We start from the raw sequence: 57671 nt of genomic DNA, 5'->3' as shown, positions 1-57671 counted from the left end.
GTTTTATAAATTCTTCGACTCTGTATTTATTGATAAAGTCTTGAAAATTGGTCTTCATATGCTCATTTAAAACTTCTGAAATATACTGTTTTGGAATATTGAGTTGGTCTGAAACATCTTGAATGGATAATTTTCCATTTAAGTATAATCTGTCCATTTCCATCGAATTAATTAAATCAGTCTTATATTGTTCAATACGTTTTGTGTTCAGATTTGAATTTTTGTATTTGCTTATTTCGTTTTTTGGCAAAATATCTCCCCCGTTACTTAATAATTTAAAAGAAATAAAATAGAATAAAAATGCGACAATTAACAAAAGATAGGAATTAAAATTTTGATTGCTAAAAAAAGACAATTCTTTTAATCCAATTATTTTAAGAATATCATTTATACAAGAAAACACAAATAAAATAACAATTGGAATAACAAAATAAGTGATCCAAATTCTTCTTTTATCTGTAAAAACGGAATGTAAAATTAAGACTAGATAAATCGCAAAAGTTAATTCCAAAAGCACTTCCAGAATTTCAATATTCAAGTTTTCTTTAGGTACTATTATTTCAAGTACTTCCGTAATTAAATAAAAAATGTTGGGAAGAAAAAATAGATAGTTGGATTTTATAAATTTTTCTCTTTCGCTTTTGTAATACTTGAAAAACAAAAAAAGAAAGGTCACAAATAATGTGTTATCAAAAAGAAACCAATCTGTATTTTCAACAAACAGATTGTTTTTGTCATCACCCAATATATAAAGCAAAACAGAGATTAAAGTTCCAAAAAGCAACCAGAAAGTAGTTTTTTTGTAATCTTTCCGATTTGTAAACAAGATAAAAAGAACAAAAATTCCTTGTATTAAAGCAATGATTTGAATTGTGTAGAGCATTGTTTTATTTAAGCTTTTTGAGCAAATGTAGTAAAAATTTAGTCGTTTAATCCGCTGTTTGTGCTTCTCGGTACGCTTGCAGGTCATAAATTGATTGGCTTGATACCAAAACCTTCGGTTGTAACGCCAAACTGTTTTAAAAACCTTTGAGATTTGGTGCAGAAAAAGAACTGTTTCGCTCTACTCTTGATTCGTTTTGGTATCTAAAAACAGTAAATAATGTAACTTATCTCCAAAGTTTTATAACATTTATTGTTGGCTAATCACTCATCTTTACTTCTTAAAAACTGAAACTATTTAGTGTAATATAAATATGTACTATTTTGACTCTATATCTAAAAAATATATTTAATGATGCGGGTAATGTAACCCAATTTACCTTGAGATTTTTTAAAGAACTTTTCAAACCCCCATTTCAATTCAGAGAATTTATCCGGCAGTGTTTTGTCGTTGGATACAAAACATTGCCTTTAATAAGTATAACAGGATTTATTATGGGGTTGGTTTTGACCATTCAATCTCGTCCAACTTTGTTAAAATTTGGAGCCGAATCTTGGTTGCCCAGTATGGTTTCGTTGTCCTTAATTAGGGAAATTGCTCCGGTGGTTACAGCTCTAATTTGTGCCGGAAAAATTGCTTCAGGAATTGGAGCCGAATTGGGTTCGATGAAAGTAACCGAGCAAATCGATGCGATGGAAGTTTCGGCCATAAATCCTTATAAATATTTAGTAGTCACCCGAATTTTAGCCACTACACTTATGGTGCCTCTTTTGGTAATTTATGCCGATTTTATTGGTATTTACGGAGGTTATGTAGGCTACAACATTCACGGCAGTATGACTTTGTTCCGTTATTTCTCGGATGTGTTGGAACATCTTGAATTTTTAGATTTTTTTCCTGCTGTTATCAAAACCTTTTTCTTTGGTTTTTTTATAGGATTAATAGGCTCTTACAAAGGCTTTAATGCTTCAAACGGAACAGCAAGTGTAGGAATTGCGGCAAACGAAGCAGTTGTTGCAGCTTCACTTTCTGTATTTATTATCGATATGATGGCCGTTCAGTTAACCGATTTATTTTTCTAAGACTATGAAAGCAAAACCTATTATAGCCATTAGCAATTTGTATAAATCATTTGGCAAAAATGAAGTTTTAAAAGGAATAAATCTCACGGTAAACGATGGAGAAAATTTGGTTATTCTGGGACGTTCTGGATCTGGCAAATCAGTAACCATAAAATGTTTGGTGGGATTAGTCCAAGCCGACAAAGGAAAAATTCAAATTTTTGACGAAGAAGTTACTACTTTAAATAATGATGATCTCAACTATATCAGGATGAGCATAGGTTTTATGTTTCAAAATGGCGCTTTATATGATTCAATGTCTGTTCGTCAAAATCTGACGTTTACTTTGAAACATCACACTCAAAATTTAGCAGAAGAGGAAATCGAAATTAAAATTATAGAAGCCTTGGAAAGCGTGGGATTAGCGGAAGCCATTGACAAAATGCCGGCGGAATTATCGGGCGGAATGAAAAAAAGAATCGCATTGGCACGAGCCATAATCATCAAGCCTAAGATTATTTTGTATGACGAACCTACTTCAGGTTTAGACACTATTACCTCCAGGGAAATCAGCGAATTGATACTGTCTGTGCAAAAAAAATACAAAACAAGCTCCATCATCATTACCCATGATATGGCTTGCGCCAAAATGACTGGCAACCGAATTTTGATCCTGAAAGAAGGGCAAATAAATGCCGAAGGTACTTATGTAGAATTAGAAAAAAGTAAGGACGAATGGGTGCATTCCTTTTTTATTTAACAAAAAATAATTAAAATTATGAATAAAAATACTGAATCGAATTGGAAATTGGGAATGTTTGTAATTATTGGAATACTCCTTTTCATCATCACTATTTATTTTGTTGGGAAACAGCAAAATTTGTTTGGAGATACCTTTCATTTGAAATCCAAATTTAAAACCGTAAGTGGTTTAAAAGTGGGAAACAACGTTCGTTTTTCAGGGATAAATATAGGAACTATTAGTGAAATCGAAATTCTAAACGACTCTACTGTTTTGGTAGTTTTATTGATGGAAGAAGACGTTCAGAAATACATTAAAAAAGATGCAATGGCCAGTATTGGTTCCGATGGATTAATGGGTGACAAAGTGATGACTATTTCACCAGGAACAACATCTAATGAAACCGTGAAGGACAACGACTTTATCAAATCGAAAAGTGCAATTGAAATAGAAGATTTGATGAAAAGTGTAAAAACCAGTGTGGACAATGCAGGAATTATTACCGCTCAATTGGCTCAATTTACTTATAATATGAATAACGGTGACGGCACTTTATCAAAATTGATGAGTGACAAGGAATTTGCCAATAGCTTGGAAAAAACACTTGTCAATTTGGAGATCAGTACCAAGGAATTTTCCAGATTTACAACAAGTATGAACAACGGAAAAGGGCTTCTTTCAAAAGTAGTTAGCGATGAACGATTGGGTACAAAAGTAGATTCGACAATGTCTAATCTGGAGGCAGGATCGAAACAGCTGAACGAAATCATGGAAGCGGCAAAACATAATTTTTTGTTAAGAGGTTATTTCAATAAAAAGAAAAAAGCCCAAGAGAATAAAGAGGAAAATAAAGAAGATGAAGATTTAGAAAAAGACATACAAAAACAAGAAGATTTAGAAAAACAACAGGAATCTAATGTTATAAAAATAGAGAAAAAATGAAAACAAAAAGTATTGGAATAGCATTGATTATAATTGGAATTGTTATGACCATCTACACGGGTTTCAATTATGTCTCGACCGAAAAAGTAGTTGATATAGGTCCGATTCAGATAAACAAAGAACAAAATCATCCTGTTCAGTGGGCTCCTATTGTTGGAGTAATCATAATTGCAATTGGAGGTTTTCTCGTCGTTAAGGGTTCTAGCAATAAGAATTAAGGCATTATCAACTATATAAATTGATTTTAAAATATGTAAATATTGTAACTTATTGCAAAAGTTATATAACATTTGCAGTAAGATAGCTGTTCATCTTTGTAAAGTCGGGAAAACTCATTTTCGACAAAACAAAATTATAAAATGACAGCTATTTCAAACTTATTTAAAGCAACTCAAACACAAAAAGCTTTAGCAGAAAATCAAGATTCAATTGATAGTAACAATAGTAATGCAAAATGTAGTCAGAAAAAAGCCATGTCTATTTATGAGGTTGCCATTCGATTGGAACAAGAATTTTACAATAGAGCCTGTGGGTGTTCTGTAAAAGCGCAAGAAGATAATCTATTTGATTATACATCTTTTATAAAAATTTAGACTTCAATACTGTAATTCAAACTCTTTTGATTATGAAAACCGAAAAAGAACTTTATGCGGCAATTCTCAAAATTACAATGAAAATAAGAATTCAATTTCCTGAATTATCAATTTATATTCTAGAGATGCCTGTTACAATACCGAATATAGAAAACCCAAAAATAAATTGTAAAGTATTACAAGATTATTATGATTCATTGAATATATTATTAAAAGATTATATCGATAATCAAAAGAAAATAACAAAATTGGTGTGAAAAAAATAGCAATCGCTTACGGTTTCACTGAAAAAACTTTTGAAAGATTGGTTTCATTGGCTACGGCTATTTTGGGTAACTCCATTACCTTTATAGTGGCTTTTTGTTTGGTATTATTCTGGTGGGTCAACAATATATTTACTACAAGAGATGTTCATCAAATCATTGGAGACATCATTTTTGGCACTACCTTTTTAAGTTTGTTTATCATTCAAAAATCATTCAATAAGTTTTCGGCCTCTTTGCATTTAAAAATTAATGAATTGGTTTCCTCACACAAACCAGCGAAAAATTCAGTTATTAATGCCGAAGAAAAAACAGAAAAAGAAATAACAGAATTGTCACGAGAATATGCCGATCTGGTGGAACAGGTCAAAGAAATTGAGGATAAAATCGAAGAAGAAAATTCAAACCCATAATGTCTTTTAAATTATAATTTTCACTAACAAATAGAGCTGTTTTTCTAATATAAACTCAAATTAATTTTTTGCAAATCTGTGAATGATATAACTTTTTAGTAAAGTTATGTAACAATTTTGAGCTGTAAGACAACCAACTTTGTAGCGTTGTGAAAATACGTTCACAGATAAATTAAAAAAGATGAATACTACAGAACTAACAGGAAACTGGGAGGAGCAAAAAGGCAAATTAAAACAAAAATTTGCTGCCTTAACAGATAATGATTTGCTATTTTTAAAAGGTAAAAAAGAAGAAATGCTAGGAAGAATACAAACAAAATTGGGTAAAACTAAAGAAGAATTATTCAAAATTATTAGTGAACTTTAATATAAAAACAAGAATTATGAAAAAAAATATTTTATTAGCTGCAATGTTATTTGGTTTAGCAATTGGAGTACAAGCACAAGATATTTCAAAAAATGCCATCGGTTTGAGATTGGGTAGTAATAATGGTTTTGGCACAGAAATTTCATATCAAACTAAACTTTCTGCTAAAAACAGATTAGAGTTGGATTTAGGATGGAGAAACGATAAATATGAAGACAATATAAAAATTGCCGGTATCTATCAATGGGTATGGAATCTTGATGGTGGTTTAAACTGGTACGCTGGTATAGGTGGTGGAGCAGGTACTTGGAGATACAATGATAATGGCGGAATAAATGATAACGGAGCTTTTGCTTTTGTTGCTGGTGACTTAGGAATTGAATATAATTTTGATTTTCCATTACAGGTTTCATTAGATATTCGTCCTGAATTCTATTTGAATTCAGGCTCTTACATAGATGATCATTATGGATCTGATGTAGCTTTAGGAGTTCGTTATAGATTTTAATCTACCAGCTACAAAAACATAAAAATTGATGATTATTGAATGATAATCATCAATTTTTTTTATACTCTTTTTAAATCTAAAAAACAATAAAAATGAAAAAGTCAATTTTTACTCTAGCAATTATTACCGGTATTTCAGGAACAATGATATTGAGTTGCAAACCTGGTACAAACGAAGAAAAAGAATCTCAGGAGAAAGTAGAAATTGCCAGAGATAATGTTCAAGATGCAAAAGACAGTCTTAGAGTAGCCAAACAGGCAGCAACGGACAAAGAATGGAAAGCATTTAAAAACTCAGGAGATTCTATAGTTAGAATAAATGATTTACGAATTGCTGGATTGAAGCTCAAAATTAAAAAAACAGGAAAGGATATCGATTCAAAGTATCAAGAAAATATTGCTGTTTTAGAACAAAAAAACAAAGATCTTAAAATGAAAATGGATACTTATAAAAACGATGTAAGTAGTGATTGGCAATCCTTTAAAAGAGAATTCAAACACGATACCGATGAAATAGGTCAGGCCTTGAAAGATTTAACAGTTGATAATAAAAAATAGTAAGAGGGCGAGTTAATTTTCGCCTTTTTCATTAGATTCAAATGCAGCATCCCAAAATGTGTGAATGTTGTAACTAATCCAAAAAGTTATATAACAGTTTGAAATTCTATTTATTGCAACTTTGTATGGTAATCAATTAGAAACCAAAAAAGGGTTTCCGTAGAAAAAAAAGTTTTAATACGAGAACTTATTTATTCCATTTATAAATTTAAAAAACAACAATTATGAGCAATTTACTCTACACAATCGCAGTGATTTTAGTTATTTTTTGGGCCATTGGATTCTTTGCCTATAGCGCTGGATCAATCATTCACATACTTCTTGTTATAGCCATCGTTGCAGTATTATTGCGACTAATTCAAGGAAAAAGTTTATAAAAAAATTAAATAGAAAAAAATAGAAATTATGAATTCAAGTAAAGTATTATTAGGAGTTTTAGGTGGCTTGGCCGCTGGTGCATTGGCAGGAATTTTGTTTGCACCCGATAAAGGATCTAAAACAAGAAAAAAAATCGTGGACAAAAGCAAAGGTTTTGCAGATGATATGAAAGGAAAATTTGAAGAATTATACGAAGATGTAACCGACAAATATGAAAACCTTTTGCAAGATGCCAAAGGATTGGTTTCAAAAAATCAAGTGAAATAATCTATTATTTAAAAAAAGGATTATAAATAATGGTGCAACAAGATTTGAAAAAGGCAATATGAAAGTAGATGATTGTAATAAGACAACTTTAATAGTGCTAAAGCGAAACATGCTAGGAATAATAGTCGTTGTTTTTCACCTTTGTCAGACTCTAAAGGCAGTTTCAATTATTGTTGCATTATTTTCGTTTCAAAAAAATTACAATTTATCTCAAGGGTTTATTTTAACAAATATATTAAATAGGAGTTTTAATGAAACCTACTAAAGAACAAGATATTTTGAAAGAATCCATCGCTTTGATGGAAACTAAACTCGCCAGAAAATTAATCTTAGCTAACAAGAAATCTGTAAGCAAAAACGAGGAAATTGAAATAAACTCAAAAGATTTAATATTAGTAAACAATGAACTCGGCTTGCAATACAAAGAAAGAGGAATTCTTACGGCGGAATTGATTTTAGCAAACAAAAATCTCGCTTTTCAATACGAAGAAAAGGAAAAACGTGCTTCCGAATTAGTCATTGCAAACATTGAATTGGCGTATCAAAATGAAGAGAAAGAAAAAAGAGCCTCGGAATTAGCCATTGCTAACCATGAGCTTGTCTTTCAAAACGAAGAGAAAGAGAAAAGGGCAGTAGAGTTAATTATTGCAAATAAGGAACTTGCTTTTCAAAAATTGGAAAAAGACATACGTTCATCAGAACTTATTGTTGCCAACAAAAAACTAATTTTTAAGTCTCAGGAAAGAGAAATTAGGAAGGCTGAACTCAAGATTCTAAATAGAGACCTTAAAATTGCCGAAGAAAATCAAAAAGAATATGTTAGAGGTCTAGAAGAAATGATGTTTATGACTTCACATAGAGTAAGACAGCCTATTGCAAATATTATTGGTTTTTCAAATATTTTGGATCAATCTATAAATTCACCAGACGATTTAAAAAAAGCAATAGCTAGTATCAAAGAATCGGCTCTCACTCTGGATGCTTTTACAAGAGAATTGACAACATTTATTTGCAAATTAGGGAGAAAAGGCAATAACAAAAAAGGAAAATAACCACACTATTATAAAAAATAAAAGTTCTGAATAATTGAAACTATTTTAGTTCTTTAAAAGAAATCGAGGCCCATAAGCCTCGATTTTTTTGTTTTATGAATAAACAAAATAAAATAGCAAGAATGCAATTTTTTATTAAAAATAAGGCTTTTTACAATTGATTTCATTTAAACAATAGAAAAATATGTGAATAATGTAATAATTAGATAAAATTGTGTAATTCTTAGAAGCAATAACTGAATCACCTTTGTTGCATAAAATTTAACCTATAATAAAATAAGTAAATCCCGAAAAAAATGAAAACAAAAAAATTACTTTCGACCTTTGCAATACTATTTATTGCTTTAATTTCAGGCTGTGCAACTGACGATTTCAATGAAGTCGTTGGCGTATGTCCAGTTGTATCCTCTACGGCGCCTACTAATGGTGCTTTTGGAGTACCACTTAATCAAATAGTTTTGGTCAATTTCAACGAAGAGATGAATCCTGAAACCATCAACCTATCCTCTATTATTATTACTGCAGGAGATGTTGTTATACCAGGAACAGTTTCTTATTCAGGTCTCACAGCAACATTTACACCTACAAACCGTCTTACCACAAATACGCTGTATACGGGTAGAGTTACAACTTCAGTCAAAGATGTAGCAGGCAACGCATTGCAAACAGATTATATTTGGACATTTACAACAGGTCTGAATCCTCTTGTAGTTTCAACAGATCCTGCAAATGCTGCTATTGACGTTAGTCCTAATAAAATCATTACAGCAACTTTTAATATGTCTATGAATCCAGCGACTCTGAATACTTCAACATTTACGGTTAAGCAAGGAACTACTGTAATAGCAGGAACTATTTCTTATACTGGAACAATGGTTTCCTTCACTCCTACTACTCCATTGGACGAAAATAAAATGTATACTTGCACAATTACAAAAGGTGCCGAAAACACTATCGGAACTGAATTAGCCAGCGATTATGTTTGGATATTTACTACAGGTTTAAGACCCATTGTAATATCAACCGACCCAGCAAACAATGCTACCGGAGTCGCACTTAATAAAGTTATTAGAGCTACTTTTAATATGCCAATGAATCCATTAACTTTAAGTGCGACAACATTTACCGTTAAACAAGGAGCAACAACTATATTAGGCGCTATTTCATATTCAGGATCAACAGTATCGTTTACGCCTAGTACTCCTTTATTAGGAGATAAAACCTATACTGTAACCATAACTTCGGGTGCTCAAAATAGTGCTGGAATCCCAATGACCAATAATTATGTTTGGAACTTTACAACTGTAATTCCTGTAATTGTAACGCCACCACCAGTAGCAACAAGCAATTTGTTCTTTGGAGTTTTCGGGGGAAATGCGGGAATAACCAATCAAGGATTATTTACTGTTGTGAATGGAAATATTGGAACAACGGCTGCTGCAACTTTGGTGACCGGTTTCAAAGAAGTTTTAACAGGTGATGTTTATACCGTAACTCCATTGAATGAAGGACTTGTAATGAAAGAAATATTCGCAGCTGCTCCAGCCCCAGGAAATGCGACCAAAGCGGCTACTGCTTTAGCGGGATTAAATGCTGCAAGAGATGCTTATATAAGCATATCACCAGCTTCAATGCCAGGTGGTCTTGATCCAGGTGCAGGAGAACTTGGAGGATTAACTTTAGCTCCTGGTATCTATAAATCAGCTAGCGGTACTTTCGATATAACAAACGGCGATCTTACATTAGATGCTCAAGGTAATCCGAATGCAATATTCGTTTTCCAATGTGCTTCTGCTTTAACAGTTGGTGATTCAGCTCCAAGTAATGTCAAATTGATTGGCGGTGCTTTAGCTAAAAATGTGTATTGGTATGTAGGTAGCGCAGCAGTTATTAATTATGCTGGTGGTGGAGTGATGTCAGGAAATATCATTGCAAACTCGGGTGTGACTTTGTCTTCTCCAGCCAATAGTACCAATGCCAGTGTGACTACTTTAAATGGTAGAGCCATTTCACTAGTTTCTTCGGTTACTATGGTAAATACAGTAATTAACGTACCCAACTAAGAGTTAAAAATAAATAATATTCAAATAAAATGAATCCCGTCTCCGGGCGGGAATTATTAACCTATAAAAAAATAAAAATGAAAGCTAAAAATAATTTTAATGAGAATTCATGTCAGACATGGTTCCCTAACCTAACCCTCAAAAGTATTTTACTAATTGCTTTGGTTTGGTTCAATATTCAAACACCAGCTCAGGCACAAGAAGTACAATATACAAAACCATCTTGGTGGTTTGGTGTAGCAGGTGGAGCCAATTTTAATTTCTATGAAGGCTCAACGCATCAGTTGACTTCTGATTTTACTCCTCCTGTAGTTTTTCACGAGGGAAAAGGAATTGGACTATTTGTAGCACCTCTTATCGAATATTACCGTCCCGAAACAAGATGGGGTTTTATGTTCCAAGCGGGTTATGACAATCGTAAAGCTACGTTTGACCAAGTAGATTCTTCCTGTAACTGTCCTACAGATTTAAAAACGAACATTAGTTACATTACGGTAGAACCAAGTTTACGTTTTGCTCCATTTAAATCAAATTTATTCTTATTTGCTGGTCCACGTGTGGCTTTCAATATGGATAAATCATTTACATACCAATTGGGTATCAACCCAGCTTATCCAAATCAGGCTCCAACTCCTGAAGTCAAAGGAGATTTAAGTGATATGAATAAAACCATTATTTCGATGCAAGTCGGACTTGGATTCGATATCCCTCTTTCTTCACAAACGAGCAAAACACAATTCGTGCTTTCTCCTTTTGCTTCATTTCATCCTTATTTCGGACAGGATCCAAGATCTATAGAAACTTTGAACATCACCACTATTAGAGCAGGTGTTGCGCTTAAATTTGGTCAAGGACGTTTAGTTACAGTACCAGAGGACAAAGTAGTAGTGGTTGCAGATCCAGAAGTTCAATTTTCGGTTAGCGCACCTGCCAATGAGCCAACTAAGGTACGTGTAAGAGAAGTTTTTCCATTACGTAACTATGTATTCTTTAATGTGGGTTCAACCGAAATTCCAAGTCGTTATAAACTACTTAAAATAGAAGAAGTAAAAGACTTTAGAGAAGATCAATTAGAAATGGTAACTCCTATAAACCAATCGGGTCGTTCAGAACGTCAGATGAATGTGTATTATAATGTGATCAATATTCTGGGAGATCGAATGATAAAAAATCCATCAACTACCATTACGTTATTTGGTTCATCAGAACAAGGACCACAGGAAGGTAAAGCTATGGCTGAATCTGTTAAATTCTACTTGGTCAATACATTTGGAATCAAAGGGTCCAGAATTACTACCAAAGGGCAATCTAAACCAAATATCCCGTCAACACAACCAGGAGGAACATTGGAATTAGATTTATTGCGTGAAGGTGACAGAAGAGTTTCAATCGAAAGTAGCTCTCCTGTTTTATTGCAAGAATTCCAAAGTGGTTCTGACGCAAAATCAGCAGCAGCAATGCCTTTGCAAGAAGCACCAATCGAAAGTTATGTAGTTTTTGATGTCAAAGGCGCTAACGAAGCTTTCTCAGCTTGGTCAATACAATTGGTAGACGAAACTGGAAAATTACAAACTTTTGGACCTTATACTCAAGAAAGTGTGAGTTTGTCAAGCAAATCTATTTTAGGAGACAAAACTCAAGGAGACTATAAAGTAACCCTGACAGGACAAACTAAAAGTGGAAATATGGTAACCAAAGAAACAACTTCACACATCGTACTTTGGGAACCAGCCAAAATTGAAGAAGGTTTAAGGTACAGTATCATTTATGAATTTAACGCATCAAAAGCCATCACAATTTATGAAAAATACTTAACTGAGGTTGTAGCTCCAAAAATTCCTGCAAACGGAAAAGTGATTATTCAAGGACATGCAGATATTATTGGTAACGATGCTCACAATTTGAAATTGTCTCAAGCTCGTGCAAATGATGTGAGAACCATTCTTGAAAGTGCTTTATCTAAATCAGGTAGAAGCGATGTTAAATTCGAAGTTAGTGCTTACGGTGAAGATCCAAATCAATCGCCTTTTAACAACAAATACCCAGAAGAACGTTTCTATAATCGTACAGTGATTATTGATATTTTCAACAATGGCAAATAAATTGACTAACAATTAGTCTAAACGTTTGTTAATAGCAAAGAGGATAGGGATTTATTTTCCTATCCTCTTTTTTATTGCAAAAAGGAACTGGTTATAAATATGTGAATTTTATAAATCTTTACAATAAAAGTATAACATCTAAAGCCTGAATGTTTTACACCTTTGTCCTTTAATAAATTTAACCTTTAAAACAAAAACAATATGAAAAAATTACCTCTTTATTTAATGATGACAGTGTTGTCGTTAAGTATATTCCCAACCTCAATGAGTGCAAAAGAAAAAGATCCAATTGCACTTACAGCCAATCCAAAAGAAGTTCCAGCTGAAGTAAAAATTATGATTAACCGCCTGGAAGAAATCAAAGCAATGGACAAATCGTCAATGACTAAAGTAGAAAAAAAAGAACTGCGTAAAGAGGTTCGAGAAATTAAAGCCAATTTGAAATCATCAAGTAGTGGGGTTTACCTATCTGTTGGAGCAATAATCATTATCATTCTTTTACTAATTCTTTTATTGTAATGATTGTCAATTGCTTAATAGCAACTTAACAACTATTAAATACAAATTTCAGATTACTGGCATAGTTGTTGGTTTTTAAGAAAGTGTTGAACAACAATATAGAATTTAATAACAATTAAAAACCATGCAATTATGAAAACTTTAAAAATAATTACTCTAGCAACTCTGCTCCTTTTTGCCTCCAATGCAATGCAAGCGCAAGTTTCGATTAACGTAAATTTAGGAGTACAACCCTCTTGGGGTCCTGTAGGATATTCTTCAGTAAATTACTATTACATCCCAGATGTTCAGGCTTATTATGATGTAAGAGCCACTCAATTTATTTATCTAAATGGTGGAACTTGGATACGATCAGGTCATTTGCCTTACCAATATCGAAATTATGATTTAAACCGAGGGTATAAAGTGGTGTTGAACGATTATCACGGTACAAGACCTTATTCTCAATATAAATATCACAAACAAAAATATTATAAAGGATACGGTAAACCACAAAAATCGATTGGGTATAGAAGTGATAACAACGGAAATAAAGGAAACGACAATCGAGGAAATAATGGCAACAAGGGTCACGATAACAAAGGAGGAGACAAAGGTCACGGAAATAAAGGCCACGGAAAAGATTAATTTCCATTTATCTGTATAAAATTGAATTATTTAAACTAAAAATATCGGAATTTTAAATTCCGATATTTTTTTTGTTTATACCTTTTAGAATCCAATTAACTCGATAATCCAATAGTAATCGCTTTGAAGAAGAAATTTTTTATTATTGAATAACAAAAAATGATTATTCAACTTCCATAATACAGCATTTATGACTTATTTTTGTGCTGTTTAAAAATATAAATAAAACTTATTATGTCTACTACTATCGAAAAAATTAAATGCCTAATTATAGGTTCTGGACCTGCAGGATATACTGCCGCCATTTATGCCGCTAGAGCCAGTATGAACCCCGTTTTATACCAAGGAATGCAACCCGGTGGTCAATTAACAACGACTAATGAAGTCGAAAATTTCCCTGGGTATGTCGATGGAGTTACAGGTCCAGAAATGATGATTCAATTGCAAGCACAATCACAACGTTTTGGTGCAGATATTCGTGATGGTTGGGCAACCAAAGTTGATTTTAGTGATGGTATTCATAAAGTTTGGATTAACGATACTATCGAATTGCATTGTGAAACTGTAATTATTTCAACAGGAGCATCAGCAAAATATTTAGGATTAGAATCCGAGCAACATTATCTCAAAATGGGTGGTGGCGTTTCGGCTTGTGCGGTTTGTGATGGTTTTTTCTATAGAAATCAAGAAGTAGTTATTGTTGGAGCGGGAGATTCCGCTTGCGAAGAAGCACATTATTTGTCTAAAATGTGTTCCAAAGTAACGATGCTTGTTCGTAGTGAAAAGTTCCGAGCATCCAAAATTATGGAAGCACGAGTTCGCAAAACCGAAAATATTACTATTTTAATGAACCACGATACGGTGGAAGTTTTAGGAGATGGTCAAGTAGTTACTGGTGTGAAAGCCAAAAACAAAACCACAGGCGACATTTTTGATATTCCAGCTACTGGTTTCTTCGCCGCTATTGGTCACAAACCCAACACCGATATTTTCAAGGAGTATCTAACTCTTGATGAAACTGGTTATATTGTGAATGTTCCAGGAACTTCAAAAACAAATGTGGCTGGAGTTTTTGTAGCTGGTGACGCCGCAGATCATGTGTATCGTCAAGCTATTACGGCTGCTGGAACAGGATGTATGGCTGCTTTAGATGCTGAAAGATATTTGGCCGCTCAGGAATAATTAAAATTTTACGCTCCTCAAGTTCCTCTAGAAATAACATTCAGTATTTTTTAAACCATTAAGAAATTTAGGTTCATTAAGATTAAACTTAATTTTCTTAATTTCTTAATGGTTTTATATTTATTGTGAGTTTATATTTTAAATGTTTTAATTTTCATACAAACGTAGAAGAATCTAATTTTATCTTTATTTAGTTGGTTTTTTACTTAAAATAGCGTTGTCAGTAAACCGTAACATTTCTATTTTTTGGTCTCCATACAGCTCAATTTGAGCATTTTCAGTAGCATCAATACTAATAGTTGTATTCACATTGATACTACAATTCGAATAACTTTCGGCAGCTAATTGGGCATTTGCAATAGCAAGATTATTTCCTGAATATTTAGCATTATTATCTAATCTAATGTTGGCATTGGTCACCTCTCCTTCTAAATTAGCGATTGCTTTTTGATACATATCACATTTCAAATCTGTTGCCGTTATCAAGGCTTTCAAGTTGGCATTCTTACTCAATTCGATAGTCGCTATTTCTGCTTTTAAATTGAGTTCCACTTTTGAATCATTCTCCGACTGCAAAGTAAAACTCTTTGAATTTACGTTCAAATACAGTTTAGATTCATCTAAGGATTTAAAAGCAATTTCATTCAATTGAATCTCCTGAATCGCATTGATAACGGCTTCATTTTTTGAAGTTATCATTTTCAATTCATTGGTATAAGTGATTCTGACGATTAGTTTTTTGTAATTGGTAGCCGTTTTCGAACTATAAACCCGAAGTGTTTTTGCCGTCAAATCAATAGTGATAATATCGTGAAGATTATCGTCAGCTTCAATTTTCAATTCACTTTTTTCGCCTCTATCTAAATTTACTTCGAGATTATCACCTATTTCAATGTTTTCAAAACTACCAATCTCTTTTTGTTCAATCGTTACTATTTTCGACCCTTTTATCTTTTCTTTCTTTTGTGCCAATACCAATGTGGAAACTAAAAGAACTAGAAGTAAGACGTTATATTTTTTCATTTTAATTAGAGTTTGAAAATTATTATTTTTTGAAAATTTGTTTTAAACCACATAGTTTAAAAATTTTGAAACATAGATTTAGGTTTTAAAAGAAGCTTCACTTTTTCATAGTTTTCATAGCTATGAAAAGTGGAAAGCCTATTTTATCTATATGGTTTAAAAATTATGCCTTGTGATTTCTACAGCAAAAACACGATATTACAAATATAAAAAAATCATTCACTTTTGATGAATGATTTTTGTGATTTTTGGCAAATAGAGAATTTTAATTTTCGCTGACGCTTCCACCAGAAGATTCTTCTTTAGCTATTGTTTTGGGAACTTTATAATAATCGATAGAACCGCCACTTGAGGCTTTTGCATCTAACTTCAAAATGGGATAAACGGAGGTGCTGCTGCCACTTGTGGTTTGTGCAATCACTTCGTTTGCCATTAAATCTTTGGCATCGATGGAACTTCCGCTTGACGAAGTAGTTTCTAATTTCAGTGCTTTTCCACTCGCATCAATAGAACTTCCGCTGGAGCTTTCTAACGTAATTGCATCGGCTTCGACCTCAATATTGATCCGGCTTCCGCTACTGGATTTCGCATTGATATTGTTGGAAATTAATGTGCTGTTGCTATTAATTTCAGATCCGCTGCTAGCTCTCAAACCATTGACAACTGGCATTTTTACATTCACAACCGGTGTTTCGGTTGAATTGTAATTGGTATCCGATTCAATTTTCAAGACACCATTTTCTATTTTGGTAATAATGTGTTCTTGCAAATTATCGTCTGCTTCTACCGTTATCGATTTGGTGTCCGCTTGTTCCACATTTACTATAATTCCTTGACCCACTTCGATAATTTTAAAATCTTCATTGGCTGTTCGAATTTCGCTAGTTATGTTTCCACTTCCTTTTATACCATCACCAAAATTGAAAGAGGGATTGCAAGAGGAAAAAAGTAGGGCTATTAAGGCAGCTACAATAAATTTGGTTATTATGGTTATAATTTTAATCATAACTAATTGTTTTTAATGATCACTCCGTCTTTATCTACTGACAACCCTTTTTTGGTAGTCGTTTCTTTAACCTTAACTACTTCACCATTAACAGTTACTGTTGTTGTAACAACGCTATCGGTTTCTTGTTTAGTATCAATAGTGATATTTTCGTTGTCTTCATTTAGACAATTCTGACATTTTATTTTATCACTCTCCACTTTAAAAATTTCATTTTCATTAGGATGCCAATAAAAATAGTCATCATCCGTTTGGTCATATCGAGCTACCGAGTCGTCCATTTTCAATAAAGTGCCTAAAGGTAAGAATAAAGTTATTTCGATGTCTTGATCACGGAATTTTTCTTTTAAATCTGTTAATAAATAATTGTCAAAAACCAATTGGTTTCCAATAATTTTATAACTGTATTTTATTTTTTCGGCTCTTTGTTTGGCTTCGAATAGGTTTTTTCCTTTCGCTTCTTTTTCGATTTGAATGTAAGCTGATTGGGTATCGGTTTGCGCAATTTTGAAACTTACATTATTCGAATAGATCACATCATTTCCTGTAGAATCTATAGTGATTTTAAAATTGCTATTGTCATCAATATTCTTGGCAAAATAATCATTGTGTTTGAATTTTATCAAAAGCGTATCCGTTGGCTTCAAGTTGAAGTTTTCTTTAACCACAACTCTTCCGTCTATGGCAAAGGCCGATGCTTGTTTTAATCCAATGGCGATTGCCAATGAAACAGCTATAATCCAAATCGCTAATAAAGTAGATTTCGCAATATTGCCTATTGATTTTAAGTTGGGTGACAATAATTTGAACCCTAATAAAGCTAGGAAGAAAAATGGAATTCCAACTGCAAAGAACATAATTAATCCAAAGGTCCAAACCGGATAATCGGTAAAATTCCCAGCTTCAATAAATCCTTGCCAAGGCACATCAATTAAAGAAGAAGAACCTAAAGTAAATACAGCAATAAACAAGGCAGCTAAAATGCAAAGTCCTGCAATGATCAAAATCACACCTAGAATTTTTGAAAAAACTCTCAACACTGCAATTATAAAATCACTTAGCGAGCTCCCAATTTTTTCGGCTCCGGTTTTTACGCGATTTCCCATTTCGTCATAATTGGCATTTTTGAATTTGTCCGAAACATTCTCAAATTCCTCTCTTACCTTTTTTTCAATATTTGAAATCGTTACTGGTTCGCCAGTCATTTCTAATTTTTCGGCTGTGGTTACTGCTTCTGGCATTACGATCCAAAGGATGATATACGCTAAAACTCCAGTTCCCCAAGCAAAAAACATAATTAAAAAGAAGATTCGCAACCAAACTTTATCGATTCCAAAATAGTGTCCTAAACCGGCTAAAACTCCTCCTATCATTCCACCCTCTTTGTCACGATATAGTTTTCGACTAGCCGTTGAAGTACTCGAAGAATAATTAGTTGATGTAGTACCAATACCTTCCTCGTCGATTCTATAATCCTCTGGCTGACCCATTACGGCAATAACTTCGTCAACATCCTTGAGGCCTACAACGTGTTTCTCCGTTTTTTGTTTTTCGGTTAATAATTCCGAAACACGCATTTCAATGTCTTTTATGATTTCGTCCTGACCTGATGAATTTGATAGTGAACGTTTTATGGCATCAAAATATCGGGTTAATTTTTGGTATGCATCTTCGTCAATATGGAAGAACATTCCTCCTAAATTTATGTTTACAGTTTTGTTCATGACTATTGTTTTTTGGTTGTGATTAGGTTTACTGCATCCGACAATTCCGTCCAGGTGCTATTTAATTCATTTAAAAAAGTGTGTCCAATTTCGGTCAAACCATAATATTTTCTTGGCGGACCAGATAGTGATTCTTCCCAACGGTAATTGAGTAATCCGTCGTTTTTCAATCGGGTGAGCAACGGATAAACCGTTCCCTCCACAACCAGTAATTTTGCGTTTTTCAAAGTGTCTAATATTTCTGATGTGTATGCCTCTTTGTCTTTTAAGACTGACAAGATGCAAAACTCAAGAACACCTTTGCGCATTTGGGCTTTTGTGTTTTCAATGTTCATAACTCTCTTTTTTATTTTTTGATTGGATTGAACTGTTCATTTTTTGATTGATTTGATGATTATTTAATAAATGGTATCGTTAGCGGATACTGAAATCTTTCTCCGTTGGAAGCTTTTACCGAAGCATAAATGATTAGAAAAAATTCGGCGACTTTCAAACCTACAAATAGAAAAATGGCTACGATTGCTACAATTGCTATTCCAGTTATATTTTCTATACTTAAGTGATGTCTCATAAAATCTCCATCATTTATTATTGTATCTAATGGGATATTGCTAAAAACTGTAATTAGAATTATAGGAATGGCAATAATGGCAAGAACCAAAGAATACAAAAACATACTCAATTGAAAATTAAGAACTTGCTTGCCATTAAAATCAATAAATTCAGATTTGTCTTTATTAGAACTCCAAATCAGAATCGGAAAAATGTAATTTCCAAAAGGAATACAATATTGACTCAAAGCACTCAAATGAGTAAAGGTCGCAAGGTTTTTATTATTAGTGGTTTCCATAATATAAAAGTATATAGTAATTTCTTATGCAAATATATATCTAAAAGACAGTATCTTGTATCGCATAGTACCAAATATTAACAAAAAATTAACACATTAAACAATGTTCGATTTTACATATAAACTGCGTAACTAACTTATATATAGATAGTTGATTAAATTATTATTATAAAAAAAAGGATAGTAGATTTATAGCCAATTTTTGTTATTTTTACAAAAATAAATATAATAACAATGAAATTTTCAGCATCAAATCTCAATAAATTTCTTTTTTTTAAATTGCCATCCGCCTATTTTTGCGGTGTTCGTGTCAAACAAATCGAAGATGCTACTTGTGTAGTCGAGGTAAAACACCGTTGGATCAATCAGAACCCCTTCAATTCAATGTATTTTGCCGTGCAAGCTATGGCAGCAGAACTTTCTACAGGAGCTTTGGTGATGAATCACATTCAAAATAGTGGAAAAAAAATTTCGATGTTAGTAGCCAATAATAAATCAAATTTTTCCAAAAAAGCCACAGGAAGAATCACTTTTGTATGTGCTGATGGACTTTTGGCAGCAAAAACTATTCAAGAAGCTGTTGAAACGGGTGAAGGACAAACTTTTTGGATGAAATCTATCGGAACAAACGAAAAGGGAGAACAAGTTTCAGAAATGAATTTCGAGTGGAGTGTTAGGACTAAACTAAGCTGATTTTGTTATTTTTAGGGCATAAAAAAAGCTTTGTTTGTAGAAACGAAGCTTTTCTTAAATATAATACTGAGTGAATTAATAATAATTTAGAGCCCAAGAGCTAACCTCGTTTGTTCTATTTTGCGAACTGTACAAATTTATACAAACTAAATCGCGATAGTCTTAAAATTATATTAAAGTTTTTTTCAAATCCCTAAAAAACATTTCTTGTTTAAAAAAAATGCGCAACAATAAAAAACATTTAAGAGGTGACAATTTGACATTTTTTAAGTTTTGGCAGTACTTTTGCAATCTAAAGAAAAGAATAAAATGAAGTTTACCAATTTTTTTAAAAATAATACAAGAATGACGACTGAAAACCAGCTAAACGACGAAATTGTTAATCAAACTCCAATTGAAAACAATGAAAATAATACCGATGCATTAGACGCTTCAATTGAAGAAAGAGTAGAAGAAATATCAAAAGAAGAACAATTATCACAAGACTTAGCCTCGGAAAAGGATAAATTCTTGCGTTTATTTGCCGAATTTGAAAACTACAAACGCAGAACGGCTAGAGAACGTATCGAGCTGTTTAAAACCGCAAATCAAGATGTTTTACTTGCTTTGTTGCCTGTTTTAGATGATTTTGACAGAGCATTATCTGAAATCAAAAAAACAGACGACAATATCCTAATTCAAGGTGTTGAATTGATTCAAGAAAAATTAAAAAACACATTAGTATCTAAAGGATTAGAGCAAGTCGAAGTAAATGCGGGTGACGCTTTTGATGCTGATTTTGCCGAAGCAATAACTCAAATTCCTGCGCCATCACCTAAGATGAAAGGGAAAATTGTAGATGTAATAGAAAAAGGATACAAATTGGGAGACAAAATTATTCGTTTTCCAAAAGTGGTAATCGGTCAGTAGAGACGCGATTTATCGCGTCTTATATAATCGAGGAGACGCAATAAATTGCGTCTGTACGTATCATACAAAAAAATAAAAATGAAAAAAGATTTTTACGAAATACTTGGCATTTCCAAAAATGCCGATGCTGCCGAAATAAAAAAGGCATACAGAAAAAAAGCACTCGAATTTCATCCTGACAAAAACCCCGGAAATGCTGCAGCGGAAGAAAGTTTCAAAGCAGCTGCCGAAGCTTATGAAGTACTAAGTGATCCTCAGAAAAAAGCCAAATTCGATCAATATGGTCATCAAGCTTTTGATGGTTCTGGAGGTTTTGGCGGCGGTCACGGCGGAATGAATATGGATGATATTTTCAGTCAATTTGGAGATGTTTTTGGTGGTGCTTTTGGTGGTGGTGGTTTTGGAGGCGGTGGCGGACAACGTCGTGTCAAAGGAAGCAATCTTCGCATAAAAGTAAAGTTGACTCTCGAAGAAATTGCAAACGGAGTCGAGAAAAAAGTTAAAGTAAAACGAAAAGTTCAAGCTCCAGGTGTTTCTTATAAAACCTGTTCCACCTGTAATGGTCAAGGGCAAGTAATGCGGGTAACCAACACCATTTTAGGACGAATGCAATCAGCTTCAACTTGTCCAACTTGTGGCGGTTCGGGTCAAATATTAGACAAAAAACCATCGGATGCCGATTCACAAGGAATGATTCTAGAGGACGAAACGGTTACCATAAAAATTCCAGCTGGAGTGGTTGACGGAATGCAACTCAAAGTTTCCAACAAAGGAAATGATGCGCCAGGCAATAGTGTTCCAGGGGATTTAATCGTAGCAATTGAAGAAATCGAACACGAATTCTTGAAACGCGAAGGCGAAAACTTGCATTTTGATTTATACATCAGTTTCTCTGAAGCAGTACTCGGTATCTCAAAAGACATTTCGGCCATCAACGGAAAAGTGAGAATCAAACTCGACGAAGGCATTCAATCTGGAAAAATCCTTAGATTAAAAGGAAAAGGAATCCCGAGTATCAACGGTTACGGAACGGGTGATTTGTTAGTTCATGTCAATGTTTGGACACCAAAAACACTCAATAAAGAACAAAAACAGTTTTTTGAAAACAACCTCGAAAACGAAAATTTTGTTCCAAATCCTGAAAAAAGTGATAAATCCTTTTTTGAAAAGGTAAAAGATATGTTTTCATAATTTTTAATTATGTCAATTTTTCCCATCCTTGCAAGTCAAGGGTGGGTTTTTTTGTTTTATTTAACACCTTTTTACGCCCTATTTTTCTATTTTTACAAACTCTTGACCGAAAAGTCAAACCGATGAAATAAATCAAAAAATCAGTATGAGTAATATACTTGAAGTAAACAATGTTGTCAAGAAATACGGTGATTTCGTTGCTCTAAATGAAGTTTCGTTAACCGTTCCAAAAGGAAGCATTTATGGGCTTTTGGGTCCAAATGGTGCCGGAAAAACATCATTGATTCGAATCATCAATCAAATCACAATGCCTGACAGTGGTGAGATCATTCTGGATGGTGAAAAACTAAGTCCCAAACACGTTCAGTACATTGGCTATTTACCCGAAGAACGCGGTTTGTATAAAACGATGAAAGTGGGTGAACAATGCCTGTACTTAGCACAAATGAAAGGGCTTTCGAAAGCCGAAGCCAAAAAACAATTGGAATATTGGTTCGAAAGATTAGAAATCCAAGGATGGTGGAACAAGAAAATACAAGAACTCTCTAAAGGAATGGCACAAAAAGTGCAGTTTGTGGTTTGCGTTTTACACAAACCCAAATTATTGATTTTTGACGAACCGTTTTCAGGTTTCGATCCTGTAAATGCCAATGTTATCAAAGACGAAATCTTAGAATTACAAAAACAAGGTTCTACCATAATTTTCTCAACGCATCGCATGGAAAGTGTTGAAGAATTGTGTGATCATATTGCGCTCATTCACAAATCAAACAAACTCATCGAAGGAAGATTAGACGATGTGAAACGAAAATTTAGAACCAATAGTTTTGAAGTGGGTATTGTATCGGATAATGTTGAAGGTCTGATGTATGACATTACTCAGAAATTTAAAGTAGGTCAAACAAATTTCAAATCACTCAACAATGAAATAAAACTCGAAATTCAACTCGGTAACGCAACACCAAATGAGTTGCTGAACCTACTAACTCAAAGAGGACAAGTAACCCATTTCATAGAAAAAATACCTAGTGTCAACGATATTTTTATACAGGCTGTAAGTTAATAAATTTAGATTTTAGTCCCGAAACTTCGGGATTATAATGAAGATTGGAAAATCTAGAACTTAAAATCTAAAATCAGATCCGAACGATAGTAAACGGGTGAAGCAATCTAAAATCAGAACTCTAACACGAGCGTCAACGAATTGGCGAAGCAAATCTAAAATTTCAAATGAGTAGTATTATATCCTTAATAATAAAAAGAGAATTTTTTGCCAAAGTACGCAATAAATCATTCATAGTCATGACTTTTTTGAGTCCGTTGCTTTTTGTGGGAATAGCCGTTTTTGTGGGGTATTTGAGCACTATGAAAGCCGATACAAAACAGGTCGCAATTCACGACGAAACCGGTTTGTTTGCCAATGAATTTTTATCATCGAATAAAAATGACGCAGAATATAAATATCTGGATTTAACAGCAATAGACATTAAATCGCTGAAAGATAGCATCACAAACGAGAGTTACGAAGGACTGCTTTACATCCCGAAAGTCCCTAATAACAAGGAATTAGAAAGTAAAATTCAATATATTTCGAATGAAAGTCCCAGTTTATCTTTTATAGAAAACATTCAAGATATCATAGCCCAAAAACTCACCAAAGAAAACTATCAAAAAGCGAATTTAGACACGATAGCCATAACTAATGCTAAGTCTAAAGTTGCTATTAGTCTAGCCAAGGCTTCGGGAGAGCAAAGTGTTAAAGGCCTTAACGAAATCAAGATTGCCATCGGAGGAGCGTTTGGGTATCTCATTATGATGTTCATTATTATTTACGGCAATATGGTAATGCGAAGTGTCATCGAAGAAAAAACCAATCGTATTGTCGAAATCATCATTTCGTCAGTAAAACCATTCCAACTGATGATGGGAAAAATCATCGGAACCTCATTAGCAGGATTGTTACAATTCTTTATTTGGGCCATAATAGGATTATCAATGATGCTGGTGGCTTCCTACTTTTTAGGATTAGAAACTTGTCCAGCACCAAAAATACCCTCCGATGCGATGCAAACAGCGCATCAACAAATGACTGGAACCGCACAAATGTATGTTCAAGAATTATGGAATTTACCCATCACAACTATTCTAATTAGTTTTGTGATTTATTTCATTGGCGGTTACTTTTTGTACAGTTCGTTTTACGCCTCAATTGGGGCTGCGGTCGATAACGAAACCGATTCACAACAATTTCTTTTGCCTATCATTATGCCATTGGTCCTCGCCGTTTACATCGGATTTTTTACCGTAATCAACGATCCTCACGGAACAGTAGCCACCGTATTTTCGATGATTCCCCTCACCTCTCCAATCGTAATGCTAATGCGAATTCCGTTTGGCGTACCTTTGTGGCAATTGGCTCTATCTATCACCATACTTTTCGGGACTTTCTTTTTTGTGGTCTGGTTTGCCGCAAAAATATATAGAGTAGGAATATTAATGTATGGCAAAAAACCAACATGGAAAGAATTGTATAAATGGTTGAAATATTAAAATAATTTGGAGCTATTTCCCGCTATTCGTTGCAATCTTTATTGTTTTTGGCAGCAAAAACAATAAAGGATTTCCACTGCTATCGGGGCTAAAAAAACATAAGATGTCAAAAATACTAATCATAGAAGACGAAGCCGCTATTCGAAGAGTACTTTCAAAAATACTTTCTGAAGAGAACGATTCCTATCAAGTTGAAGATGCCGAAGACGGACTTCAAGGCCTAGAAAAAATAAAAAACAACGACTACGATCTGGTTTTGTGCGACATAAAAATGCCCAAAATGGACGGAGTTGAAGTCCTCGAAGCAGTCAAAAAAATAAAACCCGAAATCCCAATGGTAATGATTTCTGGTCACGGTGATATGGAAACGGCTATTCAAACGATGCGTTTGGGCGCTTTTGATTACATCTCGAAACCACCCGATTTAAATAGATTGTTGAATACCGTTCGCAATGCTTTAGACAGAAAACAACTTGTTGTTGAGAATAAAATTCTGAAGAAAAAAGTTAGTAAAAACTACGAAATGATTGGCGAAAGCGAACCTATCGATCGCATCAAATTGATGATCGAAAAAGTAGCGCAAACCGAAGCCAGAGTTTTGGTTACAGGACCCAACGGAACCGGAAAAGAATTGGTTGCCCATCAATTGCACGAAAAAAGTCAACGAGCAAGCTTCCCGTTAATCGAAGTCAATTGTGCCGCTATTCCGAGTGAATTGATAGAAAGTGAATTGTTCGGTCACGTGAAAGGCGCTTTTACCTCGGCGGTGAAAGATAGAGCAGGAAAGTTTGAAGCGGCTGATAAAGGAACTATTTTCTTAGACGAAATTGGCGATATGAGTCTTTCAGCTCAAGCCAAAGTATTACGAGCTTTACAAGAAAATATGATTACCCGAGTGGGTGCCGATAAAGATATTAAAGTAGATGTTCGCGTGATTGCGGCAACCAACAAAGACTTGAAAAAAGAAATTGCCGAAGGTCGTTTCCGAGAAGATTTGTACCATCGATTGGCAGTAATTTTGATTAACGTACCTTCGCTGAATGAAAGAAGAGACGATATTCCGTTATTGATTTCACATTTCTCCGAAAAAATTGCTTCCGAGCAAGGAAATGCAATCAAACATTTTTCCAAAGAAGCAGTTACCTTATTACAAGAATACGATTGGACAGGAAATATTCGCGAACTCAGAAATGTGGTAGAACGATTGATCATTCTAGGTGGAAACGAAATCTCGGAAAGCGATGTGCAGCTGTTTGCCAGTAAATAAAAGCCGACTAGTTCACTAATAGGTGACTAAACACAAGAATTAAACAAAAAAGATTGTTTTAGATTTTTCAGGTTTTCAAATCTAAAATCTAAAATCCTAAATCTAAAATAAGCAAATGAAACTAAAAAAAATAAACGAGAATCTTCAAGAAGCCCTCATCAATAATGGTTTGACGGAAGCCAATGAAATGCAAAAAGAAACCTTTTCGACCCTAAAAAGTGGTGTTGATTGTATTATTATTGCGCCAAATGGAAGCGGAAAAACGACAACAATTGTTATCAATGTGATTCAAAAATTGGCTGGAACCAATGAAGAATCTCCGCGTGCTTTGATTATTGTGGAAGACAAAACTAAAGTATTGGAAATGGTAGCTCTTTTCGAACAATACGGGAAAAATTCAGGTTTAGAGGTTTTTGGTGTGCACGAAAAAGGAGATACCGATTATGATAAAAATTATATTTCTACAGGAATCGATGTTTTGATTGGAACACCTAACAAATTGAACGATTTGTTCAGTACTGCTGGGTATAATGTCAACCGATTGCGAATGTTAATTCTTGACGATGCCGATCCCATTTTGAAATTGCGTCACGAAACCAAAATTATGCGCATTTCGAATAGCATTGCCAAAACCCAACGGATTATTTTTACGGATGTGCTCACCGAAAGAATCGAAATTCTAGCCGATAAAATGTTGGTAGAACCCTTCGAATTCGATTTTGAAGAAGAGGAAGATGATTTTGAAGAGGATGAATCGGGAGAAGAAACTGATTTTGAAGAGGACGAAGACAGTCTTGAAGAAGAATAATTGATATTCAACAACAAACAATAAACAACAAACAATAGTATGGGATTAATGAAAGTGTTTTCGGGAAGTGAAATTTTAGCAGTTTCCCTTAAGAGTAAAATTGAAGCAATAGGAATAGAAACCGTTATTCGCGATAACAACCAATCGAATGTGTTTCCAAGTATTGAAAATACTAAAGCAGTAGAATTGTTTATTCAAGAAACTGACTTTTCAAAAGCAAACCCAATAATTGAGGAGTTTAGGTTGAGTATCTAACTGCTCCGCAAAGTCTCCGACTTTGAGGATGTGTTTTTCAGTCTCCGACTGAAGAATAAAAACAAATTAAAGTACAAATAATGAAATATAAAATGCTAGTGGTTGATATGGACGACACGTTGTTGACTGACGATCACGAAATATCAAAAGAGAACAAAGAAATGCTTTTGAAAGCACAGGAAATGGGTGTTTATGTGGTTTTGGCATCAGGAAGACCCACTTCGGCAATGATTGAATATGCCAAAGAATTGCAATGTGATGTCAATAATTCCTATATGATTTCTTTTAATGGATCAACGATTACTGATTTAAAAGAAGACAAAATACTTTTTGAACACTCCTTAACCAAAGAACAAATTCATTCCATTTACGATTTTAGTAAACAAAACAATACGCACATCATCACGTATTTAGACGGTAAAATTATTAGCGAAAGAAATTCGGAATACATTGATCTAGAAAGTACTATCACAGGTTTAGAACTGGTAATTGTTCCGAGTTTTAAAGATGCTGTAACCACTTCGGCGGTGAAATGTTTGTTGCTGGAAGAACCCACTTATTTAAAAACTGTTGAGCCACTATTGAAAGTTGCCATGCCCGATTTGAGTGTTTGTATGTCGAAACCTTTTTTCTTGGAAGCTGCGCCAAATGGTGTTGACAAAGGAGCTGCCATTCAAATCTTGGCCAAAAAACTAAACATTCATTCCAGCGAAATTATCGCTATCGGAAATGCCGGAAACGATTTGACGATGGTACAATATGCCGGATTGGGCGTTTGGGTTGATAATGTCGATGCTGAATTAAGAGAATTTGGCGATGTCATCGTAGCTTCCAATAATGATCACGGTGTGGCCGAAGTAGTTCGGAGATTTATTTTGGACTAAATAAATCCTGTAATCATTAAAAAATAAATCCTCAAAGTCTCTGATTTTGAGGATTTATTTTTAGTATCTAATTGGATATTACAAATAATTCTACATCTCTAAAATTGCCCAATTCCTTATTTAAGCTATCTTTGCCACTTTTAATTTTTTAGCGGTTTAAAGTTTCTAACTTCTAACGTCTAATCTCTAACTTCAAACAATGATTACAGTTAACGATATCTCCGTGCAATTTGGCGGAACCACTTTATTTAGCGATATTTCTTTTGCCATCAACGAAAATGACAAAATTGCTCTTATGGGTAAAAATGGAGCTGGAAAATCAACGCTTTTAAAGATTATTGCTGGACAAAGCAAACCTTCTACAGGAAATATTTCGGCACCAAAAGAAGCGGTCATTGCTTATTTGCCGCAACATTTATTAACGACAGATGGCGCAACGGTTATGGAGGAAACATCCAAAGCCTTTGGAGAAATCTTTAGTATGAAAGCCGAAATCGATGAAATCAACGAGCAATTGACGGTTCGCACCGATTATGAAAGTGACGCCTATATGAAATTGATCGAAAGAGTTTCGGACTTGAGCGAGAAATTTTACGCCATCGAAGAAGTGAATTACGAAGCTGAAGTAGAGAAAATATTAACAGGTTTGGGTTTTGAACGTGAAGATTTTACACGTCAAACTTCAGAGTTTTCGGGTGGTTGGAGAATGAGAATCGAATTGGCTAAAATACTTTTGCAAAAACCGGATTTGATTTTACTAGATGAGCCAACGAACCATATGGACATTGAAAGTATTCAATGGTTGGAGGATTTTTTGATCAATTCTGCCAAAGCGGTTGTGGTGATTTCGCATGATAGAGCCTTTGTCGATAATATTACGAATCGTACTATTGAAGTGACAATGGGACGAATTTATGATTATAAAGCCAAATATTCTCATTATTTAGAATTGCGAAAAGACCGTCGTTTGCACCAACAAAAAGCTTACGATGAACAACAACGAATGATTGCCGATAATAGAACTTTTATTGACCGTTTCAAAGGCACATTTTCTAAAACCGATGCGGTTCAGTCACGTGTAAAAATGCTAGAAAAACTAGTTATTGTTCAGGTGGATGAAGTGGATACTTCGGCTTTGAAGTTGAAATTCCCGCCTGCAGCTCGTTCAGGACAATATCCTGTGATAGTCAAAGAAATGTCAAAATCTTATGGAAATCACGTAGTTTTCAAGGATGCCAATATCGTGATTGAAAGAGGTCAGAAAGTAGCTTTCGTGGGTAAAAATGGGGAAGGAAAATCAACGATGATCAAAGCCATAATGAAAGAAATTGGCGTTGACAGCGGTGCTGTAGAAATTGGTCACAATTCACAAATTGGTTATTTTGCACAAAATCAAGCGGCTTTATTGGACGAAAATGCAACGATTTTTGAAACCATTGATGATATTGCCGTGGGAGATGTTCGAACCAAGATTAAAGATATTTTGGGCGCTTTTATGTTTCACGGTGACGATGTTACTAAGAAAGTGAAAGTGCTTTCGGGTGGCGAAAAAACGCGTTTGGCAATGATAAAATTATTATTGGAGCCCGTGAATTTATTGATTCTTGATGAGCCTTCAAACCATTTAGATATGAAAACCAAAGACATCATCAAAGACGCATTACGTGATTTTGACGGAACTTTAATCCTTGTTTCACACGATAGAGATTTCCTCGATGGATTGGCTACCAAAGTTTTCGAATTTGGAAACAAGCGTGTAAAAGAACATTTTGAAGATATTGCCGGGTTCTTGGCACACAAAAAAATGGAACACTTGAGAGAAATCGAGAAGTAATCCTCTAAAGATTAAAATAGATTTTTTTGAAAAATTGCACTTAACCCCGGTGCATTTTTTTCTGCCAAAATATGATTGGACAAAAAACACATTCAGAAAAGGGATTTAAATTATGAAGTACTATAAAAATCAGTCCCAGTAAAGTGCTGTCCTCTGAAGTTTATTTCGTAAAACGAAGTTCAGATAATAAAACCACGACAAAAAATGGATAGTACAATAATGGTATTAAAAAAGAGGGAGTAAAACTACTTCTCATTCAAAAATTATTTAAAGTAATGTCATTCAAAATATAGATCCAAGGGAATAAAAGTAATCTTTGAAGACACAAAAAATAGTGGGTTTAAGAAAAACCGAGAAATAGATTTTCAACGGTTCCATTAAAGGAAAGAGTTTTTAATTCTCTTACCTTTAATCTTTTCTCATATCTGAAAAAGATATTAATTCACGTTAAAACACTCGATAATTTTCATTTATGAATTGAATATAAGCTATGTAAAAATAATAACAATCAATTTGGTAATATCACTTGTGAAATTAAAATTTAATTTTACCTTTGCATTCGCTTTCGGGGTGTAGCGTAGCTCGGTTATCGCGCCTGCTTTGGGAGCAGGAGGCCGCAGGTTCGAATCCTGCCACCCCGACTAAAAGCCGAACATTTTTTGTTCGGCTTTTTTTGTACCTAGAATTTAAAGGCTATTGCGTCTCGCAATGACGGGAAGGCCGAAGGTTCTCCCGATAAGTATCAGGACTGCCACCCCGACCAAAAGCCGAACATTTTTTGTTCGGCTTTTTTGTTTTTTTAAGTCTTTCCTAATTGGCATAAAAAATATCCTGATTAAAAAACACTTCCCTTCCATTCAGTATTACAAAACCAAAAAATAATACCTTTATATTAATTAAATAGTATTAAATTTACAAAACATAATTTTCAAAAAACCCCTTGCTATGGAAATTTTCTTACTGTTATTAGGTATTGCATTTTTGTTCTACATCAAAAATGGTCTTGACTCAAAATTTGACAGAATTGAAGAAAGAATTGACGAAAAATTCAGAGAATTGTTTAAAAAAATAGACGATTTAAAAACAACTGAAAAGCTTCCAGAAAACCCATTGACCGTTCCCGAAGCAGCAAAACCAAAAGTTACCCCAGAAGAATTGAAACCCCCAGTGATTTTTGAGAAAACTGAACCAATGGTTTTTATTCCTGTCGAAAAAGATATAGTGAAAGAAAAAAACGAAAAAATTGTCTTTTCAATGGACAATGCCAATACCTCAAAACAAAAACAACATCAATCAGAACCTAAAGTCTATATTCCAGCTGAACCTGATAAGACTTTTTGGGAAAATTTCAGGGAAAACAATCCCGATTTAGAAAAATTTATTGGCGAAAACCTCATCAACAAAATTGGGATTTTAATTCTGGTTTTGGGAATCAGTTATTTCGTGAAATATGCAATAGACAAAGATTGGATCAACGAACCCGCCCGAGTGGGAATTGGTATGCTTTCCGGCGCATTAATTATGGGAGTGGCTCATAAATTACGTCAAAAATATGCTGCTTTCAGTTCGGTTTTTGTGGCCGGAGCAATTGCTGTTTTCTATTTCACAATTGGTATTGCGTTTCACAGTTACCATTTGTTTGGACAGACAACAGCCTTTATAATAATGATCCTGATTACCGTGTTTAGCTGTTTTATTTCGCTTTCCTATAACCGAAAAGAATTGGCCGTATTATCTCTAATTGGTGGCTTTGCCGTTCCGTTTATGATCAGCACAGGTCAAGGAAATTATATGGTATTGTTTACCTACATACTCATTTTAAATATCGGAATTCTGGCATTGGCCTATTATAAAAAATGGAGTATCATCAATATATTATCCTATGTTTTTACAGTCATTTTGTATGGAGCTTGGTTGTTCAAGAACCTCGATGAAAAGGCACCACATTATCTTGGCGCACTACTTTTCGGATTTGCCTTTTACTTGGTATTCATTGGTGTCAACATCATCAATAATGTAAGAACCAAAGGCCTTTTCTCTCCAATAGAATTAAGCATTCTAGCCAGTAATTCTTTTCTTTTTTATGGAGCTGGAATGGTTGTTTTAGAACAATATCATCCCGAACTCAAAGGATTATTTACCGCAGCTTTAGGATTGCTAAACTTGAGTTACGCTTGGTTTTTGTATAAAAAATTTGGTTTGGACAAAACTGCCGTTTATCTGTTGGTAGGATTGACACTTACCTTTATGACGCTGGCTATTCCAATACAATTCGAAGGAAATTTCATTACCCTATTTTGGGGAGCAGAAGCAGTAATGTTGATGTGGTTAGCACAAAAATCAAAGATAACCTATTATCGATTTGCCTCGATTATTGTTCACTTTTTAATGGTGGGAAGTTTACTGATGGATTGGAATCAAATATACCCTTCCGCATCTTTAATGAATATGCTGTTCAACAAAATTTGCCTGACTGGTATTTTTGCTGTAGCATCGTTATTGGCTGTTTACTATTTATTGAAAAAAGAAGAGGAAAATCAGGAGCAATTTGGATTTATTTTCAATCCAAAAAAATATTCTGATGCACTGAGCTTTCTTGGAATTATTCTCGGTTATTTTGTGGGTTTATTCGAAGTAAGTTTCCAAGCCAATACGCATATTGATGGAGCCAATTCGGCTATTACATTACCTATACTATATCATCTGATTTTTAGCGCTGCCCTATTGTTTAGCTTGTGCAAAAGCAATAACAGGGCTCGTTACCAACTGGCTTCGATTATTGCAGTAATAAATATTGTGTGCTTTGCGTTTTGGTTTTCGAACTACGCATTTTATGAGCACGAGCAATACATAACAACAGGAATACATCAACGAATTGGCTTCTATTTACATTACATTTCACTACTTATAATAGTATTCTTTGGTTATAAATTGTACCAAATCAACAAAGAAAATCCGGTTTTCGAACTATTCCAAAAGAAAATTATAGTTTGGATAGCCGCCTTTTTCATCATTTATATGGCCAGCACCGAATTGATGCTTCACGGATTGGTGCTTACGAATAATCCTGTTACGGCTCAAGAGGTCCGATCCAGCGAATTTTATAAAAATTACCAATCCAATGAATTGCTTTATCTAAAACAACAAATTGCTTACGATTCAATAGATCAAACCCGAACACAAATCATAAAAACTGGCTATCCAATTCTTTGGGGAATTCTAGCTTTTGTTTTCTTGATTATTGGAATCCGAAAACGCATCAAAAACCTGCGAATAATAGCCTTATCTTTATTGGGAATTACCATCTTGAAATTATTTTTGTTCGATATCAGTAATGCTTCCGAAACAGGTAAAATCATCGCTTTTATCCTGCTGGGAATTCTAATCCTGATTATTTCTTTTGTGTACCAAAAAATAAAAGTTTTGGTGCAAGACGACAACAAATCCAAGGAAACCAATGAAACTGAATAAATTCATAGTCATTCTACTGGCCGCAAACGGTCTATTGGCTCAACACAAAACGACTGCAAAAATCGAAACCGTAAAAGAAAATGGTTTACACAAAATAGTATTATCTGCCGAAATGCGCTCATTTTCTCAAGAAGAATTGAGCGATTTCAGGATCGTAGAAGCCAATGGAATGGAAGTGCCCTATTACATTCTTCCAGGAAATAACGAAACCAATTCCAGTAGTTTTTCAGAATGCAAAATACTGTCGAAAACTACAATTCCAAAAAGCAAAACAATTCTGATTTTTGAAAATCCGAAAGCTCAAATTGACGAAATCGTACTTTCTATAACCAATTCCGATGTTACAAAATCGTATAGCATTAGTGGCAGCAACGACCAAAAAGAATGGTTTGGATTGGTTAATAATTCACTCTTAAACGACCTCGAAAACAAGGAATCCACTAGTGTTTTCAAAACTATACCTTTACCACTTACTTCCTATCGGTATCTAAAAATAGAATGGAATAACAAGAGAACATTGCCCATAAATGTCTTGAAAATTGGAATTTTTACCAACAAAATTAACAAACCCAAGTTGGAAGAAATTAAAGCAAAAAACATAAAAATATTGCAAATTCCAGCCGAGAAGAAAACCCGAATTTACATCAATTTTAATCGCCCTCAAATCCTAAATCAGATTGATTTTACAATAACAAGCCCTAATTTGTTTCAACGCAATGCTCAAATGTATGTCCACAAAAAAAAGCAAATGAATCAAAAATCGACCCCATTTCCAGAGGAAATTTTTGCTTTTGAATTGAGTTCCAATACCAATAATATCTTCACCATTCCACAACTTTTCGAAAAAGAATACTTCATCGAAATAGAAAATCAGGACAACCCGCCTTTGACTTTAAGTAAAATACAATTTTTCCAAAATCAAATAGCAGTCATTGCCGATTTGAAAACCAATGAAAAATACACTATCACAACCGGAAATCCTAAACTCAATAGCCCAGAATACGATTTAGTAAAATTCAAAAATAACAGCAATAGCGATTTACCTGAGGTCAAAATTTTTGATATCAAACATTTAAATTCTAAAAAAACAAGCTTCCAAAACCAATCTTTCTGGCAACAATCTTGGTTTATGTGGTTGTGCATCAGTTTGGGTGGCATAGCCGTTATATATTTCACTTCTAGTTTAGTAAAGGATATGAAGAATAATTCATCAATCTAAATCATTAATTCCTTATTTTTGTTCGAACTAAAACATAACACCACTTTTTATGCTCATAATAGGAATTGCAGGAGGAACAGGCTCAGGAAAAACAACCGTAGTGCATCAGATAATGAATGAATTACCCCATACCGAAGTAGGTATCATTGCGCAAGATTCTTATTACAAAGAGTCAACGGTAGAAAGCTATGAAGAACGCTCCAAAACCAACTTTGACCATCCAAGAGCTATAGATTTTGAACTATTGGTGGCACATCTCAAAGAACTAAAAGCTGGAAACACCATCCACCAGCCGGTATATTCCTTTGCCACACACAATAGAACTGAAGATACTATTGTGACTCATCCTCGTAAAGTAATGATTGTCGAAGGAATTTTAATCCTCTCGAATCCCGAACTACGAGATTTGTTCGACATCAAAATATTCGTTCACGCCGATTCGGATGAGCGATTAATTCGACGATTAAAACGCGATATTGCAGAACGGGGTCGTGATATGGGCGAAGTTTTAAACCGATACCAAACCACATTAAAACCAATGCATCAGCAATTTATAGAAAACACAAAAACATTTGCCGACATCATCATCCCCAACGATAAATACAACACCGTCGCCATCGATGTGGTTCGAGCCGTAATAAATCAACGAATCTTATAAATTTTTTGTAATTTTATGGAATGAATTATTTGGAGCTATTTCCTGCTGTCATTCCAAAACAAAGTTCACTGAACTCCGATGGAAATAAAAGCATAGTGAAGTAATCTCCCGAAGAAAAATCGGGAGGATTTTCCCTTCCATCAGGGCTAGGGAATTGGGATTCAATCCGAAATATTACTAAAACATTAACAACTGTTATGACAAACCCACACAAAGAAAAACCATGGTTCAAGTTTTTAAGCAACAGATACGTTTGGGTATTGTTATCGTTTATAATATGGATGGTTTTTCTAGACAACTATTCCTATTTTGGACATCGCGTTTTAGACAAGCAAATTGACGAACTCGAAGACAACAAGGAATACTACCAACAAGAAATAAAAAAAGATCAGGAAAAAATCAAGAAATTGAACAATCCGGACGAAACCGAAAAATACGCCCGCGAAAAATACTATATGAAAAAAGACAGCGAAGATGTCTATATCATAGAATTTGAAGGCGATACCATCGAAAAAGATGTTGAAAAATAGTTTCGAATTTAAGTTATAGTACATGTCTCTTCGAGTGTTTCCGCTTTTGGGCGAAAGTGTATCGAGAAGCTTACAAAAGTAAATTTTCTAAGGAAACGACATTAATACCGAACCCCGCAAATGAAAAATTTATTCGATGATTTCGACCCCATTCCCTCCAAACAATGGAAACAGAAAGTCCAATTCGAACTCAAAGGTGCCGACTACAACGAAACCCTAATCTGGAACTCTCCCGAAGACATTCAGGTAAAACCTTTTTACCACAAAGACGAATTCCAGGGAGCTGCAAACGTAAATACAAAAGCATCCGAATTCCAAATTTGCCAAAATATCTTCGTTCACGACCTCGAAAAATCAAATCTCCGAGCCATCGACAGCATCAATAGAGGAGCCGAAAGCATCCGTTTTACTATCGAAGACGAAAAAATAGATGTGGCAAAATTATTGCAAAATATTCATTTAGATAAAATTACAATCTATTTCAACCTCTCTTTTCTTTCCCTAGATTTTATAAAAAAAATAGCCGCTTTTACCAAAGAAAAAAAAACAAAAATTTACTGTAATCTCGATCCTATAGGCCAATTAGCCAAAGAAGGAAATTGGTTTACAACCAAAGAGAAAACCAATTTCGACACCCTAAATGAACTATTAAGAGTTCCTCCTTCGGGGGTTAGGGGACTTATTAGCATTAACGCTGGCCTTTACCAAAATGCTGGCGCCAATATGGTGCAGCAAATTGCGTATAGTTTGGCCCACGCCAACGAATATTTCAATAGAATAACAAACCTTAACCAACCCATAGTTTTTGAGGTTTCGGTGGGAACAAATTACTTTTTCGAAATTGCCAAACTCCGAGCTTTGCGCTTACTTTTCAATCTTATTGCCAAAGAATACAGCCCTAATTTCGAATGTCACCTACTAGTTTCGCCAACAAAACGCAACAAAACAATATACGAATATAATGTAAATATGCTGCGCACCACAACCGAATGTATGAGTGCCATCTTGGGTGGAGCCGATGCAATTGCCAATTTACCTTACGATGCTTTGTACCACAAAGACAATGAATTTGGAGACAGAATTGCCCGAAATCAATTGCTGGTTCTCAAACACGAAAGTTATTTTGACAAAGTCAACAATCCGGCCGACGGAAGTTATTACATCGAAAGCCTCACCAAACAATTAGCTGAAAAAGGGTTGGTATTATTCAAAGACATCGAAGCCAACGGTGGTTTCCTCAAACAACTCAACGAGGGAATTATCAAAAGAAAAATTCAGGAAAGCGCCGATAAAGAACAGGAATTATTCGATAATGGAAAAGAAATTCTACTGGGAACCAACAAATATCCCAACAAAAAAGACCTCATGAAGGACAATTTAGAATTGTTTCCTTTCATAAAAATAAAACCTCGGAAGACCCTAATATCACCGATAATCGAAAAACGATTGGCCGAAAAAGCAGAACAAGAACGACTCAAAGAAGAAAATTAACACCAACCTATTCAATGAAAAATAGAATCTATTTAGTATTGTTATTCATTTCGTTCACGGTTTTTGCCCAACAGAAAAAATTGGAAATCACCAACATTAAGAACGGAAAAGTAAAAGTTTTTGAAGAAAACCAACGCATCAAAATCAGAACTTTAGACCATAAAAAATGGGTTGGAAATCTAAAAATCAGCGATAGTGTAAGCTTTACAGTAAACAATCATATCGTAGCACTTGATAGTTTGCAAAGCATCAAACACCAGCCCAAAGTATTGGGAGCGGTCAAAACGGTAGTCCTAATTTCAGGAGTAGCCATTGTGGGAGCCTCATTGATAGCAGCAAGTGGCGGAAGTGACTCCGCCTTTTTGCTCTTTGCGGTTGGAGCGGGAACAACCATAAGCGCCGGAGTAATCGAAGGACTTAATTCGAATTATACGAAAAGAAAATGGACGTTTAAAATTGTTCAAAGATGAGAAACGGGAAGCTAGCAGCTTGAAGTTAAAAGACTGAATTTAAAAAAACTAGTTACATTTACATTTAAAATGTAACCTATGGAAAAGACAGGGAAATATAAAATTCCTCAATGGCAAATAGATGAAGTTAGGGAACGGACAAAAAAATATTTAAAAAATCCAGAAAGTGCCACAGACATTGACGATTTTTTAAAAGAAATAGAAAATGAGATTATAGTAATTTAATTTACATAAATTATGACTTTACTTTTTATTATTTGCATCTTATTCCTAATTGTCTCCTTTTGTTTTGGACTTTTTTATTTGATAAAAGGAATAATTAAGAAAGACTTCTTTTATATAAAATTTAGTCTGATTTGCTTTGCAATATGCATAGTTTCTATAGTTATCCCATTAATTTCAATAGCAGATATGATTACTGAATCTTTTGGTAATTAAAATATTATGAGAAAAAATCTCCAACATATAAAATTAGAAAACAGTAGTGAGTCTGAAAACCGCAATCTGAATTCTGCGACCTTCCTCACCGCCGAAGGCATTGAACTAAAATCGATCTATTCCGAAAAAGACATCGAGAACCTCGAACATCTTGATTTTGGAGCAGGTTTTGCTCCAAATTTACGTGGACCTTATGCCACCATGTACGTGCGTCGCCCTTGGACCATTCGTCAATATGCCGGATTTTCTACCGCCGAAGAAAGCAACGCTTTTTACCGCCGAAACCTGGCCGCTGGGCAAAAAGGACTTTCAATAGCTTTTGATTTACCAACCCACCGTGGCTATGATTCCGACCACGAACGCGTGGTAGGCGATGTCGGAAAAGCGGGTGTAGCCATCGATTCGGTTGAAGATATGAAAGTATTATTCGACCAGATTCCCTTAAGCGAAATGTCGGTCTCAATGACTATGAATGGAGCCGTTTTGCCTATTATGGCTTTCTATATTGTCGCAGCCGAAGAACAAGGGGTTCAACCAGAACAATTATCAGGAACCATACAAAATGATATTCTAAAAGAGTTTATGGTGCGCAATACCTACATCTATCCGCCAACACCTTCTATGAAAATAATTGCCGATATATTTAAATTCACCAGCAAGAAAATGCCGAAATTCAACTCTATTTCCATCTCAGGCTATCATATGCAAGAAGCGGGTGCCACTTCTGATATTGAGTTGGCTTACACCCTCGCCGACGGCTTAGAATACATCCGAACTGGACTGGCAACGGGAATGAAAATCGACGAATTTGCTCCTCGCCTCTCCTTTTTCTGGGCCATAGGAATGAATCACTTTATGGAGATTGCCAAAATGCGTGCCGGCCGAATGATTTGGGCAAAACTGGTGAAACAATTCAATCCCAAAGACGATAAATCCCTAGCCTTGAGAACCCATTGCCAAACTTCAGGTTGGAGTTTGACTATGCAAGATCCTTTCAATAATGTGGCACGAACTACCATCGAAGGATTAGCTGCAGCCTTGGGAGGAACACAATCCTTGCACACGAATGCCTTGGACGAAGCTATTGCTTTGCCAACGGATTTCTCTGCCAGAATTGCCAGAAACACCCAAATCTATTTACAAGAAGAAACTAAAATCTGCAAAACAGTAGATCCTTGGGCTGGCAGTTTTTATGTCGAAAGCCTCACCAACGAAATAGCTCAAAACGCTTGGAAACTCATAGAAGAAGTCGAAGAACTCGGTGGAATGACCAAAGCCATCGAATCGGGAATACCAAAACTTAGAATAGAAGAAGCAGCTGCCAGAAAACAAGCCCGAATCGACAGCAATCAGGATAGTATAGTAGGCGTCAACAAATACCGATTGGAAAAAGAAGATCCGCTACAAATTCTTGATGTTGATAACCAAATGGTATGCAGACAGCAAATCGAACAATTAGAGCGTATTAAAGCAACTCGGGATACCGAAAAAGTACAACTTTCACTCAAAAAACTAACCCTTTGTGCCCAAACTGACGAAGGCAATCTACTAGAATTAGCCATCGAAGCAGCGCGAAACCGAGCCACCTTGGGCGAAATTAGCGATGCGCTGGAAACCGTTTTCGGAAGATACAAAGCACAAATTAAATCCTTTAGCGGCGTGTATAGCAAAGAAATAAAAGACGACAAAAGCTTTGAAAAAGCCAAAGAACTAGCCAACGAATTTGCACTAAAAGAAGGCCGTCGTCCTAGAATTATGATTGCCAAAATGGGGCAAGACGGGCACGACCGTGGCGCCAAAGTCGTAGCCACAGGTTATGCCGATTTGGGTTTTGATGTCGATATAGGCCCATTGTTTCAAACCCCAGCCGAAGCCGCCAAACAAGCCGTAGAAAATGACGTTCATATCCTTGGAGTTTCCTCTCTCGCTGCAGGACACAAAACGCTCGTTCCGCTAGTCATAGCCGAACTCAAAAAATACGGTCGCGAAGATATCATGGTCATCGTAGGTGGCGTAATTCCAGCCCAAGATTATCAGTTTTTATTCGATGCTGGAGCTATAGCCGTCTTTGGCCCTGGAACCAAAATTAGTGAAGCAGCGATAAGCATATTGGATATATTATTAAACTAAAACCCATTCATCTCAAAGGTTTTTTAACCCTTTGAGATGAATGTCAAATTTGTTGGAATTCAAAAAATGTTATTCCTTTTTTTTTTGTTTTTTATGTGGGATTATAAAATTTCTTAATACGCATTTAACTGAGTTATCCCAAAAGCATTCGAAACGTTGCTACAACATAATCCGTTCCTACTTATATTACGCAATAGAACCGTAGGATCGGCATATTTTGTAAGGCTGGACTTTATTAGTCTCATTTATACTAAAAAACACAAAAAAGAGAACCGTAGGCTCGGTGCATTTTGTAGGGCAGGACATTATTAGTCCCATTTATACTAAAAAACACAAAAAAGAGAGCCGTAGGCTCAGTGCATTTTGTAGGGCAGGACTTTAGTCCAGTTTATTAAAATTAAAAACCCAAAATATGTCCAAACTACCCCAAATCAAAACGAGTATATTCACGGTAATGTCCAAAATGGCAACCGAATACAAGGCCATTAACCTTTCACAGGGTTTTCCCAACTTTGCTATTGACCCGAGACTCTCCGATACTGTCGCCCGATTGGCAAAAGAAAATGTCCATCAATACCTCCCGATGTCGGGTTATCCTCCGCTATTGAACAAGATAGCGGTATTAGTTTTGAAATCCTATCATAGAAACCTTCATCCGGAAACCGAAATTCTGGTAACAGCCGGAGCAACCCAGGCTATTTTTACCACAATTACAGCCTTGGTCCATTCAAACGAAGAAGTCATTCTTCTCGACCCAAGTTATGACAGTTATGAAGCACCTGTTTTGCTCTGCAATGCCAAACCCGTTCGAGTAGCTTTGAATGACGATTATACGCCCAATTGGGAACGAATCGAAAAAGCCTTTTCTTCGAATACCAAAATGATAATTACCAACAATCCGCACAATCCAACAGGGAAAATATGGACTGATGATGATTTTGTGGCATTGGAAACACTACTGCAGAAATACCCAAAGGTTATAGTACTTTCTGATGAAGTTTATGAATACATTACTTTCGAGCAGAATCATATCTCAGTTCATTCTCGAGAAAAATTGCAAAATCGTTCGGTTGTAATTGCCTCCTTTGGAAAATCATTTCACATCACGGGTTGGAAAGTAGGCTATCTCGTAGCTCCCGAAAATTTAATGTTAGAAATCAAAAAAGTACATCAATTTATGATTTTTAGTGTCAACAGCATTTCTCAAGTGGCTATAAGCGAGTATTTGGATGTCGTGGAGGTGTCCAAACTGGGTTCTTTTTATCAGGAAAAACGAGACTACTTTAGAAAACTACTCCAAAACAGCCGCTTCGAAGTATTGCCTTGCGAAGGAACCTATTTTCAGGTGGTTTCTTACGCTTCTATCAGTAACGAAAATGATATCGATTTTTGCAAACGTTTGATTGTAGAACATGGTGTAGCGGCCATTCCCCTTTCCTCTTTTTATGGCGATGCCAAAGATGAAAAACGAATTCGGTTTTGCTTTGCCAAAGACAACAAAACATTGGAAGAAGCTGCAAAGCGACTGTGTGGGGTTTGATACAGTAAATTCGCCTTTGTCATGTTAAATTTAAAAATTTTAAACACATAGAAACATAGCTTTTGTAAGATAAAGAAAGAAAGCTTCGCTATAGGATAGAGTTCATAGTTGCTATGTTCAAAAAGAATTTTCTATATCTGTCTTCTTTAACAATTTTGACTATGTTTCTATGTAGTTAAAAAATACTTTCCTGTTTTTACTATGCATGCCTACTAATTATTTTCCTTATATTTACATTTCTAAAAAAATAAAACTATGGATTTCTCAGCAAAAATGCTTCGGGACGATGCCTTAAAAGGCAAAGTGATTGTGATAACGGGTGGCGGAAGCGGTTTAGGCAAAGCGATGACCCGCTATTTTATGGAACTTGGAGCGAAAGTGGCTATCAGTTCCCGAGATTTGGAGAAATTACAAACTACAGCCAAAGTACTCGAAACGGAAACAGGCGGAACTTGTCTGGCAGTGCAATGTGATGTAAGGCATTACGACCAAGTCGAAAATATGCTGCAAGAAGTCCTGAAAACCTATGGCAAAGTAGATGTATTGCTCAACAATGCTGCGGGAAATTTCATCTCTCCAACCGAAAGATTATCGGCCAATGCCTTCGATACGGTCATTGACATTGTACTCAAAGGCTCCAAAAACTGCACACTTGCTTTTGGAAAACATTGGATAGATAGCAAGCAAACAACGGCAACCATATTGAATATTGTGACAACCTATGCGTTTACGGGTTCAGCTTATGTGGTGCCAAGTGCTGCGGCAAAAGCGGGTGTTCTGGCGATGACCCGAAGCCTTGCGGTAGAATGGGCAAAATATGGAATTCGTTCCAATGCGATTGCACCGGGACCTTTCCCTACCCAAGGTGCCTGGGATAGACTATTACCAGGCGACCTCGCGGATAAATTTGATATGGCCAAAAAAGTGCCTTTGGGAAGAGTCGGAAATCATCAGGAATTGGCGAATCTCGCGGCTTACTTGGTGTCGGATTTTTCAGGCTACATCAACGGTGAAGTCATTGTGATTGATGGTGGCGAATGGCTGAAAGGTGCAGGAGAATTCAACATCCTCGAAGCCATACCCGAAGAACTGTGGGATCAATTGGAAATGATGATTAAGGCGAAGAAAAGGAGTTAGCGGGTTGCAGACGGCGGGTTTCAGGAAGCAGGAGGCTGAAAACAGATTGGATAAATATAAATTATGAGATTTCAGGATTTACTAGCTTATAAGAAATAATTTGAATTAGCAATGGAAATATTTTCTATTTCAAAAAGTTTTCCTTCTGAAGAAAAATATTCATTGACAGATCAAATTAGGCGTTCTTCCAGAAGTGTATCGGCGAATATCTCAGAAGCAACAAGAAAAAGAAAATATGAAAAACATTTTGTTTCGAAATTAACAGATAGTGATGCTGAAAATACTGAAACTCAAGTATGGTTAGTATATGCAAATGCTTGTGATTATATTAATAAAAATGATTTAGAAACCTTAACATCAAAAAGCCTTGAAGTTGGTAAGCTATTAAACTAAATAGAAAGAATCAATTATTGTCGTATTTAAACAGTTACACATTTAATCTTACCATATAAGGCATATAAGTTCACATAAGCGATTCAATCAAAAACTTAAATGTTCTTATATGCCTTATATGGTAAAAAAAACGACACTATTTTGTTCTCATTACTTATATGATGAATAATCCAGATAAATTTTTATAAATATTTCAATATGCAACTGCATACAATCTGCCAACTGAAATCTGCTACATGAAATCTGCTACATGAAATCTGCAACCTGCCAACTGAACACTCCTACCTGAAATCTACCTCCCGCTCCCTGTAACCTCCTATTTACTGTTCTTTTCAAAATAAATATTCAGCAACGACAACGAATACACAAAGGCCGGTGCAGCCGTTCGCATCGCAGCATGATTGATGGTCAAGAACCAGAACGCTAAGAAACACAGCAGAAACATATTGAATTTGTTCTCGACATATAAAAACAAGGGGGTAAAAAACAGGATCAGCAAACCCACAACCCCCAAGGAACCGTGTTCGGCCAGCATACGGGTGATTTCGTCATGGGACAAAGTCCCGTCTCCAGTCTCCTCTTTACGCAACTCAACCCCCTTACCCACGCCCACACCAAATATAGGATTCTTCAAGAAAAGATTGATTTCACCTTTAGCTACTTCTTCCCTTCCTGAAAACTTGCTTTCTTTAGTTCTTCCTGCAGCATCCTGATTGGCATACCGTTTATCAATAAGCCCTCCCGTTTGAAAGGAAGTATAAGTCCAAGTTGCGACCATCGCCACTGCAATAAAAACCATAACATAATTGAGTTTGACCCTGCCCTTAAAATTCGATTTGTAATAAAGAAACAACAACAACAAGAGAATCATCAGAAAGCCCGTAATTATACCCCCTCGAGAGAAGGTCACCATACCCCGATAACTCATATTGATGGCAATAAAGAGATTTATACCTAACATAAATTTTGTCCTAGACTCCAGAATAGTTCTAGAGAAAAAGATAAACATCCCTAACCCTAAAAAAGTAGCTACTTGGTTAGGACCAAAACCTCCGGAAGTTGAAAAATTGGATTGGGTACTGGTAATCACATCTCGAATGTTTGGCGTATAAAAAGTCAGATACACCATACAAGTTACAATGGGCAACCCCATGCTGAGAATAATGGAATTCATCTGCTCTACGGGAATCTTTCTTCTGAAGGTGTAGATGGAAGCCACCCCCAAACAGACTGGCCCTGAGATGTTAAAGGCGATAGAATTCCGCATATTAGTTTCAAAATTGAGCACAAAAGTGGTAAGCACTATACCGGGTACCAAAAGCAATAGAAAAATCCAATAGGGTGTCGCCCCCTTGGAGAAGCCACTATAGTACATCCCCATAAAAATAAATAACATTACGCCATATTTGGATATTTCATACAAGGGATTGCCCCCAGTCATCCGCAGGAAAATTTCACTTCCTACGACATAGCCAGCTACAATCAAGGCTTCACTTTTCTTATTTTGAGTCTTAATAACATAATAGATTCCCACGATAAAAATAGCATAGCCATATATTTTAGCTACAAAAGGAAGTAAATAGACCAAAAATCCCAACACCGCATGGAAGAAGATTATTTGAAAATAGGTAATGTCTTCTTTTTTCATGTACAACTATTATTTATGATCTAGTGTTATTAGGTTTCAATATAAATTATTCTGAACAGTATTCTTTTTGTTGGTAAGATAGATCTGTTTTGTTTGAGATTTCCCTATTTGGCTAGGAACCAATTTTTTAAATCCAAATAATTCCTTTTCACCTCCCTCAATATCAATTTTCAATAAGTCGATGAATTCTAAATTGTTTTTTTTATATAATTTCATCAATTGTAATGGATTGAACTGTATCAACAATATTTTGATGGCTCAAACTACCTTCAATTTGTGTAACAAAACCCCAATTTCTATAACCTTTATCAACTACATTCAAAACAAGATTTGCCTGATTTGATAACGCTCTTTTATGTAAAAAAATGTTTTTGTGGTTTTTACTATTTATTTCCAACATTTTAAAATTAGCTTTTTCAGGCTCTATTGCTATTATTTTGGCTTTTGAATAATTTTTGTTAAAATACAAAGTTGCTAAACCAATATTAGCCCCAGCATCAATTATAAATTTTGGTTCATCCCTTAAATGTATATTATATTCTTTGAATGTAAATATTTGATGAAAAGTTAATAAATCGGTTGATTTTGGTCTTAAATTTATTGGAAATGAATACCCAGGTAAATAAATCTTTTTTGACAAACGCAATAATACAATTAGATTCACTAAACTATACATAATTACTTGTTCTAAACGGACGAATATTTTTTTACCATTTTAATTTTTAATGTTTTTAATTCAGAACAAATGTTATTTTTATAATACTTCCCTTCTAGTTACTATTAATATCCTTTTTATATAATTTTTTGGATGTAAATATTCCTCACTCCATTTCAGATTATTCTTTCCCATTTCAAGGTATTTTTTATCCTTCAGTAAATATTCGATTTTTTCAGGTAGCTCTATATAAGAGGAACGACTTGACAATTTCTCATAATGGGTATACTCTTGAAAATTTTCAATTGCATTATTTAATGGAGTTGTTATAACAGCTTTGCCAAATAATAAATATTCGCCAATTTTCCATCCAGGAGTGTCTTTTAAACCATCGTCTGCAACCCCTATGTCTGATTGTCTTAAGATTCCAAAATATCTTTTTAATGATGTTTTTTTCACATCCAACAATAAATCTGGTGCTAATGTAGAGGACAAACCATCAGGAAACAAACCCACAGAAGCATTTTTGAAATTCTTTTTTAGTATTCTACATCCCTCTATTCTAAATTCATTTTGCATCTTCCTGCGCTCTTTTTCATCAGTATCAATGTGATTTTCAGGATTCCACAAACTAGTATAAAAAATCACTTTGCCATTATTATCATTTACTTCTTTTGACAACTTTCTGACATCCATTGCATTATGAGAAGAATTTGTAAAAGTATTAAAATAATCTAATGAACGAATCATTTCAATTCGATTCGCTTTATTGATTAAATCTTTGAATTTAAATTTAGTCAATAGATGCAACGATTTGTAGGAATAATTGACTTGTAAGTTCAACAGATAAACATTTCCTTTTACATCGCTTATCCTTAATGATCTTTTGAAATAATAATTATAGTTTTCGGGATTATCTAGAAATTTCGTGTCATCTGAATAATCTAAATAATAAGTCTCATTGTTGAAGTAAAGTATCGCTCCGGTCCAAGAAATTTTAGAATTCATTCGAATATCAAATTCAATATTATTTTCTTCACAAAAAAACAAATACGAAAAAACAATCATATTGTGATGTGGAGTCCAATGATGAATTTCTAATCTCATAATTATTATTTCAGATTCAAATTTGGCTTATTCAAAAGCAAACTCCACCAACCAATTGTTCTTCCTATTGCTTCGGTAAAGGCTACCTTTTTTTTGGTTGTGGTAAATGTATTGGTAAATCGGATTAAAGTCAACAAAATGGTAATAGAATGCCATTTAATTTTGGCATTGAGTGAAGGTTTCGGATTTTTGACTCTCCAAACATACCAACCGTTGCGAACTACCATTTTGCCATATCGGTATTGGTTGGGTCTTCCTGAGGGATGATGAAAATGACTCAACTGCGCTTTGGTGTTAATGACATTTTTACCAAACTGCAAGGCTCGGATACTAAAATCGGCATCTTCATACAAGCCATAGCCTTCAAAATAGGGAGAAAATCGAATGGAATCAACTACTTTTCTGCGAAAAGCAAACGACATTCCTATCAATAAATCTACTTCATAAGTTTTGCCGTTCAAAGGGAAACCACAGGTTTTTCCGTGTGAATAGTCAGGCATGCGTCCTAGACCTAAATTAGATTGTAATCCCAAATAATTGCGAACCACATTGCGCTGTCCTTCCTTATAAACAAATCCTTCCCATAGGTAATATTGATTCTTATTGTAGTTTTTGTTGGGCTCAGCCAATGTCCAACTATTTTCATTAATAGCGACTCCTCCAACACCTGAAACATCTTGATTATCTTCGAAAGTTTTAATTATTTCTTCGAAATAATTAGTTGACAAAACGGTATCATCGTCCAAGAAAGCGATGACTTTCATTGCACTACCGGCTTTTTTTACGCCATAATTTCGTTGCTTGGTCAATCCTCGATGCTCGGGTGGAACCGCAAAATAATGCAAATTCTCAAATTTATTTTCTTTTAGAATAGTTGCAGTTTGCGAATTTGTTGAACCATCTATTATCAGAATTTCATCGGGATATAGAGTTTGCTCTTGAACAGATTGCAATAATTGCAACACCGATTCAGGACGCATATAAGTACAAATGATTAAACTAAATTTCATTTTGTTTATTTAATTTGTTAGCCCAAAAAACACTTCTTTGCCATTGTTTTTGAAAATAAATATAATATCTGATTGGGTTTTTAATCGTTTGAAATTTATAATACTTAAAGAACAAAATGGTTTTATAATTATTCATTTGTTCTTTTGAACAATGTGCCATTTGATACAACATTATAGTTGGCGAAGGCTTCGGCTGAATACTTTCGTTATGCCACCTCAACACGGGTTTAGTCCTAAAACCACCCACAGGAGCTTTCAAATGTAGTATTTCAGGTTCTGGCAGATACAAAATATCATACCCTAAATTGCGCAATTGCATTCCGAAATCGCCATCTTCACCATAACCAAACTCAAAGGCTTTATTGAATTTTACATCCGTCAAAATAGCTCTTGGAACAAAACTATTTCCCGCACCAAAAGTGGGCCATTGAATTACTTTGGTGTATTTCTTAATTTCATTTTTTTGAGGATAAGATGTAGTTACCACTTCATTTCCATATTGTTCAACCTTGCTAAAAATATCCGATAATAAAGTAGCCTCAAACCGATTGTCATCATCTGCCAAGAAGACCCATTCACTTTGAGTTTCATTCAACGCCAAATTACGGGCATTGCAAACACCCGCTTGATGGGTGAAAATATGTTGAATTTCAAACGGCCATTTTTCATTGGTTAAATAATCCAATTCGGTTGTGCTTTCAGTTTCTGGATTTTGTTCAACAATGATAATTTTTTTGGGCAAAAGGGTTTGTTTCGAGAAATCTTTCAAGACATCATACAGATAATTTTTTCTACCAATAGTTGGAATAATGACATCTACTGTAGCTTTGTCAATTACTTTTCTGGAGGATTGCACTTTAATATCATCCAAATTAATGTTTGTCTTACTTCTATTTTTATAAAAAAGGGAAAACAGAAAAGGCAAAAGGGGAAATTTTCGTTCGTAAATAAATAAATTGAACAACAACAAGAAAACCCAACGCGTTCTATAATGTTGTTTTACAAAACGAAACAGCGTGTATTGGCTTGTTTTAGCTATAATACTTTTAGATTCATTCTTCAAAAGTTGTGGCTCGGAATAGCACAATAATCCTTTGGGCATCATTAATTTTCCTAGAGAACACAGAAAATAATCGAAGTTTTTATCTAAAGTGATTTCATTATTCAATGCCAATAAAACTTCCGAATTAACACAACCCACAATACTACTCATTTGCCAAGTGGGAAAAGGAACCGCTTTATTAATTTGGATAAAAAGGGAAGCGTCTATATAACCAATGGCCGAGTCTAAAAATGGAATATCGGACGGATTATAGGAAAGTAATACTTTCTTGTGATGCAATAATTTTTCAATTGCCGAAACATTGAGTTGTAGCTTGAAATCAATATGACACCAAACCAGAATTTCCTCTGGATGATTTTTTGCCACTTCAATAAGAGCAGAGGAAATAGATTTAAGACTAAATTTATCTACATCAAAAGCCTTGACATTAGCCAGTTCTACAACAGTTGCGCCATTATGATATACAATCAGCATAGCTTTATTGATTTACAGATGCTCCTGCAAAAGTGATGATTTCATTCTTTCGGAATCGTACTGTTTTGTATGGATAGTTCATTTTCTTAAAAAATTCTTCCACTTTAATGTACGTTGCCGCTCCTTCTACAATATGATACGAGGCAATGGCAAAATTAGGTTTCAGATTTTCGATGGTTTGTACGCATCCGTCCAAAGCTTCTATTTCGGCTCCTTCAATATCCATTTTTATGAAATCTAATTTTTTAATATTGTTTTTCGTTACCCAATGATCAATTCGTACGGCTTCTTTTTTGACACATTTATCAGTATCTGGAATCCAGACAGCCGAGGAACCTACTGTTCCCGCTTCATAAAAATCAACTAATTTGTTTTCATTCCACAACAACAACTCTTCAATTCTAATGTTATCCAAAAGGTCGTTATTCAGTTGCTTGTTGCTATTTATTCTTTTAATATTAAATGTATCAGGTTCAAAAGCATAAACAATTCCGTTTTTCCCCACCAATTTAGAAAAGAAAATGGACAAATGCCCGCAATTGGCTCCTGCATCCAAAACCACATTATTAGGTTGTACTTTATAAAAATGTTGGTAGTAATTAAAATCGGGAACGATAAAATACAAGGCTTCATTGGTTATTAAAGAAACTTCCTTAAAAACAGTCTTGAAAACTATTTTGTTTTCGCTGTTTATAACTAACTGATATGAAGTATTTTTGGGTTTATTGATACTGTAATACACCAACTTGATTTGCTCTTTTATTCCTCCATTGGGGAAAAGTGCACTTATTATTTTTTTTATTTTTTTCTTCATTTTGATGCTATGCATTTCTTATAAAACGACAAACTTTGTCTTGCTACTGTTTCATTACTAAATTTAAGAATTACCTTTTTTCTGGCGGCGACACCAAATGCTGACTGTAATTTCGGATTTTCAAGCAGTTCCAAAATTCGTTCTGCATATTTTTTATGCTCTTTGGGATGCACTAAAAAGCCTTCTACTCCATCTTCAATCACTTCTTTAGCCCAACCAATATTGGAAGCCACAATGGGTTTTTGCAATGCCATTGCCTCAATCCAAGAAACAGGCAAAGCCTCCGCAAATGTAGGAAAAACACAAACTCCAGCCGTTTTTATGTGTGATTTTATCTCTTGATACGGAACACTTCCTAAGTAACTTACGTTTTGTAAAGCTTCGTTCGTAAATAATTGCTGCATCATTTGCCAAGTCGATGGATTTCCAGAAACAATATCAGGCACATCTTTGCCTATCAAAATAAGTTTGGTTTCAGGATTTTTTTGAACTACTATATTGAATATCAAAGGCAATTCCAGCAAGCCTTTTTTTCGGATTAAACTTCCAAAATAAAGAATAGTATCCTCACCCCCAACCCCTCTCCAAAGGAGAGGGGAGCTTGGAACACTTAAATTTTTTTGCTCATTTTTACTATTTTTCGCATTGATATTGTGATTGACATTCTCATTACTATTGCTATTGCTATTGAATAAACCAATATCTATAGAATTGGGGATTATAGTAAAATGCTTTTGCAATCCAAAAACTTCATTAGTCAGATCGGCGGTGAATTGGCTAACGGATAATAAAGCATCTGCTTTTTGAAGCGCTCTTTTTTCGTGGAATTTATTTATCCATTTCACAGGACGATTATCCAAATGACAAAAATAAGTATCGGAGCCGTTCAATCTTATTACTATTGGACATTTTTTAGGTTGAATAAAGGAAGTAATTCCGGTCCAATCTGGAGCTTCGACCACATCAATTTCATTATTGGCATACAATTGATTGATAATGCGTTCCAACTTTTTTCGAGTCAACCACCAAGACAATCCTTTGATTTTCAAGTTCTTGATTTGCTGAATCACAATGCCGTTATCCTCGAAACCCCCCTCCTCTTTTTGACCATAAACTAAAACCCGTACCGAACAACCTTCTGCCAAAAGTCCGATAGCCAAGTTCTTGATGCTCGTGCCAATCCCACCAGAACTTCCTGTTTTCGGGTGCGGGTATTCGGGGGTTAGAAAGGCTATTTTCATTATTTTATGCTTATTTTATTTATTTGGGTTTTACACACCACTACCCTTTAGAGAGGGGAATTCGTATCTACTGTAAGGAAATCTATTAGAATTTGGAATATATTCATTATTCTCCTTATAATTATTTGCATTCGTAACTCTCTTCTTGAGAGGGAATTCTCGTATCTACTAAAAAAAATCTATTAGAATTTGATATTTATTTCATTAACCTCCTTATAATTATTTGCATTCCTAACTCCCCTCTTGAGAGGGGTTGGGGGTGTGTTTTTCGTATTCAAAAATATAAAATTCAATCGCTCGAAGTACATTTTCCATATCATTTAATACTTGATCATCACTAAATCGCAAAATAGAAATTCCAAAATCATTCATTCTTTTTTCTTTTATCCCGTCTTTATTATATACTTCCAAAAATTGATGGGAATATCCGTCAACTTCTATTCCCAACATTAATTCGTAACAAAAAAAATCTAAAATATAATTATCAATGGGTTTTTGACGATGAAAATCATAACCATACATTTGTTTTCCTTTCAATTTTAACCACAGAAAAATTTCCGTTTTGGTGGAATCATTCCGCAATTGGCGAGCCAATTCTTTTAGTTTTGGATTGTAGGGTATAATTTTTCTTCTGGTCATAGAATGATTTTTCGCTTTTAATAAATAACACACCCCTAACCCCTCTCAAGAGGGGAATTCGTCCCTGCAAACATAAGATATTTAAGGTTTGAAGAAATATTCGTTATTGTACATTCTTAATTTAGCACTCTTAGCTCACATCTTGAAAGGTGTTGGAGGGTATTTTTATGTTTGTTTTCAATTTAACAACTGTATGTGTTCGTTGACCATTTTCTCTAAATTGAAGTCTTTTTCGATTTGTAAGCTTACATCATTGTCAATTTTTAAATTTTCTAAAACAATGTTTTTCAAGATTTCCGACAAAGCTAAATAGTCTTTCGGTTCAAAGATAAATCCGTTTGTATTGTTTTCAATAATTTCTAAATTCCCTCCAACAGTAGTCGTGATGACAGGTACATTTGCCGCCAAGCTTTCCAAAATAGAAAGACTGAAACATTCCATATAAGTGGGTTGCACCAAATATCGGTAATTGTACAACAATTCATTGAGTTGGGACGAACCTCCTCTAAAATGAATGATTCTCTCCAAATTATTTTCTTTAATCATTTCCAATAATTCATTTTCATAAGGCCCTTCGCCATAGACATCAATTTGAATCTGGCTTTTTATATTTTCTTCCAAAACAGCAACTGCTTTTATCAAGTCCTGAATCCCTTTGGAAGGGCGTAAGTGAGAACATACCACAAATTTATTCGTATTTTCATTCACTCTTTTTACAAAAACCATAGTATCAATTCCGTTATAAATCACACTGGTTTTTTTGTCCAAAAAAGAACCGTAATCCTTTAAAATGTGTTTTCGAGTATATTCGGAAACGCCAATGAACTGGTCGATGTATTGAGAATATAAAATTCCTTTTATTTTATTTTTTAAAATCTTGGAGAATGGAAATCCTTCCAAAGGTCTTGGATTATGATCTACAACAATCGTTTGTTGAATACCCCTAGCTTTTGCCTTTTTGAAAAAAGAGGTACACAAGGATAGGAAATGAGTAACTAAAGTATCGTATTGTAGGTTTTCTTGATTTACTTTTTCCAAGAAAAAGGATTCCATATTTTGGTTATTGGCACTAAAAATGGTTAGTTCGGAATAGAAATCAAAAAATTCATAATTCAAAAAATACCAGTCAATTTCATATCCCAACGTTTTTGCTTTCCTATCATAAGCCACATAAAACCGATCCATCCCGCCAATACGGTTGGGATTTAGAGCATAATTACAAACAATGGCTATTTTTTTTTGTTTAGTCATTAAGTTGGGATAAAGTCGTGGCGATTCGTTTGCTTGTGCCTTCTAAAGATTCACTTACTTGCAGATCAATCATTGCTTTTCTTTCTAGGGTTCTTTGATTTGGATTGCTTAATGCTTCGTTGATTTGGTTTATCAGTTCGGTTTCATTTTTGGCTATCGTCACTGATTGACTATTGACCACTTTTTTGAAATGACCGAAATTCAAAAATCGTTGGTCATTATACAACCCATTATCCTGATTCCCAAAAACGGTATTGATTACGGGTTTGTCAAACAACATAAAATCCAAACTCATCGTCGAACACATATTAATATTCAAATCGACATATTCTAATAAAGAACGTAAATCTTTTATATCCTCTTCCGATGGCACTCGTTGTGACCAACTTTCAGCGTGATTTTCTCGGGTCAAAATCCATTTGGGAACATTCCAAAGTAGCTCTGGAAATTCCTCTCGAATGGCTCTGAATCTCGAATCGTCTTCAGCTGGTGAGGTTCTAACTAATAATTGCACTTTGCTGTTTATGGCATTATTTCTAATGGCATTGGCAATAGCTCGAATTACAATGGGATCATTTGAACCAATGGAAACATCGGCACAACTGTAACATATCGTTTTTAAATTAGCATCCAAACCGAATTTTACATAAAACTCTTCGGCTGTGGTTTTGTATTTGGGCATCACATAAGGCTCAAATTGAGGTGTTCCCACGATTTTTACCTTTTCCTTTTTTACCATTGGATAAAAACACAACAACTCCGATTGCATCAAATGACTCCACACCAAGAAATAATCAAAAGTTCCCAGCATTCTTCCTTTTGATGCCAGATTGTCCCAGCTAAAAATAAAAGTACTGGTAGGTATTTTCAATTGTTGGGCCGCATATAAAAAAGGTGCTAAAAAAGGAGGTCTTTGATGTGTAAAAAATAAATGTGAAGGTTGGTCTTCTTTCAATAATTTCAAATACGATTGGGTAATTTTATTTTTAGAAAAGAACAAAAACTGCAATTTTTCGGCCCATAAAATACTGCTATCCGAATGTGTAAAACGAGTGAAAAAATAAATCAACTTGACTAATACTGCTCGTGCTGAATTATTTTTAGGATAACCTGTAAGCAAATTATCTTTCATTCCATAAAAAGTCTTATGTTTTTGCAAATGGGCTACTTCTTTCCACTTCCTAAAAAACCAAACTGGTTTAGATTCGACATAAACATCTAACTCCTTAATGGTTATTTTGGATTTAGAAATGGTATCATAAGCACTTATTGGTAAGCCAGAATATAGGATTACGGTATCAAATTGTTGTGTGGCTTCGGCAATGAAATCACTCATAATAAAATTACGAAAACCAACACCATCTGTAATTACTATTCCTAGTTTTTTCATTTATTAATCATATTAATCCTGAACTTTTTAAGCTTTTGATTTCGAATTACTTGAATTCTCATTTGTATTCTTTTGTATAATTTTCTAGCACTTTTGATTATAAAAAAAGTTTTATGTTTAAAAACTATAGGCCTAGATTCAATTGTGTTTTCAAAATTCAGTAATTCGAATATTTTGTTAATTCTATCCGTATGTGTTTTGCTTATTCCATAAGTACGTGCATACCAAGTGTGGTATAACAATACTCCTCCATTGGTATCATTAACCAAAGTTGTTAATCCGTCTTCAAGAAAAGGTGTTGAGGCATTTAAAAAAAGAATCCTTTTCCCTTTTCTTCTCAACCAAAAATAAAAACAATAATAGAGTTCATACAAACTTGCTGTTTCATAATTTCCACTTAAACTTTTTAAATCATCATCAAATTCATCTTCTAAAATATAATGATTTTTTAAAACTTCTTGCTTATTCCAAATTAATTCTAGCTCTTTAAAATTGATTATAGAAAAAAAAGTATTGATAACATAAGGACTTTTATGCCTATTTTGAATAACCCCTCCATCCCTAACTCCACTTATCATATAGTCATTCAATTTCATTTCTTCAATTATAGAAAAAATACTTTTTGTATTTACAAACAACACATCTTCATCTGCCATTATTAACCATTCAATACCTTTGCCTTTCAACTTTTTCATCATATAAAAAATACTGTCAAGACCGTAACATACCGTTAGTTCCATCTATAACATATTTTTGAATGTTTTGAGGAAACAATTGGGAACTCTTTTGATAGAGTTCGTGATTGATTACAGTAGTAAGAATTGCAATATTAGAATTCATATTTTTTATTCTTGTTTTCTTGAAAAAACAAATGCTTTTAAATACATTTTTTTATCGGTCTCGAAATTGTTTTTGGTGATTTATTCTCCAAATATCCTCATTTTTGATAGTTTCTAAAAACAATTGGGCGCTATTTCCTTGTCCAAAATCGGCTTTTGTTTTTTGTACTTGATGCTGGTCAATTTTTTTTAAAGCAATTTCTATGCTTTTGATACTATAATCTACATTTACAATTTCTGCATGTACTGCTCTATTTTGTTGTCTTGTCCCAATATTGATAATAGGAATTCCATAATAAGGAGCTTCCCGAATCCCGGCACTGCTGTTGCCAATAATAAATTGGCTGTGTTGCAACAAAGTCAAAAAATATTCGAACCTCAACGAAGGAAAAACTCGGAAACGAGAGTTCTCTTTCAGTTTTTTGTAGCCTTCGATAATGTATTGACTTCCCAAATCATTGTTGGGATAAATCACCACATAATTATGTGTATCCGCTAGCAAAGCCCCCACAAAATCATCGGCATACTGTTGCATGGCTGCGGCTTCGGTCGTTACGGGATGAAACATAACAATAGCAAAAGACTCAAAGGGAATTTGATAATACTCCTTAACGATTTCCAAACTTGGCAATACTGCAGAAAACATAATGTCAATATCGGGTGAACCAATAGTGAAAATAGAAGATTTAATTTCTCCCATTTGTTTCAAGCGTTTGGCGGCATCAGCATTCGAAACAAAATGAATGTGACTCAACTTGCTCACACTATGCCGAATCAATTCGTCAACGGTTCCTGAAACTTCTCCGCCTTCAATATGAGCCACTAAAATATTGTTCAAAGATCCTACTATTGCTCCCGCCAAGGTCTCTACTCTATCTCCATGCACCAGTATCATGTCAGGACTGATAGTCTTTACATAAGCAGATAGTCCTTCAATGGTTTTGGCCAAAGTCAAATCCATCGTAGTTTCGTGGGTATGATTTTCAAAAGTATGCACGTTCTTGAACTGACATCTTTTGATTTCTATCAACGTATAACCATACTCTTCCTGAAGGTGCATACCGGTTACAAAAACAAAAACTTCAAATCCAGATTGTTTTTCAAGAATTTGAATCAGAGATTTAATTTTACTAAAATCGGCACGAGTTCCGGTTAAGAATAGGATTTTTTTCATTTTGAAACATTGATGTTCATTTTCTCGATAGGTGCAAAGATGCTAAAATTATGTTTAAGATTCCGGAGTTTACACGCACTTTTTAAATTCCGGTTTATATTTAATTTAGGATCTTAAAATCTTGGAATTAAAAAGAGAAATTAAATAGATCTATTAATTAGTTTTAATAAATTACACACCCCTAACCCCTATAAATCCAGTTTATATTTGTTTTGGAGTCATTTAATATTAAAGGTTTTTTATTAAGTTTTACATATCTACACACCCCTAGCCCCTCTCAAGAGGGGAATTTAACCCTGCAAAAAGAAGGCTATTAGGATTTGGAAAAAATATTCAAACAAATAATTCATAAATCTATACACGCTTAACTCCTCTAACTACAGTTTATATCTGTATTTGAGCTGTTGAATATTAAAGTTCTTTATTAAGTAATTAAATATTTTACACACCCCTAGCCCCTCTCAAGAGGGGAATTCAACCCAGCAAACAGAAAAACTGTTTGAATTTAGAAAAAATATTCAAATAAATAATTCACAATTATTTGCACTCCTAACTCCCTTCTTGAGAGTAAAATTCAACCCTGTAAACAGAAGGCTATTAGGATTTGGAAAATATATTTAATAAATAATTCATAAATCTATTTTACATACCCCTAGCCCCTCTCAAGAGGGGAATTCAATCCTAAAAACAGAAAAACTGTTTGAATTTAGAAAAAATATTCAAATAAATAATTCACAATTATTTGCACTCCTAACTCCCCTCTTGAGAGGGGTTGGGGGTGTGTTTTTCGTATTCAAAAATATAATTCTCAATAACTCGTATCACATTCTCCATATCTTTCAATACCTGTTCATCACTAAACCGTAAAACATTAATCCCCAATACATTCATTTTTTTTTCTTTTATAGTGTCTTTATTATATACTTCTAAAAACTCATGTGAAAAACCATCCACTTCAATTCCTAACATCAATTCATAACAAAAGAAATCTAAAATATAATTATCAATCGGTTTTTGACGGTGAAAATCATAGCCATACATTTGTTTTCCTTTCAATTTTAACCAAAGGAATATCTCGGTTTTTGTTGAATCATTTCGGAGTTGTCTGGCATATTCTTTGAGTTTCGGATTATAGGGTATGATTTTTCTTTTTACCATTATAACTCTATTTTTAAGTTTCAATAATTTTACACACCCCTAGCTACTCTCAAGAGGGGAATTTGTCCCTACTAACAGAAGTCTATTAGGATTTAGAAAAGTATTTAGCATAAATAATTCATAAATCACACAACCCTAATCCCTCTCAAGAGGGGAATTTGTCCCTACTAACAGAAGTCTATTAGGATTTAGAAAAGTATTTAGTATAAATAATTCAT

At 34.5% G+C, this 57671-nt stretch carries 60 protein-coding genes and 1 tRNA gene (1 of these 61 cut by a window edge); 40 read left to right on the top strand and 21 right to left on the bottom strand.

The genetic code is table 11. The features are described 5' to 3' along the window. Window positions 1–883, bottom strand: the 5' portion of a protein-coding gene (locus FNW17_RS09965; protein ID WP_144071542.1) for a helix-turn-helix domain-containing protein. It extends 143 nt beyond the left edge of the window; 883 of the gene's 1026 nt are visible here — the first part of the coding sequence; its start codon is at window positions 881–883; its stop codon lies off the left edge, out of view. 323 nt (window positions 884–1206) lie between these two features. On the opposite strand from FNW17_RS09965, the gene FNW17_RS09960 reads away from it, so the two are divergent. The 18 genes from FNW17_RS09960 (at window position 1207) to trxB (ending at window position 14519) form a co-directional block, all read left to right on the top strand. After that, a complete protein-coding gene (locus FNW17_RS09960) occupies window positions 1207–1965 on the top strand; it encodes an MlaE family ABC transporter permease (RefSeq protein WP_143392062.1) in 759 nt (252 codons plus the stop codon). A gap of 4 nt (window positions 1966–1969) precedes the next feature. Next, window positions 1970–2704 (top strand): ABC transporter ATP-binding protein, encoded by a 735-nt coding sequence (locus FNW17_RS09955; RefSeq protein ID WP_144071541.1) that lies wholly within the window; start codon window positions 1970–1972, stop codon window positions 2702–2704. An 18-nt stretch (window positions 2705–2722) separates the two neighbouring features. After that, window positions 2723–3628 carry an MlaD family protein gene (locus FNW17_RS09950; RefSeq protein ID WP_144071540.1) on the top strand — a complete coding sequence of 302 codons (906 nt, stop codon included), beginning with the start codon at window positions 2723–2725 and terminating at the stop codon, window positions 3626–3628. Further along, on the top strand, window positions 3625–3846 hold the full coding sequence (locus FNW17_RS09945) for a hypothetical protein (RefSeq protein WP_144071539.1): 222 nt from the start codon (window positions 3625–3627) through the stop codon (window positions 3844–3846). Before FNW17_RS09950 ends, FNW17_RS09945 begins: the two co-directional genes overlap by 4 nt. A gap of 141 nt (window positions 3847–3987) precedes the next feature. Continuing rightward, entirely contained in the window at window positions 3988–4221 is a 234-nt protein-coding gene (locus tag FNW17_RS09940) for a hypothetical protein (RefSeq protein ID WP_144071538.1), read from the top strand. Window positions 4222–4253: 32 nt separating this feature from the next. Next, window positions 4254–4478: a hypothetical protein gene (locus tag FNW17_RS09935; protein WP_143392067.1), complete on the top strand. Its 225-nt coding sequence runs from the start codon at window positions 4254–4256 to the stop codon at window positions 4476–4478. Continuing rightward, window positions 4475–4897: a low affinity iron permease family protein gene (locus FNW17_RS09930; protein ID WP_185964863.1), complete on the top strand. Its 423-nt coding sequence runs from the start codon at window positions 4475–4477 to the stop codon at window positions 4895–4897. The genes FNW17_RS09935 and FNW17_RS09930 overlap by 4 nt, the downstream gene beginning before the upstream one ends. A 181-nt stretch (window positions 4898–5078) precedes the next feature. Further along, window positions 5079–5264 (top strand): CsbD family protein, encoded by a 186-nt coding sequence (locus FNW17_RS09925; RefSeq protein WP_143392069.1) that lies wholly within the window; start codon window positions 5079–5081, stop codon window positions 5262–5264. 16 nt (window positions 5265–5280) lie between these two features. Beyond that, window positions 5281–5772: a hypothetical protein gene (locus FNW17_RS09920; RefSeq protein ID WP_143392070.1), complete on the top strand. Its 492-nt coding sequence runs from the start codon at window positions 5281–5283 to the stop codon at window positions 5770–5772. Window positions 5773–5864: 92 nt separating this feature from the next. After that, on the top strand, window positions 5865–6329 hold the full coding sequence (locus FNW17_RS09915) for a sll1863 family stress response protein (protein ID WP_144071537.1): 465 nt from the start codon (window positions 5865–5867) through the stop codon (window positions 6327–6329). Window positions 6330–6553: 224 nt separating this feature from the next. Beyond that, window positions 6554–6706, top strand: a complete 153-nt coding sequence (locus tag FNW17_RS09910) for a lmo0937 family membrane protein (RefSeq protein WP_126563147.1) — start codon at window positions 6554–6556, stop codon at window positions 6704–6706. Between the two features lie 28 nt (window positions 6707–6734). Next, a complete protein-coding gene (locus FNW17_RS09905) occupies window positions 6735–6974 on the top strand; it encodes a YtxH domain-containing protein (RefSeq protein ID WP_126563146.1) in 240 nt (79 codons plus the stop codon). Between the two features lie 251 nt (window positions 6975–7225). Beyond that, window positions 7226–8026: an ATP-binding protein gene (locus tag FNW17_RS09900; RefSeq protein WP_143391499.1), complete on the top strand. Its 801-nt coding sequence runs from the start codon at window positions 7226–7228 to the stop codon at window positions 8024–8026. 296 nt (window positions 8027–8322) lie between these two features. Next, complete coding sequence (locus tag FNW17_RS09895) at window positions 8323–10089, top strand: Ig-like domain-containing protein (protein WP_144071536.1); 1767 nt, start codon at window positions 8323–8325, stop codon at window positions 10087–10089. Window positions 10090–10166: 77 nt separating this feature from the next. Next, entirely contained in the window at window positions 10167–12191 is a 2025-nt protein-coding gene (locus tag FNW17_RS09890) for an OmpA family protein (RefSeq protein WP_144071535.1), read from the top strand. Window positions 12192–12392: 201 nt separating this feature from the next. Next, a complete protein-coding gene (locus tag FNW17_RS09885) occupies window positions 12393–12710 on the top strand; it encodes a hypothetical protein (protein ID WP_143391496.1) in 318 nt (105 codons plus the stop codon). Window positions 12711–12842: 132 nt separating this feature from the next. Next, window positions 12843–13337, top strand: coding sequence for a hypothetical protein (locus FNW17_RS09880; protein ID WP_143391495.1), 495 nt, complete (start codon window positions 12843–12845; stop codon window positions 13335–13337). Between the two features lie 234 nt (window positions 13338–13571). Then, entirely contained in the window at window positions 13572–14519 is a 948-nt protein-coding gene (gene trxB, locus FNW17_RS09875) for a thioredoxin-disulfide reductase (protein ID WP_143391494.1), read from the top strand. 186 nt (window positions 14520–14705) lie between these two features. On the opposite strand, the gene FNW17_RS09870 is transcribed toward trxB, so the two are convergent. The 5 genes from FNW17_RS09870 to FNW17_RS09850 form a co-directional block, all read right to left on the bottom strand. Next, on the bottom strand, window positions 14706–15542 hold the full coding sequence (locus FNW17_RS09870; protein ID WP_144071534.1) for a GIN domain-containing protein: 837 nt from the start codon (window positions 15540–15542) through the stop codon (window positions 14706–14708). 265 nt (window positions 15543–15807) lie between these two features. Further along, window positions 15808–16548 (bottom strand): head GIN domain-containing protein, encoded by a 741-nt coding sequence (locus FNW17_RS09865; protein ID WP_143391492.1) that lies wholly within the window; start codon window positions 16546–16548, stop codon window positions 15808–15810. A 2-nt stretch (window positions 16549–16550) separates the two neighbouring features. Beyond that, on the bottom strand, window positions 16551–18272 hold the full coding sequence (locus FNW17_RS09860; protein ID WP_143391491.1) for a PspC domain-containing protein: 1722 nt from the start codon (window positions 18270–18272) through the stop codon (window positions 16551–16553). A gap of 2 nt (window positions 18273–18274) precedes the next feature. After that, window positions 18275–18607: a PadR family transcriptional regulator gene (locus FNW17_RS09855; protein ID WP_143391490.1), complete on the bottom strand. Its 333-nt coding sequence runs from the start codon at window positions 18605–18607 to the stop codon at window positions 18275–18277. Window positions 18608–18666: 59 nt separating this feature from the next. Continuing rightward, window positions 18667–19122: a DUF4870 domain-containing protein gene (locus FNW17_RS09850; protein ID WP_144071533.1), complete on the bottom strand. Its 456-nt coding sequence runs from the start codon at window positions 19120–19122 to the stop codon at window positions 18667–18669. Window positions 19123–19356: 234 nt separating this feature from the next. Between FNW17_RS09850 and FNW17_RS09845 the strand changes: the two genes are divergently transcribed. The 22 genes from FNW17_RS09845 (at window position 19357) to FNW17_RS09745 (ending at window position 42990) form a co-directional block, all read left to right on the top strand. Next, window positions 19357–19815 (top strand): DUF4442 domain-containing protein, encoded by a 459-nt coding sequence (locus FNW17_RS09845; RefSeq protein ID WP_144071532.1) that lies wholly within the window; start codon window positions 19357–19359, stop codon window positions 19813–19815. A 345-nt stretch (window positions 19816–20160) separates the two neighbouring features. Further along, entirely contained in the window at window positions 20161–20724 is a 564-nt protein-coding gene (locus tag FNW17_RS09840) for a nucleotide exchange factor GrpE (protein WP_394344369.1), read from the top strand. A gap of 78 nt (window positions 20725–20802) precedes the next feature. Continuing rightward, entirely contained in the window at window positions 20803–21915 is a 1113-nt protein-coding gene (gene dnaJ / locus FNW17_RS09835; protein WP_143391486.1) for a molecular chaperone DnaJ, read from the top strand. A 145-nt stretch (window positions 21916–22060) separates the two neighbouring features. Next, window positions 22061–22978, top strand: a complete 918-nt coding sequence (locus tag FNW17_RS09830; RefSeq protein ID WP_143391485.1) for an ABC transporter ATP-binding protein — start codon at window positions 22061–22063, stop codon at window positions 22976–22978. 167 nt (window positions 22979–23145) lie between these two features. Beyond that, on the top strand, window positions 23146–24465 hold the full coding sequence (locus FNW17_RS09825) for an ABC transporter permease (RefSeq protein WP_143391484.1): 1320 nt from the start codon (window positions 23146–23148) through the stop codon (window positions 24463–24465). 103 nt (window positions 24466–24568) lie between these two features. Further along, window positions 24569–25732 carry a sigma-54-dependent transcriptional regulator gene (locus FNW17_RS09820; protein WP_143391483.1) on the top strand — a complete coding sequence of 388 codons (1164 nt, stop codon included), beginning with the start codon at window positions 24569–24571 and terminating at the stop codon, window positions 25730–25732. Window positions 25733–25847: 115 nt separating this feature from the next. Next, the gene (locus tag FNW17_RS09815) at window positions 25848–26540 is read left to right on the top strand and encodes a DEAD/DEAH box helicase (protein ID WP_126563238.1); all 693 of its coding nucleotides are present in this window, start codon (window positions 25848–25850) and stop codon (window positions 26538–26540) included. A gap of 39 nt (window positions 26541–26579) precedes the next feature. Then, on the top strand, window positions 26580–26795 hold the full coding sequence (locus tag FNW17_RS09810) for a putative signal transducing protein (RefSeq protein WP_126563239.1): 216 nt from the start codon (window positions 26580–26582) through the stop codon (window positions 26793–26795). Window positions 26796–26875: 80 nt separating this feature from the next. Then, entirely contained in the window at window positions 26876–27679 is an 804-nt protein-coding gene (locus tag FNW17_RS09805) for a Cof-type HAD-IIB family hydrolase (RefSeq protein WP_143391482.1), read from the top strand. Between the two features lie 199 nt (window positions 27680–27878). After that, window positions 27879–29513 (top strand): ABC-F family ATP-binding cassette domain-containing protein, encoded by a 1635-nt coding sequence (locus FNW17_RS09800; protein ID WP_143391481.1) that lies wholly within the window; start codon window positions 27879–27881, stop codon window positions 29511–29513. A 566-nt stretch (window positions 29514–30079) separates the two neighbouring features. After that, window positions 30080–30154 (top strand) — tRNA-Pro (locus tag FNW17_RS09795). Window positions 30155–30458: 304 nt separating this feature from the next. Continuing rightward, window positions 30459–32984: a DUF2339 domain-containing protein gene (locus FNW17_RS09790; RefSeq protein ID WP_144071530.1), complete on the top strand. Its 2526-nt coding sequence runs from the start codon at window positions 30459–30461 to the stop codon at window positions 32982–32984. Beyond that, complete coding sequence (locus tag FNW17_RS09785) at window positions 32971–34203, top strand: DUF3999 family protein (RefSeq protein WP_185965292.1); 1233 nt, start codon at window positions 32971–32973, stop codon at window positions 34201–34203. Before FNW17_RS09790 ends, FNW17_RS09785 begins: the two co-directional genes overlap by 14 nt. Before the next feature lie 49 nt (window positions 34204–34252). After that, complete coding sequence (udk, locus tag FNW17_RS09780) at window positions 34253–34861, top strand: uridine kinase (protein WP_143391479.1); 609 nt, start codon at window positions 34253–34255, stop codon at window positions 34859–34861. A 197-nt stretch (window positions 34862–35058) separates the two neighbouring features. Beyond that, on the top strand, window positions 35059–35391 hold the full coding sequence (locus tag FNW17_RS09775; protein ID WP_144071529.1) for an FtsB family cell division protein: 333 nt from the start codon (window positions 35059–35061) through the stop codon (window positions 35389–35391). A 120-nt stretch (window positions 35392–35511) separates the two neighbouring features. Then, on the top strand, window positions 35512–36882 hold the full coding sequence (locus tag FNW17_RS09770) for a methylmalonyl-CoA mutase subunit beta (RefSeq protein WP_144071528.1): 1371 nt from the start codon (window positions 35512–35514) through the stop codon (window positions 36880–36882). A gap of 14 nt (window positions 36883–36896) precedes the next feature. After that, window positions 36897–37352 (top strand): hypothetical protein, encoded by a 456-nt coding sequence (locus FNW17_RS09765; RefSeq protein WP_143391476.1) that lies wholly within the window; start codon window positions 36897–36899, stop codon window positions 37350–37352. Window positions 37353–37430: 78 nt separating this feature from the next. Next, the gene (locus FNW17_RS16330) at window positions 37431–37577 is read left to right on the top strand and encodes a hypothetical protein (protein ID WP_185964841.1); all 147 of its coding nucleotides are present in this window, start codon (window positions 37431–37433) and stop codon (window positions 37575–37577) included. A 219-nt stretch (window positions 37578–37796) separates the two neighbouring features. Beyond that, window positions 37797–39920: a methylmalonyl-CoA mutase gene (gene scpA / locus FNW17_RS09760; protein ID WP_144071527.1), complete on the top strand. Its 2124-nt coding sequence runs from the start codon at window positions 37797–37799 to the stop codon at window positions 39918–39920. 412 nt (window positions 39921–40332) lie between these two features. After that, window positions 40333–41460 carry a methionine aminotransferase gene (locus FNW17_RS09755; RefSeq protein WP_144071526.1) on the top strand — a complete coding sequence of 376 codons (1128 nt, stop codon included), beginning with the start codon at window positions 40333–40335 and terminating at the stop codon, window positions 41458–41460. Between the two features lie 255 nt (window positions 41461–41715). Next, entirely contained in the window at window positions 41716–42597 is an 882-nt protein-coding gene (locus FNW17_RS09750) for an SDR family oxidoreductase (RefSeq protein WP_185965291.1), read from the top strand. A 111-nt stretch (window positions 42598–42708) separates the two neighbouring features. Further along, the gene (locus FNW17_RS09745) at window positions 42709–42990 is read left to right on the top strand and encodes a four helix bundle protein (protein ID WP_235893001.1); all 282 of its coding nucleotides are present in this window, start codon (window positions 42709–42711) and stop codon (window positions 42988–42990) included. A gap of 316 nt (window positions 42991–43306) precedes the next feature. On the opposite strand, the gene FNW17_RS09740 is transcribed toward FNW17_RS09745, so the two are convergent. The 15 genes from FNW17_RS09740 to FNW17_RS09675 all read right to left on the bottom strand — a co-directional run bounded on the left by FNW17_RS09740 (window position 43307) and on the right by FNW17_RS09675 (window position 57453). Continuing rightward, entirely contained in the window at window positions 43307–44638 is a 1332-nt protein-coding gene (locus tag FNW17_RS09740; protein ID WP_143391473.1) for an O-antigen ligase family protein, read from the bottom strand. Window positions 44639–44674: 36 nt separating this feature from the next. Then, window positions 44675–44854 (bottom strand): FkbM family methyltransferase, encoded by a 180-nt coding sequence (locus FNW17_RS16780; protein ID WP_143391472.1) that lies wholly within the window; start codon window positions 44852–44854, stop codon window positions 44675–44677. After that, a complete protein-coding gene (locus FNW17_RS09730; protein ID WP_185964839.1) occupies window positions 44841–45278 on the bottom strand; it encodes an FkbM family methyltransferase in 438 nt (145 codons plus the stop codon). Before FNW17_RS09730 ends, FNW17_RS16780 begins: the two co-directional genes overlap by 14 nt. A gap of 114 nt (window positions 45279–45392) precedes the next feature. Then, on the bottom strand, window positions 45393–46400 hold the full coding sequence (locus tag FNW17_RS09725) for a hypothetical protein (protein ID WP_144071525.1): 1008 nt from the start codon (window positions 46398–46400) through the stop codon (window positions 45393–45395). A 5-nt stretch (window positions 46401–46405) separates the two neighbouring features. Beyond that, window positions 46406–47410 (bottom strand): glycosyltransferase family 2 protein, encoded by a 1005-nt coding sequence (locus tag FNW17_RS09720; RefSeq protein ID WP_144071524.1) that lies wholly within the window; start codon window positions 47408–47410, stop codon window positions 46406–46408. After that, entirely contained in the window at window positions 47400–48947 is a 1548-nt protein-coding gene (locus FNW17_RS09715; protein ID WP_144071523.1) for a glycosyltransferase family 2 protein, read from the bottom strand. The genes FNW17_RS09720 and FNW17_RS09715 overlap by 11 nt, the downstream gene beginning before the upstream one ends. A 4-nt stretch (window positions 48948–48951) precedes the next feature. After that, the gene (locus tag FNW17_RS09710; RefSeq protein ID WP_235893265.1) at window positions 48952–49761 is read right to left on the bottom strand and encodes an FkbM family methyltransferase; all 810 of its coding nucleotides are present in this window, start codon (window positions 49759–49761) and stop codon (window positions 48952–48954) included. Continuing rightward, window positions 49758–51002, bottom strand: a complete 1245-nt coding sequence (locus FNW17_RS09705) for a glycosyltransferase family 4 protein (protein ID WP_144071522.1) — start codon at window positions 51000–51002, stop codon at window positions 49758–49760. Before FNW17_RS09705 ends, FNW17_RS09710 begins: the two co-directional genes overlap by 4 nt. A gap of 231 nt (window positions 51003–51233) precedes the next feature. After that, window positions 51234–51641 carry an endonuclease domain-containing protein gene (locus tag FNW17_RS09700; protein WP_143391463.1) on the bottom strand — a complete coding sequence of 136 codons (408 nt, stop codon included), beginning with the start codon at window positions 51639–51641 and terminating at the stop codon, window positions 51234–51236. Between the two features lie 177 nt (window positions 51642–51818). Beyond that, window positions 51819–52892, bottom strand: coding sequence for a glycosyltransferase family 4 protein (locus FNW17_RS09695; RefSeq protein WP_143391462.1), 1074 nt, complete (start codon window positions 52890–52892; stop codon window positions 51819–51821). Beyond that, the gene (locus FNW17_RS09690) at window positions 52885–54282 is read right to left on the bottom strand and encodes a hypothetical protein (protein ID WP_144071521.1); all 1398 of its coding nucleotides are present in this window, start codon (window positions 54280–54282) and stop codon (window positions 52885–52887) included. Before FNW17_RS09690 ends, FNW17_RS09695 begins: the two co-directional genes overlap by 8 nt. After that, on the bottom strand, window positions 54279–55022 hold the full coding sequence (locus FNW17_RS09685) for a hypothetical protein (protein ID WP_144071520.1): 744 nt from the start codon (window positions 55020–55022) through the stop codon (window positions 54279–54281). The genes FNW17_RS09690 and FNW17_RS09685 overlap by 4 nt, the downstream gene beginning before the upstream one ends. Further along, window positions 54994–55122: a hypothetical protein gene (locus FNW17_RS16655; protein WP_262710848.1), complete on the bottom strand. Its 129-nt coding sequence runs from the start codon at window positions 55120–55122 to the stop codon at window positions 54994–54996. Before FNW17_RS16655 ends, FNW17_RS09685 begins: the two co-directional genes overlap by 29 nt. A 51-nt stretch (window positions 55123–55173) precedes the next feature. Then, the gene (gene neuC, locus FNW17_RS09680) at window positions 55174–56295 is read right to left on the bottom strand and encodes a UDP-N-acetylglucosamine 2-epimerase (RefSeq protein ID WP_143391459.1); all 1122 of its coding nucleotides are present in this window, start codon (window positions 56293–56295) and stop codon (window positions 55174–55176) included. Window positions 56296–57045: 750 nt separating this feature from the next. Beyond that, window positions 57046–57453, bottom strand: coding sequence for an endonuclease domain-containing protein (locus FNW17_RS09675; protein WP_144071519.1), 408 nt, complete (start codon window positions 57451–57453; stop codon window positions 57046–57048). Window positions 57454–57671 lie beyond the last annotated feature (218 nt).

The sequence above is a fragment of the Flavobacterium franklandianum genome (assembly GCF_007097365.1).
GTDB lineage: Bacteria > Bacteroidota > Bacteroidia > Flavobacteriales > Flavobacteriaceae > Flavobacterium > Flavobacterium franklandianum.
The sequence above is the reverse complement of the archived record's forward strand: the minus strand, read 5'-3'. Positions and strand labels throughout refer to the sequence as shown.

Bases quoted from the DNA above. Each gene is read 5' to 3' on its own strand.
- FNW17_RS09840 (WP_394344369.1), top strand. From the start codon at position 20,161: ATGACGACTGAAAACCAGCTAAACGACGAAATTGTTAATCAAACTCCA.
- FNW17_RS09770 (WP_144071528.1), top strand. From the start codon at position 35,512: ATGAAAAATTTATTCGATGATTTCGACCCCATTCCCTCCAAACAATGG.
- FNW17_RS09825 (WP_143391484.1), top strand. From the start codon at position 23,146: ATGAGTAGTATTATATCCTTAATAATAAAAAGAGAATTTTTTGCCAAA.
- FNW17_RS09790 (WP_144071530.1), top strand. From the start codon at position 30,459: ATGGAAATTTTCTTACTGTTATTAGGTATTGCATTTTTGTTCTACATC.
- FNW17_RS09890 (WP_144071535.1), top strand. From the start codon at position 10,167: ATGAAAGCTAAAAATAATTTTAATGAGAATTCATGTCAGACATGGTTC.
- FNW17_RS09695 (WP_143391462.1), bottom strand. From the start codon at position 52,892: ATGACTAAACAAAAAAAAATAGCCATTGTTTGTAATTATGCTCTAAAT.
- FNW17_RS09850 (WP_144071533.1), bottom strand. From the start codon at position 19,122: ATGGAAACCACTAATAATAAAAACCTTGCGACCTTTACTCATTTGAGT.
- FNW17_RS09765 (WP_143391476.1), top strand. From the start codon at position 36,897: ATGAAAAATAGAATCTATTTAGTATTGTTATTCATTTCGTTCACGGTT.
- FNW17_RS09725 (WP_144071525.1), bottom strand. From the start codon at position 46,400: ATGAGATTAGAAATTCATCATTGGACTCCACATCACAATATGATTGTT.
- FNW17_RS09900 (WP_143391499.1), top strand. From the start codon at position 7,226: ATGAAACCTACTAAAGAACAAGATATTTTGAAAGAATCCATCGCTTTG.
- FNW17_RS09815 (WP_126563238.1), top strand. From the start codon at position 25,848: ATGAAACTAAAAAAAATAAACGAGAATCTTCAAGAAGCCCTCATCAAT.
- neuC (WP_143391459.1), bottom strand. From the start codon at position 56,295: ATGAAAAAAATCCTATTCTTAACCGGAACTCGTGCCGATTTTAGTAAA.
- trxB (WP_143391494.1), top strand. From the start codon at position 13,572: ATGTCTACTACTATCGAAAAAATTAAATGCCTAATTATAGGTTCTGGA.
- FNW17_RS09720 (WP_144071524.1), bottom strand. From the start codon at position 47,410: ATGAAATTTAGTTTAATCATTTGTACTTATATGCGTCCTGAATCGGTG.
- FNW17_RS09705 (WP_144071522.1), bottom strand. From the start codon at position 51,002: ATGAAAATAGCCTTTCTAACCCCCGAATACCCGCACCCGAAAACAGGA.
- FNW17_RS09865 (WP_143391492.1), bottom strand. From the start codon at position 16,548: ATGATTAAAATTATAACCATAATAACCAAATTTATTGTAGCTGCCTTA.
- FNW17_RS09715 (WP_144071523.1), bottom strand. From the start codon at position 48,947: ATGCTGATTGTATATCATAATGGCGCAACTGTTGTAGAACTGGCTAAT.
- FNW17_RS09950 (WP_144071540.1), top strand. From the start codon at position 2,723: ATGAATAAAAATACTGAATCGAATTGGAAATTGGGAATGTTTGTAATT.
- FNW17_RS09905 (WP_126563146.1), top strand. From the start codon at position 6,735: ATGAATTCAAGTAAAGTATTATTAGGAGTTTTAGGTGGCTTGGCCGCT.
- FNW17_RS09945 (WP_144071539.1), top strand. From the start codon at position 3,625: ATGAAAACAAAAAGTATTGGAATAGCATTGATTATAATTGGAATTGTT.
- FNW17_RS09880 (WP_143391495.1), top strand. From the start codon at position 12,843: ATGAAAACTTTAAAAATAATTACTCTAGCAACTCTGCTCCTTTTTGCC.
- scpA (WP_144071527.1), top strand. From the start codon at position 37,797: ATGAGAAAAAATCTCCAACATATAAAATTAGAAAACAGTAGTGAGTCT.
- FNW17_RS09820 (WP_143391483.1), top strand. From the start codon at position 24,569: ATGTCAAAAATACTAATCATAGAAGACGAAGCCGCTATTCGAAGAGTA.
- FNW17_RS09810 (WP_126563239.1), top strand. From the start codon at position 26,580: ATGGGATTAATGAAAGTGTTTTCGGGAAGTGAAATTTTAGCAGTTTCC.
- FNW17_RS09885 (WP_143391496.1), top strand. From the start codon at position 12,393: ATGAAAAAATTACCTCTTTATTTAATGATGACAGTGTTGTCGTTAAGT.
- FNW17_RS09755 (WP_144071526.1), top strand. From the start codon at position 40,333: ATGTCCAAACTACCCCAAATCAAAACGAGTATATTCACGGTAATGTCC.
- FNW17_RS09775 (WP_144071529.1), top strand. From the start codon at position 35,059: ATGACAAACCCACACAAAGAAAAACCATGGTTCAAGTTTTTAAGCAAC.
- FNW17_RS09920 (WP_143392070.1), top strand. From the start codon at position 5,281: ATGAAAAAAAATATTTTATTAGCTGCAATGTTATTTGGTTTAGCAATT.
- FNW17_RS09955 (WP_144071541.1), top strand. From the start codon at position 1,970: ATGAAAGCAAAACCTATTATAGCCATTAGCAATTTGTATAAATCATTT.
- FNW17_RS16330 (WP_185964841.1), top strand. From the start codon at position 37,431: ATGGAAAAGACAGGGAAATATAAAATTCCTCAATGGCAAATAGATGAA.
- FNW17_RS09750 (WP_185965291.1), top strand. From the start codon at position 41,716: ATGGATTTCTCAGCAAAAATGCTTCGGGACGATGCCTTAAAAGGCAAA.
- FNW17_RS09830 (WP_143391485.1), top strand. From the start codon at position 22,061: ATGAGTAATATACTTGAAGTAAACAATGTTGTCAAGAAATACGGTGAT.
- udk (WP_143391479.1), top strand. From the start codon at position 34,253: ATGCTCATAATAGGAATTGCAGGAGGAACAGGCTCAGGAAAAACAACC.
- FNW17_RS09940 (WP_144071538.1), top strand. From the start codon at position 3,988: ATGACAGCTATTTCAAACTTATTTAAAGCAACTCAAACACAAAAAGCT.
- FNW17_RS09800 (WP_143391481.1), top strand. From the start codon at position 27,879: ATGATTACAGTTAACGATATCTCCGTGCAATTTGGCGGAACCACTTTA.
- FNW17_RS09925 (WP_143392069.1), top strand. From the start codon at position 5,079: ATGAATACTACAGAACTAACAGGAAACTGGGAGGAGCAAAAAGGCAAA.
- FNW17_RS09915 (WP_144071537.1), top strand. From the start codon at position 5,865: ATGAAAAAGTCAATTTTTACTCTAGCAATTATTACCGGTATTTCAGGA.
- FNW17_RS09785 (WP_185965292.1), top strand. From the start codon at position 32,971: ATGAAACTGAATAAATTCATAGTCATTCTACTGGCCGCAAACGGTCTA.
- FNW17_RS09935 (WP_143392067.1), top strand. From the start codon at position 4,254: ATGAAAACCGAAAAAGAACTTTATGCGGCAATTCTCAAAATTACAATG.
- FNW17_RS09895 (WP_144071536.1), top strand. From the start codon at position 8,323: ATGAAAACAAAAAAATTACTTTCGACCTTTGCAATACTATTTATTGCT.
- FNW17_RS09805 (WP_143391482.1), top strand. From the start codon at position 26,876: ATGAAATATAAAATGCTAGTGGTTGATATGGACGACACGTTGTTGACT.
- FNW17_RS09860 (WP_143391491.1), bottom strand. From the start codon at position 18,272: ATGAACAAAACTGTAAACATAAATTTAGGAGGAATGTTCTTCCATATT.
- FNW17_RS09870 (WP_144071534.1), bottom strand. From the start codon at position 15,542: ATGAAAAAATATAACGTCTTACTTCTAGTTCTTTTAGTTTCCACATTG.
- FNW17_RS09740 (WP_143391473.1), bottom strand. From the start codon at position 44,638: ATGAAAAAAGAAGACATTACCTATTTTCAAATAATCTTCTTCCATGCG.
- FNW17_RS09745 (WP_235893001.1), top strand. From the start codon at position 42,709: ATGGAAATATTTTCTATTTCAAAAAGTTTTCCTTCTGAAGAAAAATAT.
- FNW17_RS16780 (WP_143391472.1), bottom strand. From the start codon at position 44,854: ATGAAATTATATAAAAAAAACAATTTAGAATTCATCGACTTATTGAAA.
- dnaJ (WP_143391486.1), top strand. From the start codon at position 20,803: ATGAAAAAAGATTTTTACGAAATACTTGGCATTTCCAAAAATGCCGAT.
- FNW17_RS09855 (WP_143391490.1), bottom strand. From the start codon at position 18,607: ATGAACATTGAAAACACAAAAGCCCAAATGCGCAAAGGTGTTCTTGAG.
- FNW17_RS09685 (WP_144071520.1), bottom strand. From the start codon at position 55,022: ATGGAACTAACGGTATGTTACGGTCTTGACAGTATTTTTTATATGATG.
- FNW17_RS09910 (WP_126563147.1), top strand. From the start codon at position 6,554: ATGAGCAATTTACTCTACACAATCGCAGTGATTTTAGTTATTTTTTGG.
- FNW17_RS09675 (WP_144071519.1), bottom strand. From the start codon at position 57,453: ATGGTAAAAAGAAAAATCATACCCTATAATCCGAAACTCAAAGAATAT.
- FNW17_RS09845 (WP_144071532.1), top strand. From the start codon at position 19,357: ATGAAATTTTCAGCATCAAATCTCAATAAATTTCTTTTTTTTAAATTG.
- FNW17_RS09690 (WP_144071521.1), bottom strand. From the start codon at position 54,282: ATGAAAAAACTAGGAATAGTAATTACAGATGGTGTTGGTTTTCGTAAT.
- FNW17_RS16655 (WP_262710848.1), bottom strand. From the start codon at position 55,122: ATGAATTCTAATATTGCAATTCTTACTACTGTAATCAATCACGAACTC.
- FNW17_RS09710 (WP_235893265.1), bottom strand. From the start codon at position 49,761: ATGAAGAAAAAAATAAAAAAAATAATAAGTGCACTTTTCCCCAATGGA.
- FNW17_RS09700 (WP_143391463.1), bottom strand. From the start codon at position 51,641: ATGACCAGAAGAAAAATTATACCCTACAATCCAAAACTAAAAGAATTG.